General features: G+C 69.2%; 53 protein-coding genes (2 of these 53 only partly in view). 33 read left to right on the forward strand and 20 right to left on the reverse strand.

The genetic code is table 11. The annotated features are described in order from the left end of the window. Positions 1 to 534, forward strand: the 3' end of a protein-coding gene (gene cydC, locus ACFVAE_RS01095) for a thiol reductant ABC exporter subunit CydC (protein WP_378887072.1). The gene continues 2,793 nt to the left of window position 1, outside the view; the window shows 534 of its 3,327 coding nt (coding positions 2,794-3,327); the start codon falls outside the window, past its left edge; it ends in the stop codon at positions 532 to 534. On the opposite strand, the gene ACFVAE_RS01100 is transcribed toward cydC, so the two are convergent. Together ACFVAE_RS01100 and ACFVAE_RS01105 are read right to left on the reverse strand one after the other, a co-directional pair. Further along, the gene (locus ACFVAE_RS01100) at positions 493 to 1,314 is read right to left on the reverse strand and encodes a M56 family metallopeptidase (protein ID WP_378887073.1); all 822 of its coding nucleotides are present in this window, start codon (positions 1,312 to 1,314) and stop codon (positions 493 to 495) included. The two genes, cydC and ACFVAE_RS01100, sit on opposite strands and share 42 nt — an antisense overlap. 8 nt (positions 1,315 to 1,322) lie before the next feature. Further along, positions 1,323 to 1,682, reverse strand: coding sequence for a BlaI/MecI/CopY family transcriptional regulator (locus tag ACFVAE_RS01105; RefSeq protein ID WP_378887074.1), 360 nt, complete (start codon positions 1,680 to 1,682; stop codon positions 1,323 to 1,325). A gap of 100 nt (positions 1,683 to 1,782) precedes the next feature. On the opposite strand from ACFVAE_RS01105, the gene ACFVAE_RS01110 reads away from it, so the two are divergent. Both ACFVAE_RS01110 and cydB read left to right on the forward strand, forming a co-directional pair. Continuing rightward, positions 1,783 to 3,366 (forward strand): cytochrome ubiquinol oxidase subunit I, encoded by a 1,584-nt coding sequence (locus ACFVAE_RS01110; protein WP_378887075.1) that lies wholly within the window; start codon positions 1,783 to 1,785, stop codon positions 3,364 to 3,366. A gap of 17 nt (positions 3,367 to 3,383) precedes the next feature. Next, positions 3,384 to 4,436, forward strand: a complete 1,053-nt coding sequence (gene cydB / locus ACFVAE_RS01115; protein ID WP_378887076.1) for a cytochrome d ubiquinol oxidase subunit II — start codon at positions 3,384 to 3,386, stop codon at positions 4,434 to 4,436. 6 nt (positions 4,437 to 4,442) lie between these two features. On the opposite strand, the gene ACFVAE_RS01120 is transcribed toward cydB, so the two are convergent. After that, the gene (locus ACFVAE_RS01120; protein ID WP_378887077.1) at positions 4,443 to 5,567 is read right to left on the reverse strand and encodes a calcium:proton antiporter; all 1,125 of its coding nucleotides are present in this window, start codon (positions 5,565 to 5,567) and stop codon (positions 4,443 to 4,445) included. Between the two features lie 116 nt (positions 5,568 to 5,683). On the opposite strand from ACFVAE_RS01120, the gene ACFVAE_RS01125 reads away from it, so the two are divergent. Both ACFVAE_RS01125 and ACFVAE_RS01130 read left to right on the forward strand, forming a co-directional pair. Further along, positions 5,684 to 6,781, forward strand: a complete 1,098-nt coding sequence (locus tag ACFVAE_RS01125; RefSeq protein ID WP_378887078.1) for an NAD(P)-binding domain-containing protein — start codon at positions 5,684 to 5,686, stop codon at positions 6,779 to 6,781. A gap of 69 nt (positions 6,782 to 6,850) precedes the next feature. Further along, the gene (locus ACFVAE_RS01130) at positions 6,851 to 7,996 is read left to right on the forward strand and encodes a glycoside hydrolase family 3 N-terminal domain-containing protein (RefSeq protein WP_378887079.1); all 1,146 of its coding nucleotides are present in this window, start codon (positions 6,851 to 6,853) and stop codon (positions 7,994 to 7,996) included. A 15-nt stretch (positions 7,997 to 8,011) separates the two neighbouring features. Here the strand turns inward: ACFVAE_RS01130 and ACFVAE_RS01135 are convergent, their stop codons facing one another. The 3 genes from ACFVAE_RS01135 to ACFVAE_RS01145 are packed head-to-tail and all read right to left on the reverse strand — an operon-like array spanning position 8,012 to position 10,581. Next, entirely contained in the window at positions 8,012 to 8,863 is an 852-nt protein-coding gene (locus ACFVAE_RS01135; protein WP_378890426.1) for a 3-methyladenine DNA glycosylase, read from the reverse strand. Beyond that, on the reverse strand, positions 8,860 to 9,891 hold the full coding sequence (locus ACFVAE_RS01140) for an App1 family protein (protein ID WP_378887080.1): 1,032 nt from the start codon (positions 9,889 to 9,891) through the stop codon (positions 8,860 to 8,862). The genes ACFVAE_RS01135 and ACFVAE_RS01140 overlap by 4 nt, the downstream gene beginning before the upstream one ends. A 33-nt stretch (positions 9,892 to 9,924) precedes the next feature. After that, positions 9,925 to 10,581 (reverse strand): DedA family protein, encoded by a 657-nt coding sequence (locus ACFVAE_RS01145; RefSeq protein ID WP_378887081.1) that lies wholly within the window; start codon positions 10,579 to 10,581, stop codon positions 9,925 to 9,927. 69 nt (positions 10,582 to 10,650) lie between these two features. On the opposite strand from ACFVAE_RS01145, the gene pabB reads away from it, so the two are divergent. The 4 genes from pabB (at position 10,651) to ACFVAE_RS01165 (ending at position 15,573) form a co-directional block, all read left to right on the forward strand. Next, the gene (pabB, locus tag ACFVAE_RS01150) at positions 10,651 to 11,961 is read left to right on the forward strand and encodes an aminodeoxychorismate synthase component I (RefSeq protein WP_378887082.1); all 1,311 of its coding nucleotides are present in this window, start codon (positions 10,651 to 10,653) and stop codon (positions 11,959 to 11,961) included. Between the two features lie 65 nt (positions 11,962 to 12,026). Further along, positions 12,027 to 14,561: a leucine--tRNA ligase gene (gene leuS / locus ACFVAE_RS01155; RefSeq protein WP_378887083.1), complete on the forward strand. Its 2,535-nt coding sequence runs from the start codon at positions 12,027 to 12,029 to the stop codon at positions 14,559 to 14,561. A gap of 100 nt (positions 14,562 to 14,661) precedes the next feature. Continuing rightward, positions 14,662 to 15,072 (forward strand): DUF4383 domain-containing protein, encoded by a 411-nt coding sequence (locus ACFVAE_RS01160; protein ID WP_378887084.1) that lies wholly within the window; start codon positions 14,662 to 14,664, stop codon positions 15,070 to 15,072. A gap of 12 nt (positions 15,073 to 15,084) precedes the next feature. Next, positions 15,085 to 15,573, forward strand: coding sequence for a hypothetical protein (locus ACFVAE_RS01165; RefSeq protein ID WP_378887086.1), 489 nt, complete (start codon positions 15,085 to 15,087; stop codon positions 15,571 to 15,573). A gap of 54 nt (positions 15,574 to 15,627) precedes the next feature. On the opposite strand, the gene ACFVAE_RS01170 is transcribed toward ACFVAE_RS01165, so the two are convergent. From ACFVAE_RS01170 to ACFVAE_RS01180, 3 genes are read right to left on the reverse strand one after another with little or no spacing between them, the layout of a single operon-like run. Further along, entirely contained in the window at positions 15,628 to 16,383 is a 756-nt protein-coding gene (locus ACFVAE_RS01170) for an anti-sigma factor domain-containing protein (RefSeq protein ID WP_378887088.1), read from the reverse strand. Between the two features lie 4 nt (positions 16,384 to 16,387). After that, positions 16,388 to 16,981, reverse strand: a complete 594-nt coding sequence (gene sigK / locus ACFVAE_RS01175; protein WP_378887090.1) for an ECF RNA polymerase sigma factor SigK — start codon at positions 16,979 to 16,981, stop codon at positions 16,388 to 16,390. Positions 16,982 to 17,009: 28 nt separating this feature from the next. Continuing rightward, positions 17,010 to 18,722: a cytochrome c biogenesis protein CcdA gene (locus tag ACFVAE_RS01180; protein ID WP_378887092.1), complete on the reverse strand. Its 1,713-nt coding sequence runs from the start codon at positions 18,720 to 18,722 to the stop codon at positions 17,010 to 17,012. A gap of 142 nt (positions 18,723 to 18,864) precedes the next feature. On the opposite strand from ACFVAE_RS01180, the gene ACFVAE_RS01185 reads away from it, so the two are divergent. Further along, positions 18,865 to 19,518 (forward strand): fasciclin domain-containing protein, encoded by a 654-nt coding sequence (locus tag ACFVAE_RS01185; RefSeq protein WP_378887094.1) that lies wholly within the window; start codon positions 18,865 to 18,867, stop codon positions 19,516 to 19,518. A gap of 83 nt (positions 19,519 to 19,601) precedes the next feature. Here the strand turns inward: ACFVAE_RS01185 and ACFVAE_RS01190 are convergent, their stop codons facing one another. Both ACFVAE_RS01190 and ACFVAE_RS01195 read right to left on the reverse strand, forming a co-directional pair. Beyond that, complete coding sequence (locus tag ACFVAE_RS01190) at positions 19,602 to 21,899, reverse strand: ComEC/Rec2 family competence protein (RefSeq protein WP_378887096.1); 2,298 nt, start codon at positions 21,897 to 21,899, stop codon at positions 19,602 to 19,604. Between the two features lies 1 nt (position 21,900). Next, complete coding sequence (locus tag ACFVAE_RS01195) at positions 21,901 to 22,500, reverse strand: ComEA family DNA-binding protein (RefSeq protein ID WP_378887097.1); 600 nt, start codon at positions 22,498 to 22,500, stop codon at positions 21,901 to 21,903. Between the two features lie 134 nt (positions 22,501 to 22,634). Here ACFVAE_RS01195 and holA point away from each other — a divergent pair, with 134 nt between their 5' ends. Then, positions 22,635 to 23,690, forward strand: a complete 1,056-nt coding sequence (gene holA, locus ACFVAE_RS01200; protein ID WP_378887098.1) for a DNA polymerase III subunit delta — start codon at positions 22,635 to 22,637, stop codon at positions 23,688 to 23,690. Between the two features lie 83 nt (positions 23,691 to 23,773). On the opposite strand, the gene rpsT is transcribed toward holA, so the two are convergent. Next, positions 23,774 to 24,034, reverse strand: a complete 261-nt coding sequence (gene rpsT / locus ACFVAE_RS01205; RefSeq protein WP_378858252.1) for a 30S ribosomal protein S20 — start codon at positions 24,032 to 24,034, stop codon at positions 23,774 to 23,776. 248 nt (positions 24,035 to 24,282) lie between these two features. Here rpsT and ACFVAE_RS01210 point away from each other — a divergent pair, with 248 nt between their 5' ends. Further along, positions 24,283 to 25,644 (forward strand): GH1 family beta-glucosidase, encoded by a 1,362-nt coding sequence (locus ACFVAE_RS01210; protein WP_378887100.1) that lies wholly within the window; start codon positions 24,283 to 24,285, stop codon positions 25,642 to 25,644. Further along, complete coding sequence (locus tag ACFVAE_RS01215) at positions 25,641 to 26,888, forward strand: MFS transporter (RefSeq protein ID WP_378887102.1); 1,248 nt, start codon at positions 25,641 to 25,643, stop codon at positions 26,886 to 26,888. The genes ACFVAE_RS01210 and ACFVAE_RS01215 overlap by 4 nt, the downstream gene beginning before the upstream one ends. On the opposite strand, the gene ACFVAE_RS01220 is transcribed toward ACFVAE_RS01215, so the two are convergent. Together ACFVAE_RS01220 and lepA are read right to left on the reverse strand one after the other, a co-directional pair. Then, positions 26,827 to 27,561, reverse strand: coding sequence for an alpha/beta fold hydrolase (locus ACFVAE_RS01220; protein WP_378887104.1), 735 nt, complete (start codon positions 27,559 to 27,561; stop codon positions 26,827 to 26,829). The genes ACFVAE_RS01215 and ACFVAE_RS01220 overlap by 62 nt on opposite strands. Positions 27,562 to 27,565: 4 nt before the next feature. After that, the gene (gene lepA, locus ACFVAE_RS01225; protein ID WP_378887106.1) at positions 27,566 to 29,419 is read right to left on the reverse strand and encodes a translation elongation factor 4; all 1,854 of its coding nucleotides are present in this window, start codon (positions 29,417 to 29,419) and stop codon (positions 27,566 to 27,568) included. A 238-nt stretch (positions 29,420 to 29,657) separates the two neighbouring features. Here lepA and ACFVAE_RS01230 point away from each other — a divergent pair, with 238 nt between their 5' ends. The 6 genes from ACFVAE_RS01230 (at position 29,658) to hemW (ending at position 37,349) form a co-directional block, all read left to right on the forward strand. Continuing rightward, entirely contained in the window at positions 29,658 to 30,641 is a 984-nt protein-coding gene (locus tag ACFVAE_RS01230; protein WP_378887108.1) for an ABC transporter permease, read from the forward strand. Continuing rightward, positions 30,641 to 31,573, forward strand: a complete 933-nt coding sequence (locus tag ACFVAE_RS01235) for an ABC transporter permease (protein ID WP_378887110.1) — start codon at positions 30,641 to 30,643, stop codon at positions 31,571 to 31,573. Before ACFVAE_RS01230 ends, ACFVAE_RS01235 begins: the two co-directional genes overlap by 1 nt. After that, positions 31,570 to 33,513: a dipeptide ABC transporter ATP-binding protein gene (locus ACFVAE_RS01240; protein WP_378887112.1), complete on the forward strand. Its 1,944-nt coding sequence runs from the start codon at positions 31,570 to 31,572 to the stop codon at positions 33,511 to 33,513. The genes ACFVAE_RS01235 and ACFVAE_RS01240 overlap by 4 nt, the downstream gene beginning before the upstream one ends. Before the next feature lie 137 nt (positions 33,514 to 33,650). Beyond that, entirely contained in the window at positions 33,651 to 35,360 is a 1,710-nt protein-coding gene (locus ACFVAE_RS01245; protein WP_378887114.1) for an ABC transporter family substrate-binding protein, read from the forward strand. A 115-nt stretch (positions 35,361 to 35,475) separates the two neighbouring features. Further along, complete coding sequence (locus ACFVAE_RS01250) at positions 35,476 to 36,129, forward strand: DUF1990 family protein (protein WP_378887116.1); 654 nt, start codon at positions 35,476 to 35,478, stop codon at positions 36,127 to 36,129. Further along, positions 36,129 to 37,349 (forward strand): radical SAM family heme chaperone HemW, encoded by a 1,221-nt coding sequence (hemW, locus tag ACFVAE_RS01255; RefSeq protein ID WP_378887118.1) that lies wholly within the window; start codon positions 36,129 to 36,131, stop codon positions 37,347 to 37,349. The genes ACFVAE_RS01250 and hemW overlap by 1 nt, the downstream gene beginning before the upstream one ends. Positions 37,350 to 37,361: 12 nt before the next feature. Here the strand turns inward: hemW and ACFVAE_RS01260 are convergent, their stop codons facing one another. Then, positions 37,362 to 38,780, reverse strand: coding sequence for a carboxylesterase/lipase family protein (locus ACFVAE_RS01260; protein ID WP_378887120.1), 1,419 nt, complete (start codon positions 38,778 to 38,780; stop codon positions 37,362 to 37,364). A gap of 114 nt (positions 38,781 to 38,894) precedes the next feature. Between ACFVAE_RS01260 and hrcA the strand changes: the two genes are divergently transcribed. Genes hrcA through era form a run of 8 tightly spaced genes read left to right on the forward strand, consistent with a single transcriptional unit; the run spans position 38,895 to position 45,883 of the window. After that, positions 38,895 to 39,926 carry a heat-inducible transcriptional repressor HrcA gene (gene hrcA / locus ACFVAE_RS01265; protein WP_378887122.1) on the forward strand — a complete coding sequence of 344 codons (1,032 nt, stop codon included), beginning with the start codon at positions 38,895 to 38,897 and terminating at the stop codon, positions 39,924 to 39,926. Between the two features lie 42 nt (positions 39,927 to 39,968). Then, positions 39,969 to 41,078 carry a molecular chaperone DnaJ gene (gene dnaJ, locus ACFVAE_RS01270; protein ID WP_378890429.1) on the forward strand — a complete coding sequence of 370 codons (1,110 nt, stop codon included), beginning with the start codon at positions 39,969 to 39,971 and terminating at the stop codon, positions 41,076 to 41,078. Between the two features lie 2 nt (positions 41,079 to 41,080). Continuing rightward, positions 41,081 to 41,809 (forward strand): 16S rRNA (uracil(1498)-N(3))-methyltransferase, encoded by a 729-nt coding sequence (locus tag ACFVAE_RS01275; protein ID WP_378887124.1) that lies wholly within the window; start codon positions 41,081 to 41,083, stop codon positions 41,807 to 41,809. Between the two features lie 25 nt (positions 41,810 to 41,834). After that, entirely contained in the window at positions 41,835 to 42,182 is a 348-nt protein-coding gene (locus tag ACFVAE_RS01280; RefSeq protein WP_378887126.1) for an HIT domain-containing protein, read from the forward strand. A gap of 43 nt (positions 42,183 to 42,225) precedes the next feature. Further along, a complete protein-coding gene (locus ACFVAE_RS01285) occupies positions 42,226 to 43,251 on the forward strand; it encodes a PhoH family protein (protein WP_378890432.1) in 1,026 nt (341 codons plus the stop codon). A 16-nt stretch (positions 43,252 to 43,267) separates the two neighbouring features. Then, complete coding sequence (gene ybeY / locus ACFVAE_RS01290; protein ID WP_378887128.1) at positions 43,268 to 43,726, forward strand: rRNA maturation RNase YbeY; 459 nt, start codon at positions 43,268 to 43,270, stop codon at positions 43,724 to 43,726. Continuing rightward, positions 43,723 to 44,994, forward strand: coding sequence for a hemolysin family protein (locus ACFVAE_RS01295; protein WP_378887130.1), 1,272 nt, complete (start codon positions 43,723 to 43,725; stop codon positions 44,992 to 44,994). The genes ybeY and ACFVAE_RS01295 overlap by 4 nt, the downstream gene beginning before the upstream one ends. Beyond that, complete coding sequence (gene era / locus ACFVAE_RS01300) at positions 44,987 to 45,883, forward strand: GTPase Era (protein WP_378887132.1); 897 nt, start codon at positions 44,987 to 44,989, stop codon at positions 45,881 to 45,883. The genes ACFVAE_RS01295 and era overlap by 8 nt, the downstream gene beginning before the upstream one ends. A 7-nt stretch (positions 45,884 to 45,890) precedes the next feature. On the opposite strand, the gene ACFVAE_RS01305 is transcribed toward era, so the two are convergent. Both ACFVAE_RS01305 and ACFVAE_RS01310 read right to left on the reverse strand, forming a co-directional pair. Then, complete coding sequence (locus ACFVAE_RS01305; protein WP_378887134.1) at positions 45,891 to 46,379, reverse strand: hypothetical protein; 489 nt, start codon at positions 46,377 to 46,379, stop codon at positions 45,891 to 45,893. A 136-nt stretch (positions 46,380 to 46,515) separates the two neighbouring features. Continuing rightward, positions 46,516 to 48,291: a DUF2207 family protein gene (locus tag ACFVAE_RS01310; protein ID WP_378887136.1), complete on the reverse strand. Its 1,776-nt coding sequence runs from the start codon at positions 48,289 to 48,291 to the stop codon at positions 46,516 to 46,518. Between the two features lie 37 nt (positions 48,292 to 48,328). Between ACFVAE_RS01310 and ACFVAE_RS01315 the strand changes: the two genes are divergently transcribed. Both ACFVAE_RS01315 and leuA read left to right on the forward strand, forming a co-directional pair. Further along, positions 48,329 to 49,276, forward strand: a complete 948-nt coding sequence (locus ACFVAE_RS01315; protein WP_378887138.1) for an NADP-dependent oxidoreductase — start codon at positions 48,329 to 48,331, stop codon at positions 49,274 to 49,276. A gap of 154 nt (positions 49,277 to 49,430) precedes the next feature. Then, positions 49,431 to 51,185: a 2-isopropylmalate synthase gene (gene leuA, locus ACFVAE_RS01320; protein WP_378887140.1), complete on the forward strand. Its 1,755-nt coding sequence runs from the start codon at positions 49,431 to 49,433 to the stop codon at positions 51,183 to 51,185. A 124-nt stretch (positions 51,186 to 51,309) separates the two neighbouring features. Here the strand turns inward: leuA and ACFVAE_RS01325 are convergent, their stop codons facing one another. Next, on the reverse strand, positions 51,310 to 51,996 hold the full coding sequence (locus ACFVAE_RS01325; RefSeq protein WP_378887142.1) for a trimeric intracellular cation channel family protein: 687 nt from the start codon (positions 51,994 to 51,996) through the stop codon (positions 51,310 to 51,312). 36 nt (positions 51,997 to 52,032) lie between these two features. On the opposite strand from ACFVAE_RS01325, the gene recO reads away from it, so the two are divergent. From recO to ACFVAE_RS01340, 3 genes are read left to right on the forward strand one after another with little or no spacing between them, the layout of a single operon-like run. Next, complete coding sequence (recO, locus tag ACFVAE_RS01330; protein ID WP_378887144.1) at positions 52,033 to 52,773, forward strand: DNA repair protein RecO; 741 nt, start codon at positions 52,033 to 52,035, stop codon at positions 52,771 to 52,773. Next, positions 52,770 to 53,567, forward strand: coding sequence for an isoprenyl transferase (locus ACFVAE_RS01335; protein WP_378887146.1), 798 nt, complete (start codon positions 52,770 to 52,772; stop codon positions 53,565 to 53,567). Before recO ends, ACFVAE_RS01335 begins: the two co-directional genes overlap by 4 nt. 29 nt (positions 53,568 to 53,596) lie before the next feature. Then, positions 53,597 to 54,283, forward strand: a complete 687-nt coding sequence (locus tag ACFVAE_RS01340) for a DsbA family protein (protein ID WP_378887148.1) — start codon at positions 53,597 to 53,599, stop codon at positions 54,281 to 54,283. 49 nt (positions 54,284 to 54,332) lie between these two features. Here the strand turns inward: ACFVAE_RS01340 and ACFVAE_RS01345 are convergent, their stop codons facing one another. Together ACFVAE_RS01345 and ACFVAE_RS01350 are read right to left on the reverse strand one after the other, a co-directional pair. Then, positions 54,333 to 55,514 (reverse strand): metallophosphoesterase family protein, encoded by a 1,182-nt coding sequence (locus ACFVAE_RS01345; RefSeq protein WP_378887150.1) that lies wholly within the window; start codon positions 55,512 to 55,514, stop codon positions 54,333 to 54,335. Positions 55,515 to 55,627: 113 nt separating this feature from the next. Continuing rightward, entirely contained in the window at positions 55,628 to 56,131 is a 504-nt protein-coding gene (locus ACFVAE_RS01350; RefSeq protein ID WP_378887152.1) for a glutathione peroxidase, read from the reverse strand. Positions 56,132 to 56,191: 60 nt separating this feature from the next. On the opposite strand from ACFVAE_RS01350, the gene dusB reads away from it, so the two are divergent. Further along, positions 56,192 to 56,677, forward strand: partial view of a tRNA dihydrouridine synthase DusB gene (gene dusB / locus ACFVAE_RS01355; protein ID WP_378887154.1) — the beginning only. It continues 666 nt past the right edge of the window; only the first 486 of its 1,152 coding nucleotides appear in the window; its start codon is at positions 56,192 to 56,194; its stop codon lies beyond the right edge, outside the window.

Here is a 56,677-nt window from a genome sequence, read left to right on the forward strand (position 1 = left end):
GCGCTGCCGGTGCAGCGCGGCGAGATCCGCGCGAACGGCGCCGCGATCACCACCCTGTCCGAGCGCGCCTGGCGCGACCGGGTGGCGTGGTGCCCGCAGGACGCCTATGTGTTCGATTCGACGATCCGAGGCAATCTGCTCCTCGCGCGTCCGCACGAGGACGCGCCGGACGACGACGCGATGCGTGCGGCGCTGCGGAAGGCAGGGCTGGAGTCGCTCGCGCGTCGCATCGGTCTGGACGCCAGGGTCGGCGCCGGCGGCTCGGCTCTCTCCGGCGGCGAGCGTCAGCGTCTCGCGGTCGCCCGTGCACTCCTCGCCCGCGCCGATGTCATCCTGCTGGACGAGCCCACGGCGCACCTGGACGCTCCGACCGCCGCCGCGATGATGGCGGATGTCCGGACCGCGACCGAGGATCGCATCGTGGTGCTGGTCTCGCATCGCGCGGACGATCGTCGCGCCGGTGACGGTCTCCTGCGACTGGGAGCCGTGGAGTCAGGCGGCGAGTCGGCGGAAGCGGTCGCTCACGCGAGGTGAGCCCGACACTGCGCGCTCCGCACCGGGCACGCCGTCCGCGCCGACCGCGAGGATCGCGCGGGCGAGCACCTCGTCCCTGACCTCACGACGGGCATGATCGTCGGCGAGCATCTCCACGAGGGCCGCGACATCCGCCTCGGCCCGTGCCGCGATGGGGAACCACGGGAGAGCGGCGCGCCAGGCGCGGAACGCGAGCAGGAGCAGGTCGTGCCGCTGCTCGACGTGCGCGCGCTCGTGCGCGATGACGGCGACGAGCTCGTCCGGGTCCAGACGGTCCAGAAGACCCTGCGAGAGCACGGTCACCGATCCGGATCCGCGTGGCAGGCAGTAGGCGACGGGCACAGCGTCGTCGATCACCTGGGTGCGCGCCCTCGTCGGATGCGGCGAGGCCAGCAGCTCGAGCAGGGCGAGGTGGCGCCGGCGCTGCCGGGTGACCTGCACGATCGTGACGGCCAGATACGAGAGCAGGTAGACCGTGAACGCCATGGCGGGCAGCAGGACGTACCAGGGATGCTGCGGCGCCACGGCGAATCCGCTCAGGGCGAGGGCGCCGATCATCGACAGGCCTCCGGCGAGACCGATCGCCTGCCAGAGGAGCAGGGCGATGACCGGCATCCGTGTCGGCCAGGACGCGCGCGACAGTGCGACCGGTACCGGCCAGGCCAGGGCGAGTGCGACGAGCCCGAGCAGGGCGGCGGCGGCGACGATCACGGCGTGCGGGATCACGACCGCTCCCGCGAGCGAGGGATCAGTGATCAGCAGGCCGGCGATCAGGGGCATGGTGACCCTCAGGCGCCGCCGGTGAGCAGACTGCGCAGCACCGCGGCGTCCTCCGCCGAGACGCCGCCGACGAAGCGCGCCAGCACGGCGGTGCGGTCGCCGGACTCGCCCAGCACCTCATGCATGAGCTCTGCGGTATGATCCGCCCGTGAGGCGACAGCGCGGTAGCGGTGCGGTCGGGCCGAGCGGTCCGAGTCGACGAAGCCCTTCTTCTCGAGCCTGGACAGGACTGTGAGCAGTGTGGTCGCGGCGAGCGAGCGCCCCTGGCCCTGCAGGACATCCTGTACGTCGTACGCGGTGACGGAGTCGACAGAGGAATCCCAGAGCGCGTCCATGACGGCGCGTTCGAGCTCTCCGAGCGTTCCCATCTCCGGCCTCCTTTTTTCTCGGTCCCTGTCATTCTACCCCGAGTCGAAATTGTTCTATGCTCTGTAGAAAGAGTTCTACGACATGTAGAAGGAGAATCCCGTGGATGTGCTCGACGTAGCCCGCTGGCAGTTCGGCATCACGACCGTGTACCACTTCCTGATGGTGCCGCTGACGCTGGGTCTCGGGATGGCGGTCGCCATCATGCAGACACGCTGGGTGCGCACCGGCGACGAGAAGTTCCTGCGCATGACCAAGTTCTGGGGCAAGGTCTACCTGATCAACTTCATCGTCGGCGTGGCCACAGGCCTGGTGCAGGAGTTCCAGTTCGGTATGGCGTGGAGCGAGTACTCCCGCTTCGTCGGCGACGTGTTCGGCGCTCCGCTCGCGATGGAGGGCCTGTTGGCCTTCTTCGTCGAGTCGACCTTCCTGGGAATCTGGATCTTCGGCTGGGGACGGCTGCGCAAGGGTCTTCACCTCGCCGCGCTCTGGTGCGCGGTGATCGGCTCGTGGATCTCGGCGTACTTCATCATCGTGGCCAACTCGTGGATGCAGCACCCCGTCGGCGTGGAGCTCGGCAAGGACGGGCGCCCGGTGATGACCGACGTCTGGGCCGTCCTCACCAACAACACCGCGCTGGCCGCGTACACGCACACGATCCTCGGTGCGCTGGTCGTCGCCGGGATGTTCCTGCTGGGCATCTCCTGGTACCACCTGTGGCGGCGCCGTCATGACGGCATCGACACCGTCGATGAGACCGGGCGCGTGATCGTGGGCGAGACGGATGCCGCGCCGGGCCGCGACAAGGTCGACCACGGCGTCTGGCTCTGGTCGCTGCGCTTCGGGGCGGTCGTCGCGATCCTCGGCTTCCTCGGCACGGTCGTCTCCGGCGACATCCAGGGCAAGCTCATGTACGAGCAGCAGCCGATGAAGATGGCTGCCGCTGAGGCGGCCTGCCACACCGGTTCCTCCTTCTCGGTGCTCTCACTCGGCGATCCCGGTTCGACCGACTGCGCCGATGTGATCACCCTCATCGAGGTGCCGGGCGCGCTCGGCTTCCTCGGCACAGGCGAGTGGGGCGCCGACATGCCGGGCATTCGCGACCTCGAGCCGAAGTACGTCGACCAGTACGGCGCGACCATCCCGGACGAGGCGATCTACGGCGACCGCGCCGGCAGCGAGGTGCAGTACGTGCCGGTGATGTGGGTGACCTACTGGGGCTTCCGCCTCATGATCGGCCTCGGCGGCATCGTCGCGGCCGGAGCCGTGATCGCGTTGTGGCTGACCCGGAAGGGCACCGTGCTGCGATCGAAGTGGATCATGCGCCTTGCGCTGCTCGGCATCGTCGCGCCGTTCGCGGCGAACATCGCCGGCTGGATCTTCACCGAGCTCGGCCGGCAGCCGTTCGTCGTCGCACCGAATCCTGATGCCACGGGCATCGACGGCGTGTTCATGTTCACCGCTGCTGCGGTGTCGCCGGGGGTGTCCGCGGGGGAGGTGCTGTTCTCCGTCATCACGCTGACGGCGGTGTACGGCGTGATGCTCGTGATCGAGATGTTCCTGATGGTGAAGTACATCCGCGGCGGGGTCGCCGCGTCGATGCCGGAGCTCGTCTCGCGAGATCACGATGACGACGACGGCTCCGGCGAACCCGCATCCGACGACGTGCTGTCCTTCGCGTACTGAGATCTGGAGGAATGACCATGGAACCGCTGCCCGTCGTCTGGTTCATCGCGATCGCGGTGCTCTGGATCGGTTACCTGCTGCTCGAGGGATTCGACCTCGGCGTGGGGATGCACATGATCTTCTCGACCCGCAGCGAGCGCGACCGTCGCGTGATGCTGAACACCATCGGCCCGGTGTGGGACGGCAACGAGGTGTGGCTGATCACCGCCGGCGCCGCGCTGTTCGCGGCGTTCCCGGCCTGGTATGCGTCGTTGTTCTCGACCCTGTATGTGCCTTTGACGATCACACTGGTCGGTCTGATCGTGCGTGCGGTGGGCATCGAGTACCGCGGCAAGGTCGCCACGCAGCGCTGGCGCGACGTCTGGACCTGGCTGATCGGGCTCGGGTCGCTGATCGTGGCGTTCTGCATCGGCGCGGCGCTGGCGCTGACCTCGACCGGACTGCCGATCGACGCCAACGGCGACCGCGTGGGCGGTCCGTTCGTGTGGCTGACCGTGCCGGCCGTGCTGGGAGGTCTCGCCGTGGTGGGATTCGCGCTCGCGCACTCGGCGACGTTCCTGGGTCTCAAGGCCGACGGCCCGGTGCGTGAGCGCGCCGGCCGGTTCGCCGCCCGATGGGCACCGCTGTGCCTGGTCCCGGCTGCAGTCTGGGCGCTGTGGGTGCAGTTCGCGGACGGCGGCAGCGTGCTGTCGTGGGTGTTCATCGTGCTCGCGGTCGCGGGTGCCGTGTTCGGATGGATCTCGGCGCATGCGCGCAAGGAGGGACTCGCGTTCACGGGCTATGCCGCGTTCGGACTGTTCGGCGCGGGAGCGATCTTCGCCGGGATGTTCCCGCTCGTGCTCCCGTCGACGGTGGACGCCGCCTACGACCTGACCGTCTGGAACGCGGCGAACAGCCCGTACACGCTGGGCGTGATGACCGTGGTCGCCGCGGTGGCGCTGCCGGTGATCCTGCTCTACCAGGGGTGGAGCTACTGGATCTTCCGGGCGCGCGTGCGCCCCGGGTCGATCCCCGAGGCGCACGTGGTGATTCCGGCGGTGCTGCGGGCGGATGCCCGGCCGGCGCGCTGAGCGGGTCTAGGCGAACACGGTGAGGCCGTAGACGACGAAGAGCATCAGGTGGGCGGAGCCGCCGATCGCGGTGGCCCGCCTGCCCGCGAAGGTCGCGACCGTGAGCAGCAGCGTGGCGCCGAGCAGCACCAGGTTCGTGGGTGTCTCGGCCAGCAGCACGGTCTGGCCGGTGAACAATCCGATCGTCAGCACCGCGGGGATCGTCAGGCCGACCGTGGAGACCAGCGCGCCGTGGCAGAGGTTGCTGACCCGCTGCATCTCTCCGCCGAATGCGGCGCGGACGGTGGTGATCGTCTCGGGCAGGAACACGATCATCGCGATGAGGATGCCGGACAGCGCCACCGGCGCACCGAGCCGGTCGAGACCGTCGTCGAGCAGGGTCGCCATGTCGTGCGAGAGCAGCACGATCGGCAGCACGGTGGCCACCAGCACGGCAGTGCGCAGGAGGACCTCGGTGCGGTGCTCGCGGAGGACCTCGCCGATCGGGGTGCGCGGCACCGCAGCATCCGCTTCGCGGCCCGGCTCGGTGAAGTCGGTCGCCTGCGCGCCGGTCTGACGCCACAGGAAGAAGCCGTACAGCATCAGGGTCAGGATGAGGATCGGGATCGCCTGGCCCGGCGTGTACGCACCGTCGTCGCCGATCAGACCGGGCAGGAAGAACGCGGTCACGAGGAGCACGACCAGCAGCGACAGGTAGGCGGAGACGCCGGTGCTGTTCGCGCGCAGCGAGCGATGCCCGATGCCGCCGACGAGGAGGGCGACGCCGACGACCAGGTTCAGGATGATCATCGACACGGCCATCACCGAGTCGCGCGCGATGGTGGCGTGCTCACCGGGGCCGAGCATGACCGCTGAGATGAGGATCACCTCGATCAGCACGATCGACAGGGTCAGCACGAGGGTGCCGTAGGGGTCGCCGAGCCGGTGCGCGAGGTGCTCCGCCTCGGTCACGACCCCGAAGGCGCACACGACGATCACCGCGACGATGGCGGCGAGCACGGCGACCAGCACGGGGCCGGCGAGCGGTCGCGACAGCAGAGGACCGGCGAGGACCGTGGCGAGGAAGGCTCCCCAGCCGAGGATCAGACGGAGGATGACGGTCCGGGTGAGGACGCTCTTGAGGGTGGTCACGAGGAATCCCTGATTCTGCGGGGCCGTCCCTGCTCGAGAGTGCACCTGCGGGTCGTCCCGCCGGTGTGTTCCATCCGCCCTGGATTCTACCGGAGCCTCCGGGGAACAGTATGTGCATGAATGCGGTTGACCGTGGTGTGGAAACGCTCGACAGCATCGTGATCGGCGCCGGCCAGGCCGGGCTCTCGACGTCGTATCACCTGCGCCGGCTCGGCATCGAGCATCTTGTGCTCGACGCGAACGAGCATCCGGGCGGCGCCTGGCAGCATCGCTGGGACGCTCTGACCATGCTCGACGTGCACAACGTCGCCGAGCTGCCGGGCGACACCCCGCCCGCGCACACGCGCGAGCGCGCGAACCAGGCGGTGCCGTCGGTGTTCGCCGCCTATGAGGAGGCGCACGATCTGCCCGTCCTGCGGCCGGTGCACGTGGACCGCGTGACCGATGACGGCGGGACGCTTGTGGTGCGGGCGAAGGAGGGCAGCTGGCGCACGCGCACACTCGTGAACGCGACGGGTACCTGGACGCACCCGTTCCTGCCCCACTACCCGGGCATGGAGACCTTCCTCGGGGAGCAGCTGCACACGGTGGACTACCCGGGGCCGGAGCACTTCGCAGGCAAGAGGGTGCTCGTCGTGGGCGGCGGGGCATCCGCCGTGCAGTTCCTCGGCGCCCTCGCGCCGATCACCGACGTGCTGTGGGCGACCAGGCGCGAGCCGGTCTGGCGCACGGGGGAGTTCAACACGGATGCCGGTGCCGCAGCCGTGGCGCTCGTCGAGCAGCGCGTCGCGCAGGGACTGGCTCCGCAGAGCGTGGTGAGCGTGACAGGGCTGATGCTGCGCGAGCAGGAGCAGGAGGCCGCGCGCATGGGCGTGTACGACCGACGGCTGCCGATGTTCGAGCGGATCGAGCCCGACGGTGCCCGCTGGGCCGACGGACACTTCGAGCCGGTCGACGCCATCATCTGGGCGACGGGCTTCCGCCCGGCGATCTCGCACCTCGCACCGCTGCATCTGCGCAGCGCGGCCGGCGGCATCCAGCTCGACCGCGAGGGGCGGGGGACGACCGCTGTGGCGGACCCTCGTGTGCAGCTCGTCGGCTACGGACCGTCCGCCAGCACCATCGGTGCGAACCGTGCGGGCAGGAGAGCCGCGCTCGGGGTTCAGGCCGCGCTCGCCGCAGCCCGTATCCCTGCTCCGACCGGGACACGGTGACCGCGACCGACCGCATAGCGGTCCGCTGCTTCACGGCCCGATCGCAGCCCCGCTGACTACGCTGGAATGATGCGCAGGACACTGCTCGGCACCATCACCGTGATGACGATGATCGCTCTCGCCGGCTGCGCCCCCGGCGCGACCGAGCCGAGCCCGGCTGCGTCCCCGACCACGCCGCGCGCGACCCCGACACCGACCCCGACCCCGGTCGACCCCGCGACCGCGCTCGTCGACGGGATGACCACCGCCCAGCAGGCGCAGAGCGTCATCATGGGCGCCGCGCCCGGGACGGATGCGGCGTCGTTGCGCGCCTACATGAGCGGTGGGCTCGGCGGCTTCATCCTGATGGGCGACAACATCCCGGCGACCCCGGCGCAGCTGAAGCAGCTCACGACCGCGCTCACCGTCGATCCCGCGCTCCCTCCCTTGATCGCCACCGACGAGGAGGGCGGCATCGTCAAGAGGCTTCCCTGGGACGATCTGCCCAGCGCCAGGACGCTGAAGACGCAGGACCCGAGCCGGACGCAGCAGACCTTCGCCGCTCGCGCGAAGCTGCTCACGGCCGCGGGGGTCGGCGTCAACTTCGGCATCGTCGCCGATGTGCCCCGCGACTCGTCGTCGTTCATCCACTCCCGCGCCTACGGCACGGACCCGGGACTGGTCGCGCAGCACGTCACCGCGGCCGTGCAGGGCGAGCACGGTGCGGTCATGTCGACGTTGAAGCACTTTCCCGGCCACGGCGCCGCGCCGGGCGACTCCCACCACGTCATCCCGTCCACCACGGAGACCTTGGAACAGTGGCGCGCCGTCGATGCCGAGCCCTTCGAAGCGGGCATCGGCGCCGGTGCCGAGCTGCTGATGTTCGGGCACCTGGCCTACACCGCAGTCGACGCCGCACCGGCATCGCTCTCTGGGAAATGGCACGAGATCGCGCGTGACGAGCTCGGCTTCGACGGAGTGATGATCACCGACGACCTGGGCATGCTGCAGTCGTCCGGCATCCCGGCGTACCGCGATCCGGTGCAGAACGCGGTGACGGCGCTCGCGGCGGGCAACGACATGGTGCTGCTGATCGCCGGTACGAACACGCAGACCGCTTCGAAGGTCGCCGCCGGGATCGTCGCGGCCGTGCAGGACGGGCGCCTTCCGGCCGACCGGCTGAAGGAAGCGGCGGAGCACGTCGCCGCGCTGCGCCTGGAGATCGCCGCGCGCTGAGCGCGCCGGTCGGGCTCACACGCCCAGCCAGGCCTCCAGCATCCGCTCCCGCAGCACCGTGCCCCGCTCGGCGAACCCGCGCTGTTGCCGGACGTACTCGGCCTTGCCCTCCGGCGTCTCGATCCGGACGGGCTCGACGCCCCAGTCCGACAGGTCGTACGGCGCGGCCTCCATGTCCAGCCGCCGGATGTCGCTGGCGAGCTCGAAGGTGTCGAGCATCAGCTCTCCGGGCAGCAGCGGCCCGAGTTTCATCGCCCACTTGTACAGGTCCATGCCGGCGTGCAGGCAGCCGGGCTGCTCGATGTCGGGCTGCAGGGCGCGCGTGAGCGGCAGGCTGTTGCGCGGCGCGGCGTCGGGAGTGAAGAACCGGAAGGCGTCGAAGTGCGTGCAGCGCAGCTCGTTCGCCTCGACGACGGCGTCGGTGCCGGCTTGGCCGAGACGCAGCGGCGCCGGATGCCGATGCTCTTCCTCGCGGTACACCATCGCCCACTCGTGCAGCCCGAAGCAGCCGAACCGGCCAGGACGGGCTGCGGTGCTGCACAGCATCCGCTCGACCAGCGCGGCGAGCTCCGGCTTCTCCGCGGCGAACCGGTCGGCGTCGGGCACGGCGGAATCCGCCACCGGTCCGGCGGAGTACCACCGCCAGGGCAGGCGCTCCGCGGCGTCCTCCAGCACGACTCCCGCACCGGGATGCCAGCGGCGCAGCTGTGCCGGCTTGTACGAGTAGTACGTGAAAAGGAAGTCCTCGACAGGGTGCTTCTCGCCCCGTGCCGCACGCGCTCGATGCGCTGCGGTCAGTGCGTCCGCGCGCGCCTCGTGCGCGTCGGCGCGTCCCGACCAGTCGGCCCGTGACAGCACGGCGCTCAGTCCCGCGGATCGACGATGCCGACCTCGCCGAGCAGCTCGCGCAGACCCGCGCCGTCCACCGCGCTGACCCACGGCACGTCGTCGCCGGAGTGATCGCCGGCTTCGGTGCGGCCGCCGGCCAGCACCGCCTCGGCGGGCAGCAGCCGGCGGATGGCGACGCCGGCGACCGATGAGGGATGCTCGATCAGGAACTGCCCGTAGGTGGCCTCGTCGTGCTGACCGTCGTCGCCGATCAGCAGCCAGCGGATGTCGGGGAACTCGTCGGCGAGACGGCGCAGGTTGCTGAGCTTGTGCTCGCGGCCGCTGCGGAACCACCGGTCATGGGTGGGACCCCAGTCTGTGAGCAGCATCGATCCCTGCGGGAACAGGTGCCGCGAGAAGAAGCGGCGCAGCGTCGGCGCGACATTCCACGCACCGGTGGACAGGTAGATCATCGGCGAACCCGGGTGGTCCCGCATGATCTGCTCGAGCAGCACCGACATGCCGGGCACCGGGGTGCGGGCGTGCTCGTCCACGACGAAGGAGTTCCACGCCGCGACGAAGGGGCGGGGGAGCGCGGTGACCATCACAGTGTCATCGACGTCGCAGACGACGCCGAAGCGGATGCTCTCGTCGACCACGAACACCGTCGCCTCGACGGGCTCCTGCCGATCTGTCGCCATCGTGAAGGTCTGCCAGCCCGACTCGAGATCGGCCTCGATGACGGTGTCGACGACGCCGCCACGATCGGCGACGACCGTGTGAGTGCGCCCGCCGATATCGATGCGCACCGACGCGAAGCTCACCGGGATGCCGACGAACGAGCGCCAGCCGCGCACTCCGGCGCCTTCACCGGCCGCCTTCCGCGGGGGTGGCGGCAGGATCAGCACGCGTCCCACGACGCGCACCCAGCCCTTGCCTCCGTAGCCGGGGAACGGCACGACGGTCGCCGAACGGCCTCGCCTTCGGGCGCGGCGTTCGCGCGAGACGTGGAGGCGGTGCTCAAGGCGGGCGAACCAATGGATCTTGGCCGCGGCGGCGGGTGACATCACACCCAGTCTTTCACGGATGACGGACACGCCTCACGCCTCGGGGCCATCCGCATCCGACATGTGATGTTCCTCGCGGCGCGAGATGACCTTCTTCACCACGAACACGATCACGAGGAACAGCACGATCGCGCCGACGAACAGATAGCCGGCGTAGTGGACGCGGTCGGCGAGCTCCTTGTAGCTGCCGGCGACCAGGGCGCCGACGCTCACGTAGACGGTCGCCCACAGCACGCAGGCCGGCACGGTCCAGGCGATGAAGCGACGGTAGGCGAACTCGCCCATGCCCACCGTCAGCGGCACGAGCGAGTGCAGCACGGGCAGGAACCGGGAGAGGAAGATCGCGATCCCGCCGCGGCGCTGCAGGTAGCGCTCTGATCTGACCCAGTGCTCCTCGCCTATCCAGCGCCCCACCCGGGAGTGCCGGATGTGCGGTCCGATCCACCGGCCGAGCCAGAATCCGATGGACTCGCCGGCGAGCGAGCCGAGCACGACCGCGATCACGAGGAACACGCCCTGCCACACATCCGTCACGCCGACGGACGTGACCAGCACGATGGTGTCACCCGGCACGATCAGGCCGATCAGGATGCTCGTCTCGAGCATGATCGCGATGCCGGCGATGAGCGTCCGCAGCACCGGATCCATCGACTGCACGGCGTCGATGATCCACGTCAGGAACTGGTCCACGGAATGAGCGTACGGCCTGGACGACCTCGTTCGCTGAGAGCGCCCCGCCGCGCGCCGTACGCTTGCATCGTGCCTCTCCCGACCCCCCTTCTCGCCCGCGCCCTGGATGGCGTCGGCGACCTCGAGTCGTTGTTCGCTCGGCTCGACGACGGCGCGCCGGCCGCCTTCTGGCTGGATGCCGGCCCGGTCGCCGGGGAGGGGTGGAGCATCCTCGGTTCGGGCCGCGAGGAGACGGACCCGTCGCAGGTCGGACGCACGGTGCTCGGCACGCACGGTGCGCCGGCGGGGCCCGTGCCGTTCCGCGGCGGCTGGGTGGGCTGGATGTCGTATGAGGACGGCGCGCGCCGGATGGCCGCTCCCGCCGCGGATTCCGCGGACCGCTCCGCCTGGATCGCCGTGGAGCGCGCGATCGTCGTCGATCACGCCACGGGGCGCTTCTGGGCGCTGGCGCCCGAGGAGGAGCTGGCCGCCTGGCACCGGACGGCCTGCGGCATGCTCGAGTCCGTTCCCCTGGCCGCGCCGGCTTCGCCGCCGGCATCTGTCGCCGGCGCACGGCACACCGTGGACGAGTACGTCGCGCTCGTGGAGCGCTGCCGCGACGCGATCCGCGCCGGCGACGCGTACCTGCTCTGCCTCACCACCCGCTTCACGACGGATGCCCCACCAGACCCCTACGCCGCGTATCGGCGCCTGCGTGCGGCGACGCCGGCGCACCACGGCGCATACCTGCGCGTCGGCGGCAGGCACCTGCTCAGCGCCAGCCCCGAGCAGTTCCTCGAAGTGCGCGACGGAGTCGTGCGCACCAGCCCGATCAAGGGCACCCGGCCGCGCGGGGCGACGCCGGAGCAGGATGCCGCTCTCGCCGACGAGCTGCGCGCGAGCGAGAAGGAGCGCGCCGAGAACGTGATGATCGTCGATCTCATGCGCAACGACCTCTCGCACGTCGGAGAGCCGGGCACCATCGAGGTCGAGCGGCTCTGGCAGGTGGAGTCGTATCCCGCGGTGCACCAATTGGTCAGCACGGTCAGCGCGACGCTGCGCGCCGGGACGACGGTGGATGAGCTCAGCGAGGCGGCGTTCCCGGCCGGGAGCATGACCGGCGCCCCCAAGCTGTCCGCGATGACGATCCTGCACGAGCTCGAGGGCGCGCCGCGCGGCGTGTACTCCGGCTGCTTCGGCCACGTCGGCCTCGACGGGTCGGCCGATCTGGGCATGGTGATCCGCAGCATCCTCATCGACGGCAGCACCGCATACGTCGGTGCCGGCGGCGGGATCACCTGGCTGTCGGATGCCGCGGAGGAGGCCGCCGAGGTCGCGACCAAGGCTGTCGCGCCGCTTGCGGCGCTCGGGGCCGTGCTGCCGGAGGAGTGGCTCGGCTAGACGCGATATCCTGGAAGTTCCCGTCTTTCATCAGGTAATCCGCATCCCGTCAGATTGGCCGTCCCTTGTCTGAGCACCCGACCGACACCACCGAAACCGCAGAGCCGCTGTCCGCGCACGCCATCCAGGACAAGTGGCAGCGGTACTGGGCCGAGAACGACACGTTCCGGGCCGGCGGCGACGAGGACGAGCGGCCGCGGAAGTACATCCTCGGGATGTTCCCGTACCCGTCGGGCGACCTGCACATGGGTCACGCCATCAACTACCTGTACCCCGACATCGTGGCGCGTTACTGGCGGCACCGCGGCGAGAACGTGCTGAACCCGATCGGCTGGGACTCGTTCGGTCTGCCGGCCGAGAACGCGGCGATCAAGCGCGGCGCCGACCCGCGTGAGTGGACCTACAAGAACATCGAGCAGCACAAGGCCGGCTTCCGCGGCTACGGAATGTCGTACGACTGGTCGCGCGTGCTGCACACCTCCGACCCGGAGTACTACCGCTGGAACCAGTGGCTGTTCCTGAAGCTGTACGAGCGGGGCCTGGCGTACCGCAAGAAGAGCGCGGTGAACTGGTGCCCGAACGACCAGACCGTGCTGGCGAACGAGCAGGTCGTCGACGGCCGCTGTGAGCGATGCGGCGCCGAGGTCGTGAAGAAGAAGCTCACGCAGTGGTACTTCAAGATCACGGATTACGCCGACCGCCTGCTGGACGACCTGGACGGCCTCGAGGGGCACTGGCCGCACAAGGTGCTGCAGATGCAGCGCAACTGGATCGGCCGCTCGCACGGCGCCGACGTCGACTTCCGCATCGAGGGTCGCGACGAGCCCGTCACGGTGTTCTCGACGCGCCCCGACACCCTGCATGGCGCGACGTTCTTCGTCGTCGCCCCTGACGCCGACCTGGCCGCCGAACTGGCCGCCGGCTCCTCGGCCGAGGTGCGGATGCGCTTCCAGGACTACCTGGAGAAGACGCAGAAGGAATCCGACATCGAGCGGCAGTCCACCGACCGGCCGAAGACCGGTGTGTTCCTGGAGCGCTTCGCGATCAACCCGGTCAACGGCGAGAGGCTGCCGATCTGGGCCGCCGACTACGTGCTGGCGGACTACGGTCACGGCGCGGTCATGGCCGTGCCCGCGCACGATCAGCGCGACCTGGACTTCGCACGCGCCTTCGACCTGCCGGTGAAGATCGTCGTGGACACCACCGTCGTCGGCGGCGCGAACGAGGGCGGTGACCTGGCCGAGCTCGACCCGGCGGCCACGGGCACTGCTCTGGTCGGCAACGGCCGCCTGGTGAACTCGGGCGAGCTGGACGGCCTCGACAAGGCCGAGGCGATCGCCCGCACCATCGAGCGCATGGACGAGGCCGGCACCGGCCGCGCTGCCAAGAACTACCGCCTGCGCGACTGGCTGATCTCGCGTCAGCGATTCTGGGGCACCCCGATCCCGATGCTGCACCTGCAGGACGAGACCGTCGTCCCGGTGCCCGAGGACCGGCTGCCGGTGAAGCTGCCGAGCGTCGAGGGCCTGGATCTGAAGCCCAAGGGCAGCTCGCCGCTGGGTGCGGCGGCCGACTGGGTGCGGACGATCGATCCGGCATCCGGCGAGCCCGCGCTGCGCGACCCCGACACCATGGACACCTTCGTGGACAGCTCGTGGTACTTCCTGCGCTTCCTGTCGCCGAACAGCGACCGGTTCGCCTTCGACCCGGCCGAGGCCAAACGCTGGGCGCCGGTGGACGGCTACTTCGGCGGCATCGAGCACGCGATCCTGCACCTGCTCTACTCGCGCTTCATCACCAAGGTCTTCTTCGACATGGGGCTGATCGACTTCCAGGAGCCGTTCTCCAACCTGGTCAACCAGGGAATGGTGCTGATGGACGGCTCGAAGATGTCGAAGAGCAAGGGCAACCTGGTCGAGCTCTCCGACCTGCTCGCACAGTACGGCGCCGATTCGCTGCGCCTGGCGCTGGCCTTCGCAGGCCCGGTGGAGGACGACAAGGAATGGAACGGCGTCTCGCTCTCGGGCGCGCACAAGTTCCTGGCCCGCGTCCTGCGCGTGGGCGACGAGACCTCCAGCCCGGTGGGAGCGGATGCCGCGACCGGTGACGTCGCGCTGCGCCGCATCACCCACCGGCTGCTGGCCGACGCTCCTGGCCTCGTCGAGCAGACGAAGTTCAACGTGCTGGTCGCGCGCCTGATGGAGCTCGTCAACGGTATCCGCAAGACGATCGACACCGGCGCCGGTGCCGGCGACCCCGCCGTGCGCGAGGCGGCCGAGACGGTGGCGATGATGATCGAGACCATCGCGCCGCACACCGGCGAGGAGCTGTGGGCGCGTCTCGGTCACGAGCCGTCGGTCAGTGCCGTGCAGTGGCCGGATGCCGAGCCCGCGTTGCTGGTGGACGACACGGTCACCACCGCCGTGCAGGTGAACGGCAAGGTGCGCGCCACGCTGGACGTGCCCGCCGACATCTCGGACGCGGAACTCGAGGCGGCGGCCCGCGCCGACGAGAAGGTGCAGCGCGCCCTCGAGGGCAAGGAGATCGTGCGCGTGATCGTGCGCGCTCCGAAGATCGTCAACTTCGCCGTCAAGGGCTGATCGGCTCCGACATTCTCCGCGCCGCGGTCGGCGACATCCGATCCTGCGAAGGTTCCGAACACTCTGTGAGCGGCAACCGTCGCAGGAGAAGGAGAATGTCATGCGCACGTCCCCGAATCGCCTCATCGCCGTCGTCTTCGGCGCCGTCTACGTCCTGGTCGGACTTCTCGGCTTCGCCGTGACCGGCGGTGTGTCCTTTCTCGCCACCGAGGGAGGACTGCTGCTGGGCATCTTCATGGTCAATCCGCTGCACAACGTGGCGCACCTGCTCATCGGCGCGGCCCTGCTGATCAGCGGTCTCATGTCGGTGAAAGCCGCCAAGACGACGAACGTGATCGTCGGCGCCGCATATCTGCTGCTCGGCATCGCCGGGTTCTTCCTGGTGGGCACCGCGGCGAACATCCTGGCGCTGAACACCTTCGATCACTTCCTGCACCTCGCCAGCGCCCTGCTGCTGCTGGCTGTCGGTCTCGCGGCCGATCGGACGGCTCCGCGCCTGGCCGTGAGCTGACCGATGGGCGCGGTGGTGCAGACCTGGCCCGCGATCCTCGCGTGGGGCAGCGGTCTTCTGCACCTTGCTCTCGGCGCTTCCCTCGGCGCCGAGACCTCCGGAGCAGCGGGTGTCCTCGTGACGTCCGCTCTCCTCACTCTGGGGGTGGGGGAACTCGTCTGGGGGATGGCGAGTCTCCGTGCGGGGCGTCCACGGGCGCCCCGCACGGCGGTGCTCGGAGCCCTGGCCGGCGTGGCGGTCACTCCGGCCGCACTCGCGGCGGGCTGCTCTGCGGTGGCCGTCGCGGCGTCTCTGCTGCTGGCGCTGTCCGCGGTCGGTCTCGCGACGCGGCGGAGGGCAGGAACGGCCGTGTCGTCCCGACAGGCAGTGCACCCCGGCGCACTGATCGCCGCGACGGTGATCGTGGCGGCCGTGCTGACGCCGGCGCTGGCCACGACCGATGTGCCTGGTCGCGCCGGCGATCTGCCGTCGGGCGGGCAGAGCATCCACTCCGGGCACTGACGCGCCCGGCGGCGGCCGGATCGTCGAGCAGCGCCGCCAGAGCCTTCGGCCGGCTCAGGCCGTCGGGATCACCACGATCGGTTCGCTCGTCGGCTTCCCATCCGGGGAGCCGCCCTCGCGCTCGACGGTGACCGCGACCACATCGCCCGGCTTCATACCCGGCTCGAGCAGGGCCGTCGTGGTCGGTCCTGTCGCGTCGAAGACCCCCGCGGAGATCGGTGTCTCACCGCGCACGTACCAGAGCTCGTAGGTCTGATCGTCGCTCAGCGACGGGAGGTCGTCCGCGACGATCACGGCCTGGCCCTCGGATGCCGACCAGTGCAGCGTCGCGGTGCCACCGCCGGCGACATCGGCGGTGGCCTGCTGCGCGTCCGGAGCGGACTCGATGCGGTCGAGCGCCGTCACGTACGCGGGTCGGGTCGCCTGCTGGACGATGACCGACGCTCCGATGCCGATGCCCGCCACCAGAACGACGGATGCGGCGAGCGCGAACCAGCGCCGCCGACGCGGCGAACGGCCCGGCATCGGCTCCATCGTGGAATCAGACCGGTGCGGCTGCGCAGGTGCATCCGGCTCTGTCGAGGCGGATGTCGCATCGATGCGGGCCAGGACGTCCTCCAGCACATGAGCCGGCGGCATGACCTCCCCGGGGAGGTCGGCGAGCGACGCGGCTGTCTCGGCATCCTCGCGCGCGTCGTCGGCCCAGTCCGGATGATCCACGAGCGCACGACGGTATGCCTGCCGGTCGTCGTCGCTCAGCGCGCCGAGGGCGTCGCCCGCCGAGAGGATGTCGAACTCGTGCTTGTCCATCGTGTCACCTCATCTCCTTCCGCAAGCGTGTCAGGCCGTCCCGCATCCTCGTCTTCACCGTTCCCAGAGGGCTTCCCGTGAGCACGGCGATCTCGCTCTGCGAGTATCCCCCGTAGTAGGCCAGGGTGATCACCTCGCGCTGCGCGTCGGGGAGCCGTCCGAGTGCGCCGGCGATGCGCTCGGATTCCACCTTGAGCTCGACCTGTTCGGCGACCGATGCCGGCACGGAGGCCAGTTCCCTGAGGCCCGCTCTGCGGTCCCGGTCGGACCCGGCCTGTGCCGCCCGCACCCGGTCGATCGCCCGGCGATGTGCGATCGTCAGGAGCCAGGAGCGTCCCTGCCCTCTCTTCGGAGTGAAGCGCGAGGCGGATTGCCAGACCTCGAGGAACACCTCCTGCAGAACTTCCTCGCTCTGCGCGCGGTCCACCAGGATCCGAAGGATCAGGCCGAAGGCGCGCGGAGACAGCATCCCGTACAGCTCCGAGAACGCGTTCCGGTCGCCGCGCGCGACACGTCGGATCAGATCGCCGGCGGTGTCGACGGGGACCGGCTCGCCCTCGGGCATGTCGATTCCGTCGATCACCATGTCCACAAGCATGCACTACTCCCTTCGTCGCGGTCGCCGATCAGCCGAATGTGAAGGAGTAGACCTCGACCCCGGCGGGGACGGTCACGTCGAGCACGGCGTCGGATCCGTTCCCATCGGAGACGACGGGATAGGCGCGCGGGACGCCGGAGACCTCGACCTGCCGCTGCGTCCCATCGGCCTGACGCGTCATCACGACTCCTTCACCGCTCATGACCATCTGCACGACGTTCGCGTGGTAGCGGAGCCGCAGCCGCGCCGTGCTCGAGGCGGGCGCGATGCGCTGGGACTCGATCGTCCATTTCCCGCCCAGTGCGAAGGTGTCCTCGGCCTGCCGCTTCGGGAACGCGAACGCGGAAGTGCCGTCGGGGTAGGACGAGCCGGCGAAGTTGCGCTGCTTGGCGAATCCGAGGAAGGTCTCCTGCGTCGTCGATCCGGCGGACGGTGTGAGATCCGGCACCTCCGTGGCGGGAGGAAGCTCGATGCCCGGATCGGCATCCAGGAGCAGCTGCCTGATCATCTCCTCGGTGCGCGCGTAGTCGCCTTCGCCGAAGCCGATGTGCCGCACGACACCCTGGGCGTCGATCAGATAGTCGGCCGGCCAGTACCTGTTGCGGTAGTTGGTCCAAGTGGCGAGGTCGTCGTCGAGGGCTACGGGGTACGTGATGCCGAATGCCCGCGTACCGGCCTCGACGTTGGCGGCGTCCTTCTCGAACGCGTACTCGGGGGAGTGCACCCCGATGACCTTCAGACCGAGGTCGCGGTACGCCCTGTCCCACGCGACGACATGAGGGATGCTCCGCTGGCAGTTGATGCAGGAGTACGCCCAGAAATCCACCAGCACGACACTGCCGCGCTGACCGGTCAGGTCGACTGCTGCTCCGTCCGGAGTGTTCAGCCAGCGCGTGATGCCCTTCAGCGACGGTGCTGGACCACAGGCCCCGAGGCGCCCGGAGTTCGCCTCGCAGTTCGACAGCCCCTTGTTCTCGTCGTTCACCAGCCCGCCGATCTCGAGTGCCTCGCGCGCTGCCGGCGAGTCCGTCAGGGAGTCCTGCAGCCCGGCGGTGTAGTCGGGGACGAGCCGCTGGAGAGCCTGCGGCAGGTTGAAGGCGAGACCGACGGCGAGAGCGATCATCGCGACGCCGGCGGCGATGCGCAGGCCTCGTTCCCGCGTGCGGAACGCACGGATCCGCTCGATCAGACTGCGTCCTGCGAGAGCGAAGAGCAGCAGCGGAATCGAGACTCCGACCGCGAACGACGCCGTCAGGACGATCGTGTCCACACCGATCTTGCCCGTGGAGCCGGCCACGATGATCGCCGCGAGCACGGGGCCCGCACAGGGGACGAAGACGGTTCCCAGGGCGAGGCCCGTCCCGTACCCGTTCCCCCTGTTGGTCACCTCCTTCCGGCTCGCGAGACGCTGGAAGGGGCGCTCCAGAATCCGCTCGACCGGCGGGAAGATCAGGCCGACGCCGATCAGGGCGAGCACGGCGATGCCGATCCACCGGAGAGCGTCCTGCGGCAGGTTGAGCATGCCCAGGAGCAGCGAGCCCGCCAGCGTGACGACGGTGAAGCTCGTCACCAGCCCCAGGATGACGATGTACGGGCGGGAACGTGGGGCCGGGATCGCGTCGTCCCCGAAGCGCGCCGACTGAGCACCACCGGTGAGGAAGATCACCGGCAGGACCGGAAGGATGCAGGGCGATATCCCTGTGATCAGGCCGCCGAGCAATCCGATGATGATCAGTTCCATGCGCTCTCCTTCGTCACCGTCTCTTCGGTGCGGCGCGCTGAGCGGTTTGTCCCGGTTCCGTGCCAATCCGATCCGGCGGGCGCGTCGAAGAGGTGTGAGAAGCCGGGCACAGGGGTGCTCGGACCGAAACGAGGAGGAAGTGATGTTCCGCACGAAGATGTACTCCGTGGTCCCGCTCATGCTGGGTGCCGCGCTCGTTCTCTCCGGATGCTCGATGAGCTCAGGCACGGGTCAGGACGCGAAGGAGCCCGCCTCGAAGCCCTCGGCGTCCCCGTCGTCGCCGATGACACCGGATCCGGCGGCGGATCTGGTCGGCCCCGGGTGCGCGGCGTACGCCTCGCAGGTCCCCGACGGCGCCGGGTCCGTTCAGGGAATGTCGCAGGACCCGGTCGCGGTCGCCGCCTCGAACAACCCGCTGCTGACGACGCTCGTCGCCGCGGTGAGCGGGAAGCTCAACCCCGACGTCGATCTCGTGGACACGCTGAACGGGTCCGAGTTCACGGTCTTCGCGCCTGTGGACGACGCGTTCGCCAAGATCCCGGCGGCGACGATCGACACGCTGAAGACCGACGACGCGACGCTGACCAAGATCCTCACCTACCACGTCGTGGCGGGTCAGATCCCGCCGTCGAGCATCGACGGCTCCCACAAGACCGTCGAGGGGCAGGAGCTCACGGTCACCGGCTCGGGCGACGACCTGATGGTCAACGACGCCAAGGTCATCTGCGGCGGCGTGCACACCGCGAACGCGACGGTCTACCTCATCGACGCCGTGCTGATGCCGCCGGCGCAGTAGGAGCCATCACATCCGTTTCGCCTTCGAGGGCGTTCCGGAGCGGTCCTGCCGTGACGGAGCGCCCTCGGCCTGCGCGCTGGGGATCACGGCCCGCCGCCTCCTGCCGCCATCGGATCGGGACTGCGCTCGGTCCACACCGCGACACCCCCTTCCCGCATCCCGAGCAGGATGCGCCCGCTCTGATCGGTGCGCAGGATGCGGGCGTTCAGCGCATCGAGGAACGCGAGCGTCTCGTCGCGCGGATGCCCGTAGTCGTTCCCCTCGCCGACACTGATCAGCGCGACGCGCGGCTGCAGCTGCGCATACAGCCCGGGGTCCTGATCCTTGCTTCCGTGGTGGGCGACCTTCACGACCGCATAGGGCCCGCGCACCCGGCCGCTGGAGGCCAGCATCCGCTGCGGGGTCGCCGACAGATCGGCGAGGAAGATCGATCGCGGCACGTCGCCGCCGGAGAACTCCACGACGATCCCCGCGTCGTTTCCGGAGGTGAACGCCGCCGATCCCGGCGGCGGCCAGAGCACCTGCCAGGACGCCGCTCCGAGCTCGCCGTGGCGTCCCGCCGCAGCGGGCACCAGTCTCGCGCCCGCGGATGCTGCGTCGCGCAGCATCCGCCCGTCCTTCGCCTCCGAGGTCGGGCCGTGCAGCATCGTGCCGGTGCGCCCGCGCACCGCGTCGAGCCCGCCGGCGTGGTCCTGGTCGTAGTGCGTGAGCACGAGCAGGTCGATGCGCGCGACGCCGAGCTGCGTGAGGCAGTCCGACAGGGCACCGGGGTCGGGGCCCGTGTCGATCAGCGCGACCCGTCCTTCCGATCTGACGAGCACGGCATCGCCCTGCCCGACATCGCAGGCCGCGATCGACCAGTCATCCGGCGCCGTCAGCGTGGCCAGAGGCCCCGTCAGCAGGATGCGGGCGCCGCCGAGCGCGAGTGCGACGGTGAGCACCACGCCTGCGGAGGCTCGCAGCCGTGACGAGCCCGACCGAGCGAGCAGCACCGCGATCGCCGCGCTGACCAGGGCGATGACCACGGCCGTCAGTGGGCCCGCGACGACGGGAAGCACGGCGCCCGGCAGCCCCGCGCTCACGGTCGCCGTGGTCGCGATCCAGCTCGATGGCAGCCAGGCGGTGGCCGCGAGCAGGTCGGCCAACGGCGGCAGAGGGGCGGTCAGGCAGGCCAGCAGCCCGATCACGGTGGCGATCGGGGCGGCGGGCTCGGCGATGAGATTGGCGACCACGCCGACGATCGACTGCTGCTCCGAGAACAGCGCGACGATCGGACCACAGACCAGTTGAGCGGCCAGGGGCACGGCGAGCGCGAGTGCGACCGGCTCCGGCACCCAGCGCGACATCCCGCGAGCGAGGGGCCGCGCCAGCAGCAGGAGCGCCGCTGTCGCGGCGGCTGACAGTGCGAACCCCGGTGACGTCGCCAGCCAGGGGTCGGTGAGAAGGATGCCGGCGACTGCGACCGAGAGCATCGCCATGCCCGCACTCGGCCTCCCCAGCAGCACGGTGAGCATCGCCAGAGCCGCCATCACCGCGGCACGGATCACGCTGGGCTCGGGGGTGACGAGCACGACGAACGCGCCCAGCGCGGCGAGCGAGACGACCACGCGGGTGCGGCGCCCTCCACCGCACAGCGCGACGATCCAGAACACGGCGGCGACGACGATCGCGCAGTTCGCTCCGCTGACGGCCGTGAGGTGGGAGAGGCCGGAGGCCAGCATCGCCGCGTTGAGCTCCTCGCTGACCGCGCGGGTGTCGCCGACCGCGAGACCGGGAAGCAGTCCGGCGCCCGGTTCCGGCAGCGTCGTGGCCCGGTCGATGAGGTCGGCGCGGGTGTGCGCAGCGATCGCGAAGATGCCGGATGCCGGCCGGCTGACCTCCCCGGTCGTGGTGAACACCACCAGCGTGGCACGCTCACCGGCATCCGTCGTCTTGGCCTGCCCCGCGATGGTCAGCTCGGCACCGAGATCCACGCCGTCCTGCGGATCGATGCCGATCCGCACCGGCACGGGGAGTGGTTCGGCATGCCCGGGCGGGCCGAGGCGCATCGTGAGTGCGTCGAGCCAGAGCCGGCCGTCCGAGCCGACGGATGCGGAGGACGTGATCTCCGCCGTCACCTCGACGGCCCGACCGCCGAGCTCCGCGGCGCGGTCCCGCGCGGGCTGCGCGGCGGCGGACGTGAGCGCCACGACGGCACCGCAGAGCAGGCTGAGCACCACCAGACCCGAACCGCGCCGACGTCGGCCAGGGCCGAGCGCCCACCCGCATGCGCCGAGCAGCGCGGTCACGCCGAGTGGGACCGCGGCCCCCGGCAGCAGCACGGTCAGCAGAGCGATCACCCAGACGGAGGCCGCGAGAACGGCACTGCGGAGGTCCTTCACCTCACACCCTGACCAGATCGCGAAGGCCGGCCAGGAGCTTCTCACCGATGCCGGGGACGGCGAGCAGGTCATCGACGGAGCGGAACCGGCCGTTGTCGTCGCGCCAGGCGATGATGCGCTGCGCGAGTGCGGGTCCGATCCGCGGGAGTCCCTCCAGAGCCGCCTGGTCTGCGCTGTTCAGATCGACCAGGCCGTCACCGGCCGGCCGCGTCGCATCGCCGGCGGTGGCCGTGCCCTTCGGCGGCACGATCACCTGCTCGCCGTCGCTGAGCGGGCGGGCGAGGTTCACCGCGGTGAGGTCGGCAGCCCCGGTCGTGCCGCCGGCGGCGGCGAGAGCGTCGACGAGCCGGGCATCGGACTCCAGCACGTACAGACCGGGGTTCTCGACCTCGCCGAGCACGTGCACGTACAGACCCGCGGTGGCGCCTGCCTGTGCATCCTCCTCGACCGGGACCACGTCGGCGGGGGAGGCCTGACCGCGCAGGATGCCCCATCCCACCGCCGCGGACAGCACGATCAGTCCGAGCGCGACCGCCGCCCCGACGCTCAGCCGCAGTCGTCTGCCCGCAGGGGCGAGGTCGGGGGCATCCGGAGTGGGCACCCCGCAACGCTAGGCGGGCATCGCATGCCGGTATCCACCTGATACCCCCGGCCCGGGACAGGTCCCAGGGCGACGCCGCCTGTGGAGTGCGAGTGGACGGGGTCGTGTCCCCGGCCGCCGGTAGGGTGGAGGACATGGCAGCAGCTCCTCGAACATCCGCGCGTGGGGGAGCGGCGAAGGCGTCGAAGATCCCCCAGGTGTCCTGGCGCGAGCCCCGTCCGGCCCCGGTCGTGCTGGTCTCCGGGCCGGAGGAGATCTGCGCCGAGCGCGCGATCGCCGGCATCCGCGACTACCTGCGCGCGGAGGACCCCGCGCTCGAGGTCAGCGACGTGCGCGCCGACGACTATGCGCCGGGCACGCTGCTCTCGCTCACCTCGCCGTCTCTGTTCGGAGAGCCCCGTCTGGTGCGGGTCGCCGGCGTCGAGAAGGCGTCCGACGCGTTCATCCAGGAGGCCGTGTCGTACCTGTCGAACCCGCAGGAGGGCGCGACGGTGCTGCTGAGGCACACCGGTGCGACCGTACGAGGCAAGAAGCTGCTCGACGCTGTGCGCGCCGGCACCGGCGAGGGCATCGAGATCGCCTGCCCCGCGGTGAAGCGCGACGGCGATCGCGTCGATTTCGCCGCGGGCGAGTTCAAGGCGGCGAGGAAGCGCATCGCCCCGACCGCGCTGCGCGCGCTGGTGTCCGCGTTCGCCGACGATCTCACCGAACTGGCCGCAGCCTGTCAGCAGTTGATCGGCGACGTCGAGGGAGACATCACCGACGACGTCGTCACCCGCTACTACGGCGGGCGCGTCGAGGTCTCGGCCTTCGTCGTCGCCGACACCGCCATCTCGGGTCGCTACGGCGAGGCGCTGATCGCGCTGCGGCACGCGCTCGCCTCCGGCGCGGATCCCGTGCCGATGGTCGCGGCGTTCGCGATGAAGCTGCGCACCATGGCGAAGGTGGCGGGACTGCGCGGCTCGAGCCGTGAGCTGGCCTCGCGCCTCGGGATGAAGGACTGGCAGATCGATCGAGCCCGCCGTGACCTCGCGGGCTGGAACGAGCGCTCGCTGGGCATGGCCATCCAGGCCACCGCGCGTGCAGACGCCGAGGTGAAGGGCGCGTCGCGCGACCCGGTGTTCGCCCTCGAGCGCATGGTCGCGGTCGTCGCGACCCGTGAGCCGTTCGGTGAGCCCGTCGGCCGTTGACGCCTGCTCCTGAGCGCGTCACGCCCGGGGACGAAGAAGGCCCGCCATCCCCGAGGGGAGGCGGGCCTTCTTCAGAAGTCGGCTCAGAGAGCGGCGACCTGCTTGGCGATGGCCGACTTGCGGTTCTTCGCCTGGTTCTTGTGCACGACGCCCTTGCTGACGGCCTTGTCGAGCTTGACGGAAGCGGTGGCGAGGGCGGCCTCAGCGGCGTCCTTGTCGCCGGCGACGACGGCCTCGCGGGTCTTGCGGACCCAGGTCTTCAGCTCGCTCTTGACGGCCTTGTTGCGCTCCTGCGCCTTCAGGTTGGTCTTGTTGCGCTTGATCTGCGACTTGATGTTTGCCACGTGCGGGTGCTTTCTTTCGAAGGAGTGTTGGAAGTGCTGCCGGAAGGAGAGGGGTTCCGAACAGCGGTCGTGAGGGAAGAACCCACACGCAAGCCAAGAACCAAGCTTACCAGCACTGCGGCGTTCCGCGCGAAACGAGGGAGTCCGGCGAGGCGGTGTCGACACGCGCAGTGGGTACTCGGTCGCAGCAGGTGCGGTACTGGGTGCAGAATACCGGGATACCGCCGACATCGACGTCGAGGAGACGCATGAGACCCGAACCCACCCCACCGGTGCTCCCCGCGGGCTTCCGCTGGTCAGCCGCGACCGCCGCGTTCCAGATCGAAGGCGCCCGCGGCGCCGACGGGCGGGGCCGCTCCATCTGGGACGACTTCGTCGAGACGCCGGGGCGGGTACGCGACGGCTCCACCGCAGAGCCGGGGCCCGACAGCTATCACCGCTTCGCGGAGGATGTCGCGCTGCTCGCCGGGCTGGGTGTGGACAGGTACCGCTTCTCGATCTCGTGGACGCGAGTGCACCCCGGTGGCTCGGGCGGCGCGAACCAGGCGGGCCTGGCGTACTACGACCGCCTCGTCGATTCGCTCCTGGATGCCGGGATCACCCCGTTCCCCACGCTCTATCACTGGGATCTCCCCAGCGAGCTCGAATCCGACGGCGGCTGGCTGAGTCGCGACACGGTGGCGCACTTCGCCGACTACGCCCAGACCGTGGCGGAGTCGCTGGGCGACCGGGTGAAGCACTGGTACACGATCAACGAGCCCGTCTCCACCGCGCTGCAGGGCTACGCGATCGGCGAGCTCGCTCCGGGCCGGCAGCTGCTGTTCGAGTCGCTGCCCGCCGTGCACCATCAGCTTCTCGCGCACGGCACAGCCGCCGGCATCCTGCACGAGCACGGCGCCGAACAGGTCGGCATCGTGAACAACCACACGCTCGTCCTGCCGGAGGGCGAGGCTGACGCCACCGCCGCCTACCTCTACGACATCCTGCACAACCGCATCTTCGCCGAGCCGGTGCTGCTCGGCAGTTATCCGGACCTCGCGGCGCTGGGGGTGGACCTGCCGATCCGCGACGGCGACCTCGGGATCATCCAGGCGCCGTGCGAGTTCTACGGCGTGAACTACTACAACCCGACGACCATCCGCCAGGCTCCGCTGGAGGCGCCGATCCCGTTCGAGCAGGTGCCGACGCCCGGCGCGGCGACGACCGGCTTCGGCGATCTCTGGCCGATCGTCCCGCAGGCGCTGACGGCGTTCCTCGTCGATGCGAAGGAGCGCTACGGGGACGCGCTGCCGCCCGTCATCATCGGTGAGAACGGCGCTTCGTTCCCCGAGCCGGACCGCGCCGGCACGGAACTCGACGACGCCGAACGCATCGCCTATCTCGACGGGCACGTCCGCGCCGTCGCCGACGCGATCGCTCAGGGCGTCCCGGTCGAGGAGTACACCGTCTGGAGCCTGCTCGACAACTTCGAGTGGGCGGACGGCTTCACGCAGCGCTTCGGGCTCGTGCACGTCGACCACGAGAGCTCGGTGCGCACGCCGAAGGCCTCCTACGGCTGGTACCGCGACCTCATCACGCGGGTCGGAGCAGAAACAGGAGCACAGCAGTGAGCACATCCTCGACGCGCAGGGTCGGAGCCGGATGGCTCTCGCTGTTCACCCTCGCCTGGCTGGCGATCTGGACGGTGCAGCTCACTCCGCTTCAGCTCCTGCTGCCCGATCAGCTCGACGCGAGCAACGCCGAGGGGCACTGGGTGGTCGGGGTGGTCTGGTCCGGCATCGTGCTCTCGGTCGGCGGCCTGGCCGGCGTGGTCGCCGCGCCGCTGGCCGGCCGGCTCTCCGACCGCACGCGCTCCCGATGGGGCCGGCGGCGTCCCTGGGCGATCGGGGGCTCGCTGCTCGCGGCGGTCGGGCTGATCGCGACCGGCTACGCGCAGGGACCGTGGCTGATCGGTGCGGCCTGGGTGGTGGTGTCGGTCGGCCTCGCCGCGGCATCCGCCGCCCTCACCGCGATGATCGCCGACCAGCTCACCGAGCAGAGGGGCTCTGCATCCGCTGCCGCCAGCTCCGCGCAGGCCGCCGGCATCGTCGTGGGCGTCGGTGCGGTGGTGCTGCTGGGTCTGGGCATCACGGCGTCCTACCTGATGCTCGCCGGCTTCATCGCCGTGATCGGCGTCGGCACGGCCGTCCTGCTGCCCGACCCCGGGCCCGCCCACGTGCTGCCGGTCAGCACCCAGGCGCGGCCCTCGTCGCTGCGCGACCCCGACTTCCGCTGGCTGCTCGCCAGCAGACTCGTCGTGAACATCGGCAACGCGCTGGGCACCTCGCTGCTGCTCTTCTTCCTGCTCTACGGCATCGGATTCTCGAAGGTCGAGGCCGAGGACAACCTGCTGATCCTCATCGTGATCTACACGGTGTTCGTCGTGATCGCGTCGATCGTGGCCGGCATGATCTCGGACCGCACGGGCAACCGCCGCACCCTCAGCGTCATCGCCGCGATCGTGCAGGCGGTGTCAGGGCTGGTGATCCTCTTCAGCCCGACCTTCGCGATGACAGCCGTGGCCGCGGCGATCATGGGTGCAGGCTACGGCGCGTACATGGCGGTCAGCCTGGCCTTCAGCACCGATCTGCTGGGCGATCCCGAGGATCACGCCCGCGACCTCGGCGTCGTGAACGTGTCGGCGAACCTCGGTCAGCTGCTCGGACCGCTGATCGGCGCCGGGCTCGTCGCCCTGGTCGGCGGCTTCTGGCTGCTGTTCGCGGCGGCGGCGGTGCTCTCGCTCGCCGGAGCGGTCATGACGCTGATGGTGCGTCGTGTTCGATCGTCGCCAGAGCCACTCCCAGCACGGCGTTGAACACCCGGGGCCGCATCGCGGTGACCAGGTGCGTGGTGAGGGGGACGACGATCAGCTCGGCCTGAGGCGCCAGCCGACGGAACAGCGTTTCGTGCATGCGCAGCTGGTCGAACTGACCGTTCACCAGCCACAGCGGGATCCGGATCCGCGCGACGGCGGCGGCCAGATCGAGGCCGGCGAGGCTTTTCAGCGCGATGTCCTGCGCGTCGAGTGCGAAGCCGCCCGCCCCGAAGTCCGCGCGCGTCTCGGGCGGCATGGTCGCGTCGAGCACGCGCTCCGAGATCCAGCTCCCGCGGTCGGGCAGGACGTCCATCGCGCCGGCGAGGAACCGATAGGCCCGCAGCGCGGCGCCGCGCGGGAGCGCTGAGCAGGAAGCCGCGATGAGTGCGCTCACCGGCGGCTTCTCCTCGCCTCCGGTGTAGGCCAGTGACAGCAGGCCGCCCATGGAATGCCCGACCAGCAGCACGGGACCGCGGGTCGCGGCCTCACGTACGGCGCGATCGATCGTGGACAGCGCCTCGTGCAGCGTGAAGTCCTCGTCCATGCGTGTGCCGTGACCCGGCAGGTCGACGGCGACGGCGGGAACGCCCAGCCCGTCGAGGTACGCCAGCTGCGCGCGCCACATGGTCGCCGACGTGCGGATGCCGTGCACGAGGACGACCTGCGGGGTCATGGCGCTACTTCTTGTCCTTGCCCTCGACGTCACCCGACAGCGCGGCTATGAACGCCTCCTGGGGGACTTCCACACGGCCGACCATCTTCATGCGCTTCTTGCCCTCCTTCTGCTTCTCGAGCAGCTTGCGCTTGCGGGTGATGTCGCCGCCGTAGCACTTGGCGAGCACGTCCTTGCGGATCGCGCGGATGTTCTCGCGTGCGATGATGCGTGCGCCGATCGCTGCCTGGATCGGCACCTCGAACTGCTGGCGGGGGATGAGCTTGCGCAGCCGCTCGGTCATCATGGTGCCGTAGGCGTAGGCCTTGTCACGGTGCACGATCGAGCTGAACGCGTCGACCTTCTCGCCCTGCAGCAGGATGTCGACCTTCACCAGGTCGGCCTCCTGCGAGCCGTTGGGCTCGTAGTCCAGAGAGGCGTAGCCCTGGGTCCGCGACTTCAGCTGGTCGAAGAAGTCGAAGACGATCTCGCCGAGAGGCATGTTGTAGCGCAGCTCGACGCGCTCCTCGGAGAAGTACTCCATGCCCAGCAGCGAGCCGCGACGGGACTGGCACAGCTCCATCACGGTGCCGACGTAATCCTTGGGCAGCAGGATCGCCGCCTTCACCATCGGCTCCGTGACCGCACCGATGCGGCCGTCCGGGTACTCGCTCGGGTTGGTGACGGTGACGGTCTCGCCGGTGTCGCTGGTGAGAACCTCGTAGATCACGCTCGGGGCGGTCGTGATGAGGTCGAGCCCGAACTCGCGGGCCAGGCGCTCCGTGATGATCTCGAGGTGCAGCAGGCCGAGGAAGCCGCAGCGGAAGCCGAAGCCCAGCGCGACAGAGGTCTCCGGCTCGTACTGCAGCGACGCATCGGACAGCTTCAGCTTGTCCAGCGCCTCCCGGAGCTCGGCGTAATCGCTGCCGTCGATCGGATAAATGCCCGAGAACACCATCGGCTTGGGGTCGGTGTAGCCGGCGAGAGCATCTGTCGCCGGCTTGCGCGCCGTGGTCACGGTGTCGCCGACCTTCGACTGACGAACGTCCTTCACGCCCGTGATCAGGTAGCCCACCTCGCCGACGCCGAGTCCCTTGGACGGGATCGGCTCGGGGCTGGACACGCCGATCTCGAGCAGCTCGTGGTTGGCGCCGGTCGACATCATCTGGATGCGCTCCCGCGGCTGCAGCGAGCCGTCGACCATGCGCACGTAGGTCACGACACCGCGGTAGGCGTCGTAGACCGAGTCGAAGATCATCGCGCGGGCGGGAGCGTCGGCCTGACCGACCGGTGCGGGGATCCGCTCCACGATGCGGTCGAGCAGGTCCTCGACGCCGGCGCCGGTCTTGCCCGAGACGCGCAGCACGTCGTCGGGGCTGCCGCCGATGAGGTCGGCGAGCTCCTTGGCGTACTTCTCCGGCTCGGCGGCCGGCAGATCGATCTTGTTCAGCACCGGGATGATCGTGAGGTCGTTCTCGAGCGCCAGGTAGAGGTTGGCGAGCGTCTGCGCCTCGATGCCCTGTGCAGCGTCGACCAGCAGGATCGCGCCCTCGCAGGCGGCGAGAGACCGCGACACCTCATAGGTGAAGTCCACGTGACCGGGGGTGTCGATCATGTTCAGGGCATAGGTCTCGGACCCCTGGCCCCAGGGCATGCGGACCGCCTGGCTCTTGATCGTGATGCCGCGCTCGCGCTCGATGTCCATGCGGTCGAGGTACTGCGCGCGCATGTCGCGCTCGGCGACGACGCCGGTGATCTGCAGCATCCGGTCGGCAAGGGTCGACTTGCCGTGGTCGATGTGGGCGATGATGCAGAAGTTGCGAATCTGCGCAGGCGGCGTCGAGGCCGGCTGATGCGGGGTGAGGGCGCGTGGTGACATGTCCGCTCGATTCTACGTGGCGGGGGAGCGGATGCTCGATTCCGGTGAGTCGGTGATAGTCTCGCGAAGTTGCCCACTCCCTCCCGGTGATACCGGGTTCCACCCCGGGCACGACTCCGTAACAGCACGTACGTCGCGTTTGCGCGGCGGGCGTTCGTCGGGTGATGCTTGTAGCTATCCGACCCAGCGCAGCGTCGGCGATCCCGTGCGCGCCTGTAAAGAGAAAGAATCACCAACCTTGATCAAGTATCTCGTGCGCCGGGCCCTCGGCTGGCTGCTCATGATCGCGGTCGCGGCCAATGTGACGTACTTCCTGGCGTGGGGCTTCCTCGACCCCCGCAGCAACTACGTCGGCCGTCGGCCCCCGCTCACCCCGGAGCAGATCGACAACCAGCTCATCCCTCGCAATCTCAGCGACACCGTCCCCCTCGTGCAGCGCTGGTGGACCTGGTTCACCGACATCCTGTTCCACTGGAACTGGGGAGTGAGCCCGACGGGCCAGTCGGTCAACGAGCAGGTCGCCTACCGCATGTGGGTCAGTGCGGAGCTCGTGCTCGGTGCGACCATCATCATGGCCGCACTCGGCATCTGGCTCGGTGTGTACACGGCTTCGCGTCAGTACAAGCTGGGGGACCGGATCGGACAGGCCACGTCGATCCTCACGATGAACATCAACATCATCGTGGCGGGCCTGGGAGTCGTGCTGCTCGCGATCAACTTCAACGACTGGGTGGGCACCACCGTCTTCTACGTCACCGGATCCTCGAGTCCAGGGGTGACAGGGTTCTTCCCGACGATCATCGATGCGCTGCAGCACGTGACGCTGCCGACCATCGCCCTGGTCGTCATCGGCTACGCCCAGTACCACTTCCTGCAGCGCTCGCTGCTGCTGGACAACATCAAGGCCGACTACGTCCGGACCGCTCGCGCCAAGGGCCTCACCAAGCAGCAGGCGATCCGCAAGCACGCGCTGCGGACGTCGCTGATCCCGGTCGCCACCCAGGTCGCGTTCACCATCCCGACGATCTTCACCGGTGCGGTCCTGACCGAGTCGATCTTCGCCTGGCAGGGCATGGGGCGCTACTTCCTCGAGACGATCAACAACAACGACATCAACGGCGTCGTCGCCGTGGCGGCCTTCGGCGCCGTCCTGACCGCGATCGGCGCCATCCTCGCCGACATCGCCGTCGTCGTTCTCGACCCGCGAGTGAGGGTGAGCTGATGAGCACTGAAATGATCGACCCCGCGGTCCAGCCGCCCGTCGGACCGGACACGACCGCCGAGCGGACGCCGGGCAAGTCCCTTTCGAAACTGGCGCTGTACACGCGCCGCTTCATGCGCAACAAGCCCGCCGTCGGCGGCATCATCGTCTTCATCCTGCTGGTCCTGTTCGCCGTGCTCGGGCCGCTGTTCTCGCCCTGGTCCGCCACGGACATGGACTTCCTGAACCTCAGCACCGGCCCGTCGGCGGACCACTGGTTCGGCACGAACGCCTCCGGCAACGACACCTACACGCAGACCGCGGTGGGCCTGCAGCGCTCGCTGATGATCGCGCTCACGGTGTCGATCGGAACCACCGTGCTCTCCGCCGTGGTCGGAACGGCCGCCGCCTACTTCGGGGGCAAGACCGAGCGCATCCTGCTGCTGATCATCCACTTCATGATGGTCGTCCCGACCTTCCTGCTGCTGTCGATCGTGTCGAACGATGCCGGTGGCGACTGGCGAGTGATCTCGCTGGTCATGATCTTCGTCGGCTGGTTCTTCCCGGCCCGCATCATCTGGACGATGGCGCTCTCGCTCCGCGAGCGCGAGTACGTGCAGGCGGCGCGCTACATGGGCGTGCGAGGCATGCGCACCGTCGTGCGGCACCTCATCCCGAACATCGGCTCGCTGCTGGTGATCAACTTCACCCTCGGCATCGTGGCCGCCGTCTCGACCGAGACCGGCCTGTCGTTCATCGGCTTCGGCGTGAAGATCCCCGACGTCTCGCTCGGTTCGCTGATCGGCGAGGGCAGCGGCACGATCACCAGCGCTCCGTGGCTGTTCTACTTCCCGGCCCTCGCCCTGACTCTGCTGACCGTGTCGATGGCGCTGATCGCCGACGGCCTGCGCGACGCCCTCGATCCCACCTCGGCGGCAGGAGGCCGCGCATGAGCACTGCAGCATCCAGCACCGTCCTTTCCGTCCGAGATCTCAAGGTCAGCTTCGCCTCGGAGGCGGGCCGAGTCGACGCCGTGCGCGGCGTCTCGTTCGACCTCGAGGCGGGCAAGACTCTCGGCATCGTGGGCGAGTCGGGCTCCGGCAAGTCGGTCACCTCGCTCGCGATCATGGGCCTGCTCGACGACAACGCCAGGGTCACCGGCTCGATCGTCTTCGACGGGCAGGAGCTTCTCGGCAAGTCCGACAAGCAGATGTCCGTCATCCGCGGCAACGGCATGGCGATGGTCTTCCAGGACCCGCTCACCTCGCTCACCCCGGTGTTCACGATCGGTGACCAGCTGATCGAGGCCCTCACGGTGCACCGCAGCCTGTCTCGCGAGGACGCCGAGAAGCGGGCGATCGAGCTGATGACCCTGGTCGGCATCACGAGCCCCGAGAAGCGCATGAAGGCCTTCCCGCACGAGTTCTCGGGCGGCATGCGGCAGCGCATCGTCATCGCGATCGCGATGGCGAACAACCCGAAGCTGATCATCTGCGACGAGCCCACCACGGCGCTCGACGTGACGATCCAGGCGCAGATCCTCGACCTGATCGAGAAGGCGCAGGACGAGACCGGCGCCGCTGTGATCATGATCACGCATGACATGGGCGTGGTCGCGCGCACCGCGGACGACGTCATCGTGATGTACGCGGGCAAGCCCGTCGAGCACGCCGAGGCGCGGGAGCTGTTCCACCGCACCCGGATGCCGTACTCGATCGGTCTGCTCGGAGCCATCCCGCGCGTCGACAAGGTCGAGAAGGAGCCGCTGGTCCCGATCAAGGGCAACCCGCCGCTGCTGATCGACCTGCCGGACGCCTGCCCGTTCGTGAACCGCTGCCCCATCGCCGTGGCGGCCTGCCGCACGCGTGAGCCCGACCTCGTACCGGTCGACACGGGCTCCGGCGAGTTCCACGACGTCGCCTGCATCCGCGCGGATGAGATCGACGCCGACGGACTCATCGGCGGACTGCCGGTCTACCCGGTCCCGGAGGTGCCCGAGAGCGACCTCACGCGCATGCCGCGCGAGGAGCGCCCGGTGACGCTCGAGGTGCGGAACATGAACAAGACGTTCCCGCTGCTGAAGGGCGCACTCTTCAAGCGCAAGGTCGGCGAGGTGCATGCGGTCAAGGGCCTCAGCTTCGACGTCCGCGAAGGCGAGTGCATGGCGATCGTGGGTGAGTCCGGCAGCGGCAAGACCACCACGCTGCTGCAGATCATGGACTTCGCCAAGCAGGATGACGGCGATCTGATCATCGCCGGCACGAACGTCAACGACATCAAGCACGGTGCGCAGGAGCGTGCGTTGCGCCGCGACATCCAGATCGTGTTCCAGGACCCGATGGGTGCACTCGATCCCCGCATGACGGTCACCGACATCATCGCCGAACCGCTCTACGCGATCGGCACCTCGAAGAAGGACGCGATGCACCGCGTCGAGGAGCTGATGGACCTGGTGGGTCTGAACCCGGCGCACCGGGACCGGTTCCCCGGAGCGTTCTCGGGCGGTCAGCGGCAGCGCATCGGCATCGCCCGCGCACTGTCGACCAACCCGAAGATCGTCGTGCTCGACGAGCCGGTGTCGGCGCTGGACGTGTCGATCCAGGCCGGTGTCATCAACCTGCTCGACGAGCTGAAGGTCAAGCTCGGACTGTCGTACCTGTTCGTCGCGCACGACCTCTCCGTGGTCAGGCACATCGCCGACCGCGTGGCGGTGATGTACCTGGGCGAGTTCGTCGAGCACGGCGACGTCGACGACGTGTTCGACAACCCGCAGCACCCTTACACCCAGGCGCTGCTGTCGGCGATCCCGGTTCCGGACCCGGACATCGAGCGCACGCGCCAGCGTGTCGTGTTCGATCCGGTGACGATGACCACCCGCCCGGCGACGGTCTGACCCTTCAGATAACCAAAAGATCACGGTCGATCACCGTCCGATAACAGTTAGCCGGGATTCACTCTCCGGCGCCTGTTTTGGCAGACGATGCTGACTATCGTTCCCCTTATGACACGCCGAAAGGCGAAAGGAGCACCATGAAGCAGTACAAGCTGATGGGAGCGCTGGCAATCACCGGCGCTTTCGCACTCGCTCTCAGCGGGTGCGCTGCCGGCAACAGCGGCAGTGGCGACAACAAGGACAACGGCGAGGCTGCCGGAGTCGACGCCGCTGACTACAACCCGCAGCCCCGTGAGAACCTCAAGGAGGGCGGCACGGTCAACTTCCCCATCAACGAGATCCCCGCTCAGCTGAACGCGTTCAACAGCGACGGCAGCGCCGACACCGCCCGCCTCGCCGCGTGGTACACGCCGCAGATCCTGCTGATGAAGCCGGACGGCACGCCGTACAAGAACGACAACTACCTCGACGTCTGGAAGAACGAGGTCAAGGACGGCAAGACCGTGCTGACCTTCACCTTCACCAAGGAAGCGCACTGGAACGACGGCACCGAGATGGACTGGACCGCCATCGACGCGACCTGGAAGGCCAACCGCTCGACCGAGGAGGGCTTCAACCCGAACGCCACCGACGGCTACAAGGAGATCGAGTCGGTCACCAAGGGTGACACCGACAAGACCGCGATCGTCACCTTCAAGGGCGAGTTCGCCTGGCCGCAGATGCCGTTCCTCACCGGTGTGATCAACCCGCACGCCGCTGACCCCAAGGTGTTCAACGAGGGCTACATCGACAACCTGCACCCGGAGTGGGGCGCCGGTCCCTACACCGTCGACGAGTTCGACCCGAACAAGGACTACGTGTCCTTCAAGCCGAACAAGGAGTGGTGGGGCGACAAGCCGCTGCTCGACAAGGTCACCTTCACGGGCATGGACGCTCAGGCCTCGATCAACGCCTTCAAGAACGGCCAGATCGACACCGTCGGCACCGCCACCAAGGACCGCCTCGAGCAGGTCAAGGGCATGAAGGACGTCGTCACCTACAAGGCCCAGCAGACGGCCAACACGGTGATCATCCTCGACTCGACCAAGCCGCAGTTCAAGGACGTCGAGGTCCGCCACGCGTTCTTCAACGCGATCGACATCGACCAGCAGAAGAAGATCGCCTGGAACGGCCTGAACTACACCGAGGAGCCGGCCGGCTCGCTGACGCTGTACTCGTTCCAGCCCGGCTACAAGGACTCGCAGAAGGCCGCCGGCCTGAAGTTCGACGTCGAGGGCGCCAAGAAGATGCTCGACGACGCCGGCTGGAAGGAAGGCTCCGACGGCATCCGTGAGAAGGACGGCCAGAAGCTCGAGGTCACGTACCCGATCTTCAGCGACGACCCGACGCAGAAGGCCCTCGCCCAGTCGCTGCAGGCGCAGGAGAAGGCAGTCGGCATCAAGCTGAACGTCGACACCCGCCCCTCCAGCAAGTTCTCCGAGGACTTCACCTCGAAGAACTGGGACGTCATGAGCCTGCGCTTCACCGCCTCCGACCCGTTCGGTGCGGCCTGGTACTGCCAGCTGTACTGCTCGGACTCCGGCCTGAACCTCTCGGGTGTCGGTGACAAGGAGCTCGATCAGAAGATCCACGACCAGGTGGAGTCGATCAGCGACCCGGTCAAGCAGACCGAGGCCGCGATGGACCTCGAGCCCGAGATCGTCGAGCGCTGGGGCATCATCGGCATCTACAACGGTCCGTCGATCACGACCGCGAAGAAGGGTCTGGCCAACCTGACCCCGGAGCCCTACGTGGGCCTCGACCTCTTCGGCGTGCAGCCCGTCGAGAACGTGGGCTGGGAGAAGTAAGCACTTCTCATCCCTGTGAGGCGGGGCCGGTGGTTCATTCCACCGGCCCCGCTTTCGCGTGTCAGGGACCGGCATGGAGCAGTCGCTCAGGTCGGCGTCCCGTAGGCTGGAAAACATGCGTCGCGGGACATTCCGAGAAGGCACGGTGGATTACGCCGCGGTCGGGGCGTCGCACGCCCCCGACCTCATGCAGTATCCGCCGGAGCACAGTCTGCCGGCTGAGGAGTCGTGGCGGATCGGCAGCGGTGAGGACCGCTTCCGCACCGCCGGCGACGCTCTGCTGTCCTGGACCGCGCAGCGCGCAGCGGGCCTCGAGCTCGAGGACGTCCGTCCCTCCGCCGGCCCCACCTACGCCGGCGTGAGCTTCGACAACGAGGGCAACGCCATCGCGCCCAGCCGCCGCGAACAGGAGCAGCGCTACGACGCCGAGGGAACGCCGTACGTCGGCCCCGGCATGACCCTCAAGGTGCACGGCAGGGTCAAGGGCCTGAAGGCCGATGCCGAGCTGCGCGTGATCTCGGTCACCGAGGAGCCCCGCAGGATCGGCTTCGTGCTCGGCACCGTCGGCGGCTCCGTCGTCAGCGGCGAAGAGGCCTTCGACGTGGACTGGCGCGAGGACAACGACGAGGTCTGGTTCACGGTGCGCGCATTCGACGCCCCGACCCGGATGTCGTACCGATTGTTCCGCGGACTGGTGAAGCGCCGCCGCCGCGAGCTGTTCGCCCGCTACCTGCGCGCGATCTCTCCGCTGTACGCGACCCCGCTCTGATGGCGGGACCGCTTCCGCTCGGAGATCCCGCCCCCGCCGACGGACGGCTGCCCGACGACATCCGCGTCGACTCGGCGACCCCGTTCTCGGCGTATCTGCACGTGCCGTTCTGCCGGGTGCGATGCGGCTACTGCGACTTCAACACGTACACGGCGACCGAGCTCCGCGGCGCGCGTCAGGACGAGTACGCCGACACGCTGAACGCCGAGGTCGCGCTCGCGCGCGAAGTCCTCGGCGAAGCCGGAGGCATCCGCCCGCTGCACAGCGTGTTCTTCGGCGGCGGCACGCCGACGCTGCTGCCTGCCGGCGACCTGGCCAGGATGCTGGACACCACGATCTCCGCCTTCGGCCTGGAGGCGGGAGCCGAGGTCACCGTCGAGGCGAACCCCGACACAGTGACACCCGAGGTCGCGGCACGACTGGCGGAAGCCGGTGTGACGCGCCTGTCGATCGGGATGCAGTCGGCGGTGCCGCATGTGCTCGCCGCCCTGGACCGAACGCACCGCCCGGAGAACGTGCGAACCGCGGTGGAGGCCGCCCGCGAGGCGGGGCTCGCTGTGAGCGTGGACCTGATCTACGGTGCGCCGGGGGAGTCGCTCGGCGACTGGGAGGCCTCCCTCGATGCGGCGCTCGCGCTCGACCCCGATCACATCTCCGCCTACGCGCTGATCATCGAGGACGGCACCAAGCTCGCTCGGCAGATCCGCCGCGGCGAGGTCCCGGCGCCCGACGACGATCTGCAGGCGGACATGTACGAGCTGGCCGATGCCCGGCTGGGGGCGGCCGGTTTCGGCTGGTACGAGGTGAGCAACTGGGCGCGTCGCGCAGAGCAGCGTTCCCGGCACAACCTCGCGTACTGGCTCGGCTCGGACTGGTGGGGCTTCGGCCCCGGCGCGCACAGCCACGTCGCAGGGCTGCGCTGGTGGAACGTGAAGCACCCAGCCGCCTACGCACAGCGCCTCGCGGCCGGAGAGTCGCCGGCCGCGGGCCGGGAGCGGCCCGACGAGGACGCCCGGATGCTCGAGCGCGTGCTGCTGCGCAGCAGGCTCGCCGACGGCATCCCGCTCGACGATCTGCCGATCGACAACAGGGACGTCGTGGCCGGCCTGATCGCGGACGGGCTCGTCGACGGAGCATCCGCTCTGCGTGAGAAGCGCCTGCGGCTCACGCTGCAGGGCCGCCTGCTCGCCGACGCCGTCGTGCGCGCCCTGACCGACTGAGCGCGCCCCGCATCAGGGCAGCAGATCCATCCCGCGGGTGCGCCGCTGCGGAACGGTGCGCGATTCCTCATCGAACAGGCGCGTCAGACGTTCGGAGCCGTACGCCGCCCATCCGGGATCGCCATCGCGAATGAAGGCCGTCCAGGCCCCGTGCATCTCGGCGGCCAGCGACGCGGGCGGCGCGCCGCCGATCAGCGAGGTCCAGGACGGGTCCTCGGTCGTACCGAACATGAACGGCAGCTCGACCGCGTGCGCGGCGCGCAGCTCGCGCACGGGGCTGTGCCAGCCGAACTCGTAGACGTGGGTCGGTGCAGTGCGCGCGGCGGCCACCCGAGACGCCGGTGCGCGCAGCAGCAGGTCGGTCGCGATCCGGCCGAAGATCTCACCGGTCGTTGCCTCCGGCTCGTCCGCGCGGAACGTGCGCACCGCGCGTCCGGGGATGCGCAGCGCGAGGCGCGCGACGAGGAGCTTCAGCGTGCTGATGCGGTCCAGTGCGTCCGGCGTGAACCAGAGCCGGTACTCATCGGTGTTCGTGCCGATGATGAGCGGTGTGTTCACGCCGCCCAGCACCTCCCGCGGCGAGCAGGGGAGCGTTTCCTCGTCGAGCACCAGCTGATAGCCGGGAGCACCGCCGAGCGGGGATGCTCCCGCCGACTGGCGGGAGCGGGCATCGAGCAGCGTCTCGGGCGACAGTGCGGCGAAAGCGTCCCGGTCAGGGGCGGTTCCGAGCAGCTTCGCGATCTGCGCTGTCACCCGACCGCCCTTCTCCGGCGTCTGCGCATCGAGCGGTCCGGACTGGATGATCGCCCTGGAGATCAGCGCGCGCGTGTCGTCCCTGCTCAGCAGCGCGGCGACGAGGGCGCCGCCGGCGGACTCGCCCATCACGGTGATGCGCTCAGGATCTCCGCCGAACGCCGAGATCTCGCGATGCGTCCACTGCAGGGCAGCAGCGGCATCGCGCAGACCGAGGTTGCGGGGTACGCCATCGAGGACGGAGAAGCCCTCCGCACCGAGCCGGTAGTTCACCGACACGAACACGATCCCGTCGCGGGCGAACGCCGCGCCGTCGTAGCCGGGCAGCGCGGCCGCACCGCGCTCGAGCGCGCCGCCGTGCATCCAGAGCACGACCGGTGCCCCGGAGGAGTGCTCGGGCGTCCAGACGTTCGCGGTGAGAATGTCCTCGCCCTCGATGATCACGTGGCCGAGGAGCTCGCCGATCGCCCCGCCGTAGGGCAGCTGCGGTGCGGTGGGGCCGAAGGCGGTCGCTGCACGGACGTCGTCCCACGGGGCGACCGGCTGCGGTTCCCGGAACCTGTTCGGTCCGAACGGCGCCGCGGCGTAGGGGATGCCGAGGAAACGGCGGATCCCGTCCCGGCCCTCGCCCTGCAGCCTGCCCGTGGAGATCGTCGCGAGTGCCGGGGTCGTGTCCATATCGGTCATCGTATGGTGCGGACGAGGCCCGCCCGCCCGCCTGAGGGCGTTCGGCACGGGGCACGGGTAGAATTGGCACTCAGTACGTGTGAGTGCCAGAGCGGAAGGAGCATCATGGTCTCGGAACGAGGGCTTCAGGTGCTCCGCGCGATCGTGCAGGACTACGTCGAGACCCAGGAGCCGGTGGGCAGCAAGTCCATCGTCGAGCGGCACGCCTTCGGAGTCTCCGCAGCGACGATCCGCAACGATATGGCGCTGCTCGAGGACGAGGAGCTCATCGCCGCTCCGCACACCTCCTCCGGCCGTGTGCCCACCGACAAGGGCTACCGCGTCTTCGTGAACCACCTCGCGCAGGTGCGCCCGCTGAGCACTGCGCAGCGCTCCGCGATCGAGACCTTCCTCGCCGACCCCGCCGATCTCGATGATCTGATGGCCCGTACCGTGCGCGTGCTCACGCAGCTCACCGGACAGGTCGCGCTCGCGCAGTACCCGTCGTTCGCCCGCGCCAGCATCACGCACCTCGAGCTGGTCGGTCTCGGGCCGAACCGGCTGCTCGTCGTCCTCGTGACGGATGCGGGCGGGGTGTCGCAGCGCATCGCGGTGCTCCCGGTCGACGTCGACGAAGCCGACGTGGCTGTGCTCCGCGCCCGGCTCTCCGCGCTCATCACCGGACGCGCCGTCGCGGATGCCGCCGAGCGGATCGCGCTGCTGCGCGAGCCGTCGGAGTCGCGCCCCGATCCGGCGCTCACCGCCCTGGCGGTGGTGATCGGCGAGGAGCTCGCAGAGTTCCGCCAGGAGAAGCTCGTGATGGCGGGTGCCGCGACGCTGGCCCGCCGCGAGCAGGACTTCCGCGGCAGCATCCATCCTCTGCTCGAGGCGATCGAGGAGCAGGTGACGCTGCTGCGGCTGATGAGCGAGATGGTGCCGGACGAGCACGGTCTTGCGGCCAGCATCGGCACGGAGAACGCGCCGTTCGGGCTGGGCGAGGCCTCGATCGTCGCCAGCGACTACATCGCCCAGGGGGGTACCGCGCGCCTCGGCGTGATGGGGCCCACCCGCATGGACTATCCGAGCAACCTCGCGGCGGCACGGGCCGTGGCCCGCTACCTGTCGCGGATGCTCGAAGAGGACGAGACGCGCCGCTGATGCGGCGCGCCCACGAACGCACACACACTCAGGAAGGTGACTGTGGCCGACCATTACGAGGTTCTCGGGGTGTCCCGGGACGCCACGCAGGACGAGATCAAGAAGGCATACCGCAAGCTGGCGCGCCAGCTGCACCCGGACGTGAACCCGGGTGAGGATGCCGCGGAGCGGTTCAAGCTGGTCACGCACGCCTACGACGTGCTGAGCGACGAGGACTCCCGTCGCCGCTATGACATGGGCGGCGACGACAACGGCGGTTTCGGCGGCGGCTTCGGCGGTTTCGGCGACATCTTCGAGACGTTCTTCGGCGGAGCGGGCGGGGCGCGCTCTGCGCGGCCGCGATCCCGCCGGGAGCGCGGGCAGGACGCCCTCGTGCGTGTGAACCTCGACCTGGGCGACGTCGTCTTCGGCGCGCACCGCGACATCGAGGTCGACACCGCGGTGCTCTGCGAGACCTGCAACGGCTCGTGCTGCCAGGAGGGCACTTCACCGGTGACCTGCGACATCTGCGGCGGCAGCGGGCACGTGCAGCGGCAGGTGCGCAGCCTGCTCGGCAACGTCGTCACCACGCAGCCCTGCGGCACCTGCGAGGGCTACGGGACGACCATCCCGTACCCCTGCGGCACCTGTGGCGGCCAGGGCAGGGTCCGGTCCCGCCGTACCGTGTCGCTCGACATCCCGGCCGGCGTCGAGACCGGGCTGCGCCTGCAGCTGCCGGGCTCCGGTGAGGTCGGACGAGCCGGCGGTCCGAACGGCGACCTGTACGTCGAGGTCACCGTGGCCCCGCATCCGGTGTTCAGCCGGGACGGCGACGACCTGCTCGCCACGCTGGAGGTCTCGATGACCGACGCGATCCTGGGTACCACGACCACGATCGACGGCCTGGACGGCACCGTCGACCTCGAGATCCGTTCCGGGCTGCAGTCCGGCGACGTGCTCACGATCGCCGGCCGCGGCATCACGCCGCTGCGCGGCAGCCAGCGCGGCGACCTGCGCGTCGGCGTGCAGGTCGTGACGCCGACCAAGCTCGACTCCGCGCAGCGCAAGCTCATCCAGGACTTCGCGAAGAAGCACAAGGCGCCGGCGCCGAAGCTCGCGCAGTTCCAGCAGGGGCTGTTCTCGAAGCTCCGCGACCGGTTCCGCTCGCACTGACCATGGCGCTGCACTTCGTCACGCAGGCCGGCACCACCGCTCAGGTGGGCCAGAGCGTGCTGCTCACCGGGGCCGAGGCCAAGCACGCGGCCGTCGTGCGTCGCGTGCGGGTCGGTGAGTCCGTCACGATCGGCGACGGTGCGGGCGTCTGGCTGGAGGGCGTGGTCGAGGACGTCTCCGCCGCCGAGGTCTCGGTGCGGATCACCGCGCGCCGCGAGCATGAGCTGCCCTCGGTACGCATCGTGCTCGCCCAGGCGCTCGCGAAGGGCGACCGAGACGAACTGGCTGTGCAGGCCGCCTGCGAGCTCGGCGTCGATGAGATCGTGCCCTGGCAGGCATCGCGCAGCATCTCGCGCTGGGAGGGCCCGAAGGCCGCCAAGGGCAGGGAGCGGTGGGCGACGATCGTCCGCGAGGCCGCCAAGCAGGCGCACCGCTCCTGGATCCCCGAGATCGCTGGCGTCGAGACGACCGGGCAGCTCGCGAAGCGGGCGGTGGATGCCAGGATGCTGGTGCTCGACCCGACCGCGCAGACCCGGCTCAGCAGCATCCGGGCTGACGACCGCGACCTCGTGCTGGTCGTCGGGCCCGAGGGCGGGATCTCGCCCGAGGAACTGGACCGGCTCACCGAGGCCGGCGCTGAGCGCGTGCGCCTCGGCGGCACGGTGCTGCGCACGTCCACCGCCGGCCCCGCCGCGATCGCTGTGCTCTCCGGCATCCTCGGGCGCTGGTAGACGCTCTCTCAGTAGACTTGATCGCATGAGCGAACCCTCCATCTTCACCCGCATCCTGAACGGGGAGATCCCCGGCGAGATCCTGCTGGAGACCGATGACGTGTTCGCGATCCGCGACATCAACCCGCAGGCACCGCTGCACGCCCTCGTGATCCCCAAGACCGAAGCATTCCGCGATGTCACCGAGCTCGCCGCCGGCGACCCGGCACTGATGGCGAAGATGGTCGCCGCGGCCAAGCAGATCGCCGACGACCACGCGAACGGCGAGTACCGACTCATCTTCAACAACGGCGCGAGCGCCGCGCAGTCCGTGTTCCACGTGCACGCGCACGTTCTCGGCAACCTTCCGGAGGACCGGCTCATTGGCTTCTGACACCCCCGAACGCACCGAGCACCTGCTCGTCGACGGCGTCGCCATGGTGCAGCTTCTCGGCCCGCAGGACCGTCTGCTGCGGATGCTCGAGAAGGAGCATCCGGCCGTGCAGGTGCTCGTCCGCGGCAACGAGATCACCCTGAGCGGCTCCGACGCCGACGTCGTCGCGGCGAAGTCCCTCGTCGACGAGCTGATCACACTGACCCGCGCCGGGCACGACCTCGCGCCGAGCGACGTCTCCAGCTCCGCCCGCATCCTGCGCCGGGACGACGGCCCTCGTCCCAGCGAGGTGCTCGGCGAGGCGATCCTGTCCACCCGCGGCCGCGTGATCCGCCCGAAGACCCTCGGGCAGAAGGAGTACGTCGACGCGATCGAGGAGAACACGATCGTCTTCGGCATCGGCCCGGCCGGCACCGGAAAGACCTACCTGGCGATGGCGAAGGCCGTGCAGGCGCTGCAGCGCAAGGAGGTCGAGCGCATCATCCTGACGCGTCCGGCCGTCGAGGCGGGGGAGCGGCTGGGCTTCCTGCCCGGTACCCTGACCGACAAGATCGACCCGTACCTGCGGCCGCTGTACGACGCGCTGAACGAGATGATGGACCCCGAGATCGTGCCTCGGCTGATGGCCAGCGGCACGATCGAGGTCGCCCCGCTCGCGTACATGCGCGGGCGCACGCTGAACGACTCCTTCGTCGTACTCGACGAGGCGCAGAACACCACGCCCGAGCAGATGAAGATGTTCCTGACCCGTCTGGGCTTCGGCACCAAGATGGTCGTCACCGGTGACATCACCCAGGTCGACCTGCCGCAGGGCGCGTCCGGCCTGCGGCTGGTGACGCGCGTGCTGAAGGACATCGACGACATCCACTTCTCGCGGCTGACCAGCGACGACGTCGTGCGGCACACGCTGGTGGGGCGGATCGTCGACGCATACAGCGAGTACGACGAGCAGCGCACCGCCGCCAGGGCGGAGCGCGAGCAGGCACACGAGTTCGCGAATCGCGCCGACCGGCGCTCCGGCATGCGGCCGGGGCCGAAGGACCGGATGCCGAAGCGCGGCGTTTCCTGAGGAGACAGGACCTTTCATGATCGAGATCAACAACGAGTCCGCCATCTCCATCGACGAGACGGTGCTGCAGCGGCTCACGGAGTACAACCTGGCGCAGCTGCACGTCAGCCCGGATGCCGAGGTCGCCATCGTCCTGGTGGACGAGGGCGCGATGGAGTCCCTGCACGTGCAGTGGATGGACGAGCCCGGCCCGACTGACGTGCTGAGCTTCCCGATGGACGAGCTGCGGCCTGGCAGCGAGGACCACCCGACTCCGCCCGGGCTGCTCGGCGACATCGTGCTCTGCCCGCAGGTCGCCGAGTCGCAGGCGCAGACCGCCGGCCACACGCTGATGGACGAGCTGATCCTGCTCACCACCCACGGCCTGCTGCACCTGCTCGGGTTCGACCACGCCGAGCCGGAAGAGGAGCGTGAGATGTTCGGGCTCCAGAAGGAGCTGATCCGCGGATTCGCGGCGTCCGAACGACGACGATGATCGCAGGAGTGCTGCTCGCCGGGGCCGTGCTGCTGGTCGCCTTCGGCGGCCTGATGGCGGCGGTCGACGCGGCGTTCTCGGTGAGCTCGCGCAGCGACCTCGAGGAGATGGCGTCCGAAGGACGAAACGCGACCGCTCTCGCGAAGATCGCCGAGGACCCCGATGCGCACGTGAACGCCGTCGCGTTCATGCGCGTGCTGGCCGAGACCACTGCTGCGGTGCTGGTGACCGTCGCGCTGGTGCAGCTGCTTCCCAGCGACTGGTGGGCGATGCTCGCCGCCGCGGTGCTGATGACAGGCATCACCTTCGTGCTGGTCGGGGCCAGCCCCCGATCGTTCGGTCGGCACCACGCCGACGGTCTGCTGCGGCTCTGGGCCCCGGTCGTGCACGGCGTGCGCGTGGTGCTCGGTCCGCTCGCGCAGGGGCTGGTGACGCTCGGTCGCCGTGTCACGCCGGGCGGCGGGCGCAGCACCTTCGCCTCGGAGGAGCAGCTGCTCAGCATGGTCGATGAGGCCGCGTCGAACGATCTCATCGAGGAGGACGACCGCGATCTGATCCACTCGGTGTTCGACTTCACCGACCAGTTCGTGCGCGCCGTGATGGTGCCGCGCACCGAGATGGTCGCGGTGGATGCCACGGCCACGACGACAGAGGCGATGGATCTGTTCCTGTCTAAGGGCGTCTCGCGGATGCCCGTGGTCGACGACGACGCCGACGACGTGGTGGGCGTGCTCTACCTGAAGGATCTCGTGCAGTTCGCGTATCGCGACGAGAGCGCCTGGCGCGGCGCGCCGGTGCGGCCGATCGCACGTCCGGCGACATTCGTGCCGGAGTCGATGCGCGCCGAGACCCTGCTGCAGCAGATGAAGCGCGACGCCGTGCACGTGTGCCTCGTGATCGACGAGCACGGCGGAATCTCGGGGCTGGTCACTCTCGAGGACCTGATCGAGGAGCTGGTCGGCGAGATCGCCGACGAGTACGACCGGGCACCGGCCGAGGTGGTCGAGCTCGGCGGCGGACGGTACCGAGTGAACTCCCGGCTGTCGCTGGAGGACGTCGGCGATCTGTTCGACCTGGAGCTCGAGGACGAGGACGTCGACTCGATCGGCGGGCTGCTCGGGAAGGCGCTCGGCCAGGTGCCGCAGCCCGGCGCCATGGCCGTCGTCGACGGACTGGTGCTCACCGGTGGCGCGTCGCGCGGCCGCGGCAGAGGTATCGCTACGGTGTTCGTGGAGCGGGCGCCGGAGGAGGAGTCGGAAGATGAGTGAAGACAAGCGCAGCGGATTCGTCACATTCGTGGGGCGTCCGAACGTGGGGAAGTCCACGCTGACGAACGCGCTGGTGGGTGAGAAGATCGCGATCACCAGCGAGAAGCCGCAGACCACGCGGCGCGCGATCCGCGGCATCGTGAACCGGCCGGGCGGCCAGTTGGTGATCGTCGACACCCCCGGCATCCACAAGCCGCGGACGCTGCTCGGCGAGCGGCTGAACGACCTGGTCGAGCAGGTGCTCGGCGATGTCGACGTGATCGGCTTCTGCGTGCCGGCGACCGAGAAGGTCGGCCCCGGCGATCGCCGCATCGCGGCGTCGCTGGACGGCTACCCGCGCGCGAAGAAGATCGCGATCGTGACCAAGACGGATGCGGCGGATCGTGACGAGATCACCGAGCGGCTGATCGAGGTCGACTCGCTGCGCGAGGACTGGGCGGCGGTCATCCCGCTGTCGTCGGTCGCGAACGACCAGCTGGACGTGCTCGCCGACGAGGTGCTCGCTCTCATGCCCACCGGTCCTGCGCTCTACGAGGACGGCGTCATCACCGACGAGTCCATCGAGGACCGGGTCGCGGAGATCATCCGAGAGGCGGCGCTGGAGGGTGTGCGCGACGAGCTGCCGCACTCGATCGCGGTCGTGATCGATGACATCGCTCCGCGCGAGGACAGTGACCTCACCGATGTGCACGCCTCGATCGTGGTCGAGCGCGACAGCCAGAAGGCGATCATCATCGGCCGCAAGGGCTCCCGCCTGCGCGACGTCGGTGCCCGCGCCAGGGCTCAGATCGAGCCACTGCTCGGCACGCGCGTGTTCCTGGGCCTGCACGTGAAGGTGGCCAAGGAGTGGCAGCGCGACCCGAAGCAGCTCGGCAAGCTCGGGTTCTGAGCGCCGGTCAGGCGCGGATCGGCTGGACGATCGCAAGGACTCCGCAGAAGCCGGCGATGATCGCGAACCAGACGAACTGCACCCAGACCATGCCGCGTGCGTAGCGCTCGACATCAAGCTCCACATAGGCATCACCACCGGTCTCGCGAAGACGTCGAGCGACGAAGCCGGACAGCGGCCGCCTCGCCAGGACTACCACCACGGCCAGTGAACCGGCGACGATGCCGATCACCGCGAGAGCCGCCGTGAGGGTGGGATCCTGAATCGTCGAGGTCGGTGCGACCCGCGCGGTCTGGATGGCCACCATGGTCGCGCCGAAGAAGATGAAGAAGACGCCTACCAGTGCCGTCACGATGGGGCGGCTGATGTCCGCAGCGGTCGCCCGCCCCATGACGTAGCGTCCTGCGATGGCGAAATAGTGCAGCGGTCGGTGGAAGATGACGGCGAGCACTCCGAGGATGAGTACAACGAACCCGGCCAACAACTCTGCGCGCATCCCGCCCCCTTCATCGCTCACACTAGCGTCGGCCTCGACCCGGTGGGACGACGAGGCGTGGATGCGGTAGTAGGGCGGGACACGTCGCGGTGGTGGCGCCGCGCAGCGGGTCAGGGAGCGGCGTCGGGAGGCTGACTCAGCGTCCGCCGGAGAAACCGCCTCCGCCTCCGCCGCCGGAGAACCCGCCGCCGAAGGAGCCGCTCGATGAGGATGATGACGTGGCGACGGGGGTCGCGCTGAGAGTCGAGCCCATGCTCGACAGCGACCTGCCGAACGATCCCATCGAGTAGCCGAGGTACCAGCCGGGTGCGCTGCCGGTGCGCTGGTACTGCACTTCGAGCACCTTCGCCCACTCCTTCTCGAGCCCGAACAGCATCGCGTAGGGCAGCAGGCGTTCGTAGAGCACGATGACGTCGACCTCCCCGTCTGCCCGACGTTCCGCGCCACTGTACGACTGCAGCATCCGGATCCGATCCGCCTCCGCGAGGCGGATGTACTCGCGGGCGCCGAGCAGCAGCTCGCGCGTCTCCGCGCCCTTCCGGGTGAGCACGGTCTTCTTCAGCGTCAGGACGATCGCGGCGATGATCGTCGCCGCGAGGATCAGGATGCTGAGGGCGAACGCGGCGATCGCCGCGGGGCGCTGCACCGCGAGCCCTGGGATGGCCAGCCCTACGGCGACGAGTCCGGCGACGACCGCGAGCAGGCTGAGCAGCACCCCGCTCATCGATCGCCGTCTCTCGGTGAGTCCCCGATCGGCTGCCGCGGTCGCCGCCGCCTTCGGCAGATTGGAGAGGCGCCTGGCGAGGTCGGTGTCGGGGGTGCCGAGGTCGACCTGCTCGCCGGGTTCGCGCTCGGCGAAGAGGCCGCGCAGCGATGCGGAGTCCAGCGGGTCGCCGACGTTTTCGCCGGTGAGGAAGGTGAGCGTCGGCTTCTTCTGGCCGTCCGCGATGCGAAGCGCGCCGTGCACGCCGAGGTGCACGATCTCCGCGGGGATCGCCTTGCCTGTGCTGCCCTCGACCTGGGCGGCCAGCAGAGGCGGCAGGTCGGTCGGCACCTCGTACTGCGCGACGACGATGCCGGTGCCCTGCCTTCGGTGCCGACGCTTCATCAGACCGACCGACAGCAGTCCCGCACCGCCGAGCAGCAGGCCGCCGCCGGCGAGCGCGTAGGGGACGACGTCGGTCAGAGGATCCGGCTGCAGGGCAGGAGAGGGCTCGACGGTGCCGGGCGTGAACGGGAAGGCGACGGTCACGCCGGTGCCGGCGCTCAGGTCAGTCGCGGTGACGGTGTAGGCCCCGGTCTGCTTCACGAGCTCGCAGGTCGTCTTCGAGCCGTATCCGCCCTGGTAACAGTTCGGATCGCCGGCCATCGCACCGCTCAGCGTGTCGTCGAACCGGATGCTGCCGGTGAATCGCGCGACGTCCTGCGTGGAGTCCAGGGGGAGCAGGTCCCAGTAGAACTCGTCGATGTCCGCATCATCCGGAGTGTGGAAGACATCGCGCATCGTGTACTCGATGACGTAGGTGTGGGCACCGTGCTTGTACGTGTCGTCGTCGATCGAGACGAACAGCACATCGTCATCGGACTCCGTGTCGTAGGGCACCTCACGCCCCTCGCCGTCGGTGACCGAGACCACCGTCGGATACAGCGGGGCACTGCCGTACATCTCCGCCAGCCCGCGCACGATGCCCTTGTTCTGATCGGTCTGCGGGAACTGTGCGACGACGGTCTCGGTGACGTGCATCCGGGCTCGGCCGTCCGCGTCCAGCCCGATGTCGTAGGTCGAGTCCCACGACGAGTAGGAGAAGTCGTTCACGTCGGCGCGCGCGACGGACGCCGGCAGCACCATCACCGCGAGGGCGGCGAACAGGCCGGCGAGCAGGACGGAGCGGAGAGCTGAGCGCAGACGCATTCCTCCACGCTATCCGGAGCGGGCGTAGCGTGGAGGAATGGCATGGCACTGGGTCGCGACAGCGTGGGGAAGCCCCGACAACTGGGTGTTCGAGGAGTACGAGCCGCCGGCGCCCGGTCCTGGCGAGGTCACGATCCGTGTGCATGCCTCGGGCGTGAACCCCGCCGACGCCAAGCATCTCGCGGTCGGCCGCCCCGGGGCCGAGCTGCCCGCTGCGATCGGCTACGAGGTTTCGGGCGTCGTTGCGGCGGTCGGACCCGACACCGAGATCATCACAGGACCGGTCGCCGTCGGCGATGAGGTCATCGCGTTCCGCATCAACGGCGGCTATGCGACCGACGTCACCGTCCCCGCGCAGAAGGTGCTGCGCAAACCCGCTCCTCTCACGCACGCGCAGGCGGCCAACCTGCTGCTCGCAGGCACCACAGCCTCCGCCATGCTGCATGCGGTCGACGCGCAGCCGGGCGAGACGCTGCTCCTCCATGCGGCATCCGGTGCGGTCGGCGTCAGCGTGCTGCAGCAGGCCGCGCAGCGCGGCATCCGGGTCATCGGCACGGCGAGCGCGCGCCGCGCCGAAGAGGTGCGCCGCTTCGGCGGCATCCCGGTGGAGTACGGCGACGGGATGCTGCGTCGCATCCGCGCCGCGATGACGGATGCCGGTGTCGAGGCCATCGACATCGCCCTCGACGCGGCCGGGACGGAGGAGGCGATCGAGACGTCGCTCACGCTCGTGGGCGACCGGCGGCGGATCGTCACGATCGTCGCGCCGCAGGCCGCCGCCGCACACGGGTTCCAGGCGAGCTCGGGCTCGGACCCCGAGACGGCGCGCTACCGCGACGCGGTGCGAATCGATCTCGTCGAGGCCGCCGAACGTGGCGAGCTGACCGTGCCCGTCGCGCAGGAGTATCCGCTGAGCGAGGCGCCGGAGGCGCTGCGATTCCTCGCCGAGGGGCACCCGGGCGGCAAGCTCGCGCTCATCCCGTGAGCATTCTGCCAAGTCGGGTGTTAGCATTGACGCATGCCTCTGGGCGGTCTGCTTCTTCTTAGCTGCCGTGACGAGTCCTGACAATCGGGCCTTTCTCGTCGCGGCGCTCGTGTTGGCCTGAGCACATTTCTGACGAAGAGAAACAGCACCGATCATGAAGAACAACCAGAAGCCCTCCGCGATGCCGATCCACAAGTATCGGCCCTTCCACGAGCAGATCCGTGTCGACCTCGAAGACCGCACCTGGCCGGGCAAGCGCATCACCGCGGCGCCTCGCTGGTGCGCCGTCGACCTGCGCGACGGCAACCAGGCGCTCATCGACCCGATGTCGCCCGAGCGCAAGCGCGTCATGTTCGAGCTGCTCGTCAGCATGGGCTACAAGGAGATCGAGGTCGGCTTCCCGTCGGCCAGCCAGACCGACTTCGACTTCGTCCGTCAGTTGATCGAAGAGGACCTGATCCCCGACGACGTCACCATCCAGGTGCTGACCCAGTGCCGCGAGCACCTCATCGAGCGCACGTACGAGGCGATCGCCGGAGCCAAGCAGGCCATCGTGCACTTCTACAACTCCACCAGCGTGCTGCAGCGTGAGGTCGTGTTCCGCTCCGACCGCGAGGGCGTCAAGCAGATCGCCCTGGAGGGCGCCCGTCTCTGCCGTGAGTTCGAGAAGCGCATCCCCGACACCGAGGTCTACTACGAGTACTCCCCGGAGAGCTACACCGGCACCGAGCTGGAGTACGCGGTCGAGGTCTGCAATGCCGTCATCGAGGTGCTCGAGCCCACGCCCGACCGCAAGGTGATCATCAACCTGCCGGCCACCGTCGAGATGGCCACGCCGAACGTGTACGCCGACTCGATCGAGTGGATGAACCGCCACCTGGCGCAGCGCGAGAACGTCATCCTGTCGCTGCACCCGCACAACGACCGCGGCACCGCGATCGCCGCAGCCGAGCTCGGCTACATGGCCGGTGCGGACCGCATCGAGGGATGCCTGTTCGGCAACGGCGAGCGCACCGGCAACGTCGACCTGATCGCTCTGGGGATCAACCTGTTCACGCAGGGCATCGACCCGCAGATCGACTTCAGCGACATCGACCAGGTCAAGCGCACCGTCGAGTACTGCAACCAGCTGCCCGTGCCCGAGCGCAGTCCCTGGGCAGGCGACCTGGTCTTCACCGCGTTCAGCGGCTCACACCAGGACGCGATCAAGAAGGGCTTCGAGGCGATGGCCGCGAAGGCCGAGGAGCGGGGCGTCTCCGTCGACGAGATCGAGTGGGGCGTGCCCTACCTGCCCGTCGACCCCAAGGACCTCGGTCGCTCCTACGAAGCCGTCATCCGGGTGAACTCCCAGTCCGGCAAGGGCGGTGTCGCCTACCTGCTGAAGACCGATCACGCCATCGACCTGCCGCGCAAGCTGCAGATCGAGTTCTCCGGCGTCGTGCAGGCCAAGACCGACGCCGAGGGCGGCGAGGTCACCAGCGACCAGATCTGGCGGATCTTCAACGACGAGTACCTGCCGGCCGACGACGCCGCTCAGAAGTGGGGCCGGTTCGAGCTGCTCGGCACCCAGACCCGGAGTGACATGTCCGGCGAGGTCGTCCTCGACGTGGTGCTGCGCGACGGCGAGGAGCGCGTCGAGGCAAGCGGGCAGGGCAACGGCCCGATCGCGGCGTTCATCGAGGTGCTGCGCGAGCGCGGCACGGAGATCACGCTCTACGACTACGTCGAGCACACCCTCTCCACCGGCGGTGACGCGCAGGCCGCGGCCTACGTCGAACTGCAGGTGGACGACCAGCGGCTGTGGGGCGTCGGCATCGACGGCGACATCTCCACGGCATCGCTCAAGGCGATCGTGTCGTGCGTGAACCGCTCGGTGCGCACTCGCCAGGGCGAGCTCGTGGGGGTCTGACCTCAGGAAGAGATCTCCTCCGCGCCGCCACCCGTGCGCGGAGGGCCGTCCGCGGTGCATCCGCCGCGTGACTCGTCTGCGCCCCCGATCCGGCTGATCTTGCCGGCGGGGGCGCAGTCATGCGTCAGGGCTTGACGATCGGGATCATCCCGGTCTCCGTCGCCACCTTGCGGCGGTGCAGGCGACGCTGCTCGGGCAGCGAAAGATCGAAGATCACCGCGAGCACGCGGATGATCGCGGTGATCACGATGCACAGCACAGCGGCGAGCGTGATGTTCATGCCGAGTCCGTGCGCGACGACGAGGAACGTGCAGCCCACGCCGGCCGCGACCGCGTAGAGCGAGCCCACGTGCATGATGGCGACGGGCAGGCCCATCAGCACATCCCGCAGCACGCCGCCGCCGACGGCGGCGCACACGCCGATGAACACCGCCGGCACTGCGGGGACGCCGAGACCGATCGCCTTGCTGGTGCCGAATGCTCCGAACATGCCGATCACCAGGGCGTCGAGTCCGACGATGAAACCGTTCAGCCGGTTGAAGACGCCTGCCAGCAGCATCCCGAGCAGAGCCGCGCCCGCGGCGGTGATCAGGTACCAGTTGCTGTGCAGGGTCGCCGGCGGCAGTCCGAGCAGGAGGTCGCGGATGAGACCGCCGCCCATGCCGATCATGACGCCGATGATCGCGACGCCGAGCCAGTCGAGGCGGCGCTGTCCCTGGAATCCCGAGGCGAACATCGCACCCTGGATGCCGCCCAGGCCGACGCCGAGCAGATCGGCCCAGAGGGGGATGGTGAAGAGCGGTTCGGTCACACGTCCATTGTCCCCGGCTCGGGGGATAATCGAGGGATGCCGACCTACCGAGACGAAGCGGTGGTGCTGCGCACCCACAAGCTCGGGGAGGCGGACCGCATCCTCACCATGCTGTCGCGCAGGCACGGCAAGATCCGCGCGGTGGCGAAGGGTGTGCGGCGCACCTCGTCGAAGTTCGGTGCGCGCCTGGAGCCGTTCATGGTCGCCGACGTGCAGCTGTACCAGGGCCGCACGCTCGACATCGTGCAGCAGGCCGAGTCGCTGGGCTCCTACGGGTCCGACATCGCCGCGCACTACGACCGGTTCACGGCCGCGAGTGCGATGGTAGAGACCGCCGACCGGCTGAATGAGGCCGAGTCGACGCCCGAGCAGTATCTTCTCCTGGTCGGAGGGCTCAGGGCGCTGTCCCGCGGCGAGCATACGGCGCGCAGCATCCTGGACTCCTACCTGCTGCGGGTGATGGCGCTGTCGGGCTGGGCGCCCTCTCTCGACGACTGCGCGCGCTGCGGCGCGCCCGGCCCGCACACGGCGTTCGTCGCCCCTCTCGGCGGTCTGGTCTGCGGCGACTGCGCGCCGGCCGGAAGCCCGCGCATCCCGGCATCCGCCCTCGCCCTGCTGCGTGCGCTGCTGGCCGGCGAGTGGGAGGCGGTGGACGCGGCATCCCCGGCCGACACCGCGGCCGCATCCGGCACGGTCGCTGCCTATGCCCAGTACCACCTCGAGCGCGGCATCCGCTCGCTCGAGCACGTCACCTCCCAACCGGAAGGACTGCGGTGAGCCCGAAGCCGTACACCCACAAGGACGCCGTGCCCTACCGGCCGTTGGACTGGACCGGAGTGCAGCCGCCTGCGTTCCCGGCGGTGCCGAACCACGTCGCGATCGTCATGGACGGCAACGGACGGTGGGCGAACCGCCGGGGTCTGAACCGCATCGAGGGGCACAAGGCCGGTGAGGAGGTGCTGCTCGACGTGGTCGCAGGAGCGATCCAGGCCGGTGTCAAGCACCTGTCGGTGTATGCCTTCTCCACCGAGAACTGGGCGCGATCGCCGGAGGAGGTGCGGTTCCTGATGGGCTACAACCGCGACGTCCTGCACCGCCGCCGCGATCAGCTCAACGAGTGGGGTGTGCGGGTGCGCTGGGCCGGCCGCAAGCCGCGGCTGTGGGGCTCGGTCATCAAGGAGCTGCAGTACGCGGAGCAGCTCACGCGGGGCAACGACGTGCTCACTCTGACCATGTGCGTGAACTACGGCGGGCGCATCGAGCTCGTCGACGCGATGCGCGCGATCGCCGAGGACGTCAAGGCCGGTCGGATGAAGCCCAGCGCGATCACGGAGAAGTCGATCGGACGCCACCTGTACGTGCCGGACATGCCCGACGTCGACCTCTTCCTGCGCAGCTCGGGAGAGCAGCGAACCTCCAACTTCCTGCTCTGGCAGTCCGCCTACGCCGAGATGGTCTTCCTGGACACCCTCTGGCCCGACTTCTCGCGTGAGGAGCTGTGGCGGGCGATCGGCATCTACCTGGCGCGAGACCGCCGCTTCGGCGGCGCGGTGGACGCGCCGGAGGAATAGACCGGCCTTCCATCCGGTTGAATGATGTTGTGAGCGAACCCATCTCGATCGACATCTGGTCCGACATCGCCTGCCCGTGGTGCTACATCGGCAAGCGCAATCTTGAAGCGGGCCTGGCGGCCACCGCCGGCGATGAGGACGCCCCGCAGGTGGACATCACGTTCCACTCCTTCGAGCTCTCGCCCGACACTCCGGTGGACTTCGACGGCGACGAGGTCGACTTCCTCGCCGGGCACAAGGGAATGCCTCGTGAGCAGGTCGAGCAGATGCTCTCGCACGTGACGAACGTCGCCGCGCAGGCGGGCTTGGAGTACAACTTCGACAAGCTGCAGCACACCAACACCGTGAAGGCCCACGAACTGCTGCACCACGCCAAGGCGAAGGGCCTGCAGCACGAGATGGAGGAGCGGCTGATGTCCGCGTACTTCACCGAGGGCAAGCACGTCGGTCGCATCGACGACCTGGTCGCGCTGGCCGCCGAGGTCGGGCTGGATGCCGCCGAGGCGACCGAGGTGCTCGAATCCTCGAAGTACCTCGAGGACGTGCGCGCCGACCAGGCGCAGGCCCGCGCGTACGGCATCAACGGCGTGCCGTTCTTCGTCATCGACGGCAAGTACGGCGTCAGCGGAGCACAGCCCGCCGAGGCGTTCGAGAACGTCCTCCGTGACGTCTGGGCGCAGCGCGGTGCCGAGGTCGTGGAGGACGCCGCGAGCTGATCGCTGATGGGGAAAGGCCCGGTCCGAGGACCGGGCCTTTCCCGTTTCGTCAGATCTTCTGCTGCTTCGGTCCCAGCGGCAGGGGCTGCATCGGCTGGTCGTTCGCTGTCAGATCGATGCCGAGGTCGCGGGCGTACACGACGCGGGTCGCGATCGACACGTCGTCGCCGTTCTCGGTGAGCTCGAACACCCGCCCGCCGCGAAGGCGGTTGCGCTCGGCGCCGTCGAGGCCGTAGGCGCCGAAACCCGTGCCCGGTGCGTAGCCGAGCAGCACGCCGTAGTAGTCGCCGCAGTAGTCGTTCACGTGGTCGTGACCGACGAAGACGCCCTTCACGTCGCCGCGCTCGAGGATCGCGTTGTACATGCCCGAGTTGATCGGACCAGGGCACTCGTCCTCGTTGCGCTCACCGACGATGCGGTGGCGGGCCTTGCCGCGCGCGGCATCCGCCGGGGTGCGGGTGTCGACGCCGCCCCACCACATGAAGCGGTGCTCCCAGAGCGCGATGTGGATGAACATCAGGCCGGGAACCTTGCGTCCCTGGCTCCGCTCGAGACGCTGGGACTGCTCGCGGTACCAGCTGACCTGGTCCATGCGCAGCCAGTCCCAGGTGGGGTAGCCGGCGAAGTCCTGGCCGTTGATCGCACCGGGCGCATAGCGTCCGGAGTCGATCAGCCAGAGCGCGAACGCCTGGCGGTTCTGCTTCGACGCCGAAGCGATGGGCACGATCGTGTTGCTCGTGCCGGTGAGCCCGCGCTCGTTCTCGGCGTTCATGTTGAAGTCGTACGAGCGGTAGATCTTCAGCATCCCGGCCTCGTCGACGCCGGACTGCGGCAGAGAGTCCTCGTCGTGGTTGCCGTAGGTGACCGCCCACGGGATGCGGCGCGACTCCATCGGCTGCACCACGTTGTTGATGGCCTGCTTGACCGCGAGCCGGTTCTCGCAGCCGCCGGTGATGACATCGCCGTTGATGACGACGAAATCGGGCTTCTCCTGGTCGAGGACCTTCTCCATCAGTTCGACCGTGCGCCGGTCGGTGAGCTCGTCGTCCTGCGTGTCATTGAACTGGACGACCTTGAAGGTGCGGTTCTCGTGGAAGCGCAGCCGCGGGGCTTTGGCTCCCGGCTTGCCGGAAGCCGACGTTCCGGTCGTCTGGGCGTTCGCGGCTCCGAGCGGCAGCGCGGCGCTCACCGCGCCGATCGCTCCTGCGGCGATCACGGTTCGTCGGCTCATGGGCAGTCGTTCTGGCATTCCAGGTCTCCTCTTCGTCGCGGGCGGATTGCCGCCGCGGAGACGCTAGGAGACGAACATGTCGAGGGAGGGACGAGGAGGTGAACGCTTTCCGGTCAGCGACCACCGGCGGCGAGAGCGCCCTCGATCGCCGAGACGATCTCGGGGGAGTCCGGCTTCTGCTTCGGACGGAACCGCTGCACCGAGCCATCCGGCGAGACCAGGAACTTCTCGAAGTTCCACTCCACCCGGCCGGCCTTGCCGCCGGCATCCGGGGTCTGCTTGAGAGCCTTGTAGAGGTCTGCGGCGTTCTTGCCGTTGACCTTCAGCTTGTCGTTCACGGGGAACGAGACGCCGTAGGTCGTCGAGCAGAACTCCAGGATCTGATCCATCGATCCCGGCTCCTGGCCGAAGAACTGGTTGCAGGGGAATCCGAGCACGGTGAAGCCGCGCGACTCATAGGTGCGCTGCAGCTCCTCGAGCTGCTCGTACTGCGGGGTCAGGCCGCACTTCGAAGCGACGTTGACCACCAGCACGACGTCGGCTCCATAGTCGTCCAGAGTCTTCTCAGCACCTGAGGCATCGGTGAACGGGATCTGGCGGAGCGGCTGATCGGTCATATTCACAGCCTAGGTTCGCTGCCGCCCGCGGGCGTCCGATTCTGGGAGAATGGAAGGGATATGTCTCTTGCCACCGCACCCGCCAGCGCTCTGCGCATCGGCCCGATCGCTCTCGACGTGCCCGTGGTCCTCGCACCCATGGCCGGGATCACCAATACGGCCTTCCGCCGGCTCTGCCGCGAGTACGGCGCCGGCCTCTACGTCAGCGAGATGATCACGTCGCGCGCACTCGTAGAGCGCAACGCCATCACGATGCGCCTCATCCAGCACCACGAGTCCGAGACGCCGCGCTCGATCCAGCTCTACGGCGTCGATCCCGCGACGATCGCCGAGGCCGTGCGCATCATCGTCGCCGAGGACCGCGCCGACCACATCGACCTCAACTTCGGCTGCCCGGTGCCCAAGGTCACCCGCAAGGGCGGGGGAGCGGCGCTGCCCTGGAAGACCACGCTCTTCGCCGACATCGTCGACCGCGCCGTCAGGGCCGCGGGAGACGTGCCCCTGACCGTGAAGATGCGCAAGGGCATCGACAAGGACCACCTCACG

The organism is Microbacterium sp. NPDC057659, from assembly GCF_042799915.1.
Classification (GTDB): Bacteria; Actinomycetota; Actinomycetes; order Actinomycetales; family Microbacteriaceae; genus Microbacterium.

Bases quoted from the DNA above. Each gene is read 5' to 3' on its own strand.
- ACFVAE_RS01285 (WP_378890432.1), top strand. From the start codon at position 42,226: ATGGTGCAGCTTCTCGGCCCGCAGGACCGTCTGCTGCGGATGCTCGAG.
- ACFVAE_RS01315 (WP_378887138.1), top strand. From the start codon at position 48,329: ATGGCATGGCACTGGGTCGCGACAGCGTGGGGAAGCCCCGACAACTGG.
- ACFVAE_RS01250 (WP_378887116.1), top strand. From the start codon at position 35,476: ATGCGTCGCGGGACATTCCGAGAAGGCACGGTGGATTACGCCGCGGTC.
- sigK (WP_378887090.1), bottom strand. From the start codon at position 16,981: ATGCTTGTGGACATGGTGATCGACGGAATCGACATGCCCGAGGGCGAG.
- cydB (WP_378887076.1), top strand. From the start codon at position 3,384: ATGGAACCGCTGCCCGTCGTCTGGTTCATCGCGATCGCGGTGCTCTGG.
- recO (WP_378887144.1), top strand. From the start codon at position 52,033: ATGCCGACCTACCGAGACGAAGCGGTGGTGCTGCGCACCCACAAGCTC.
- ACFVAE_RS01185 (WP_378887094.1), top strand. From the start codon at position 18,865: ATGTTCCGCACGAAGATGTACTCCGTGGTCCCGCTCATGCTGGGTGCC.
- ACFVAE_RS01130 (WP_378887079.1), top strand. From the start codon at position 6,851: ATGCGCAGGACACTGCTCGGCACCATCACCGTGATGACGATGATCGCT.
- ybeY (WP_378887128.1), top strand. From the start codon at position 43,268: ATGATCGAGATCAACAACGAGTCCGCCATCTCCATCGACGAGACGGTG.
- hemW (WP_378887118.1), top strand. From the start codon at position 36,129: ATGGCGGGACCGCTTCCGCTCGGAGATCCCGCCCCCGCCGACGGACGG.
- ACFVAE_RS01310 (WP_378887136.1), bottom strand. From the start codon at position 48,291: ATGCGTCTGCGCTCAGCTCTCCGCTCCGTCCTGCTCGCCGGCCTGTTC.
- ACFVAE_RS01100 (WP_378887073.1), bottom strand. From the start codon at position 1,314: ATGCCCCTGATCGCCGGCCTGCTGATCACTGATCCCTCGCTCGCGGGA.
- ACFVAE_RS01305 (WP_378887134.1), bottom strand. From the start codon at position 46,379: ATGCGCGCAGAGTTGTTGGCCGGGTTCGTTGTACTCATCCTCGGAGTG.
- ACFVAE_RS01235 (WP_378887110.1), top strand. From the start codon at position 30,641: ATGAGCACTGAAATGATCGACCCCGCGGTCCAGCCGCCCGTCGGACCG.
- ACFVAE_RS01275 (WP_378887124.1), top strand. From the start codon at position 41,081: ATGGCGCTGCACTTCGTCACGCAGGCCGGCACCACCGCTCAGGTGGGC.
- era (WP_378887132.1), top strand. From the start codon at position 44,987: ATGAGTGAAGACAAGCGCAGCGGATTCGTCACATTCGTGGGGCGTCCG.
- ACFVAE_RS01180 (WP_378887092.1), bottom strand. From the start codon at position 18,722: ATGGAACTGATCATCATCGGATTGCTCGGCGGCCTGATCACAGGGATA.
- lepA (WP_378887106.1), bottom strand. From the start codon at position 29,419: ATGTCACCACGCGCCCTCACCCCGCATCAGCCGGCCTCGACGCCGCCT.
- ACFVAE_RS01105 (WP_378887074.1), bottom strand. From the start codon at position 1,682: ATGGGAACGCTCGGAGAGCTCGAACGCGCCGTCATGGACGCGCTCTGG.
- ACFVAE_RS01245 (WP_378887114.1), top strand. From the start codon at position 33,651: ATGAAGCAGTACAAGCTGATGGGAGCGCTGGCAATCACCGGCGCTTTC.
- ACFVAE_RS01260 (WP_378887120.1), bottom strand. From the start codon at position 38,780: ATGGACACGACCCCGGCACTCGCGACGATCTCCACGGGCAGGCTGCAG.
- holA (WP_378887098.1), top strand. From the start codon at position 22,635: ATGGCAGCAGCTCCTCGAACATCCGCGCGTGGGGGAGCGGCGAAGGCG.
- ACFVAE_RS01295 (WP_378887130.1), top strand. From the start codon at position 43,723: ATGATCGCAGGAGTGCTGCTCGCCGGGGCCGTGCTGCTGGTCGCCTTC.
- ACFVAE_RS01125 (WP_378887078.1), top strand. From the start codon at position 5,684: ATGAATGCGGTTGACCGTGGTGTGGAAACGCTCGACAGCATCGTGATC.
- ACFVAE_RS01240 (WP_378887112.1), top strand. From the start codon at position 31,570: ATGAGCACTGCAGCATCCAGCACCGTCCTTTCCGTCCGAGATCTCAAG.
- ACFVAE_RS01220 (WP_378887104.1), bottom strand. From the start codon at position 27,561: ATGACCCCGCAGGTCGTCCTCGTGCACGGCATCCGCACGTCGGCGACC.
- ACFVAE_RS01210 (WP_378887100.1), top strand. From the start codon at position 24,283: ATGAGACCCGAACCCACCCCACCGGTGCTCCCCGCGGGCTTCCGCTGG.
- ACFVAE_RS01160 (WP_378887084.1), top strand. From the start codon at position 14,662: ATGCGCACGTCCCCGAATCGCCTCATCGCCGTCGTCTTCGGCGCCGTC.
- ACFVAE_RS01345 (WP_378887150.1), bottom strand. From the start codon at position 55,514: ATGAGCCGACGAACCGTGATCGCCGCAGGAGCGATCGGCGCGGTGAGC.
- leuA (WP_378887140.1), top strand. From the start codon at position 49,431: ATGAAGAACAACCAGAAGCCCTCCGCGATGCCGATCCACAAGTATCGG.
- hrcA (WP_378887122.1), top strand. From the start codon at position 38,895: ATGGTCTCGGAACGAGGGCTTCAGGTGCTCCGCGCGATCGTGCAGGAC.
- ACFVAE_RS01350 (WP_378887152.1), bottom strand. From the start codon at position 56,131: ATGACCGATCAGCCGCTCCGCCAGATCCCGTTCACCGATGCCTCAGGT.
- ACFVAE_RS01280 (WP_378887126.1), top strand. From the start codon at position 41,835: ATGAGCGAACCCTCCATCTTCACCCGCATCCTGAACGGGGAGATCCCC.
- ACFVAE_RS01170 (WP_378887088.1), bottom strand. From the start codon at position 16,383: ATGGACAAGCACGAGTTCGACATCCTCTCGGCGGGCGACGCCCTCGGC.
- ACFVAE_RS01140 (WP_378887080.1), bottom strand. From the start codon at position 9,891: ATGTCACCCGCCGCCGCGGCCAAGATCCATTGGTTCGCCCGCCTTGAG.